This window comes from Sphingobacterium spiritivorum (assembly GCF_016725325.1).
GTDB lineage: Bacteria > Bacteroidota > Bacteroidia > Sphingobacteriales > Sphingobacteriaceae > Sphingobacterium.
The window spans coordinates 1-57,671 of sequence record NZ_CP068083.1 but is presented as its reverse complement, the minus strand read 5'-3'; the positions used below and the strand labels follow the sequence as shown (position 1 = coordinate 57,671).

Sequence of the window (57,671 nt, the reverse complement as noted above, 5' to 3'; positions counted from 1 at the left end):
CTCTATATTCGCAATCTCCTGATTGACCTCATCTACCAGCGATTTTTCAGATTGCCATGCGGCTTTCAGTGAATCACGTTCGGAAGCCAGATTAGCAATGACCTCAGACAGTTCGTTCACTTTCTTCTCATCGTTTTCTCTTTTGATCGCTTCACGTTCGATTTCCAGTTGCATGATCCGGCGTTCCAGTTCATCTACTGCTTCTGGAACGGAGTCCATTTCCAAACGAAGTTTCGAAGCTGCTTCATCCACAAGATCGATAGCTTTATCCGGTAAAAAACGATCGGTGATATAGCGCTGAGATAGCTCTACAGCCGAAATAATGGCTTCATCCAGAATCCTTACTTTATGATGTGTCTCATATCGCTCTTTTAATCCTCTTAATATAGATATGGCATCCTGTGTGTCGGGCTCCCCAACCATTACTTTTTGGAAACGACGCTCTAAGGCTTTATCCTTTTCAAAATATTTCTGATACTCATTGAGTGTAGTTGCACCTATGGCACGTAGTTCACCTCTTGCTAAGGCTGGTTTCAGAATATTAGCGGCGTCCATAGCACCTTCACCACCTCCGGCACCTACCAGCGTGTGGATCTCGTCTATAAAAAGTATAATTTCTCCGTCACTGTCGGAAACTTCTTTTACAACAGCTTTTAGGCGTTCCTCAAATTCACCTTTATATTTGGCTCCGGCAATGAGTGCACCCATATCCAGAGAAAATACCGTTTTGGATTTCAGGTTTTCCGGTGCATCACCTTTGATTATCCGGTGAGCGATGCCTTCTGCAATAGCCGTTTTTCCCACTCCCGGTTCACCTACGAGTATAGGATTGTTCTTCGTTCTTCGGGAAAGGATCTGCATCACCCGGCGAATCTCTTCGTCACGGCCGATTACAGGGTCAAGTTTTCCGGATTCCGCAAATTCATTCAGATTACGGGCATATTTGTTTAAGGCATTGAAAGTGGCTTCCGCATTCTGATCAGTAACACGGTTATTTCCGCGTAGTTCCTTGATCGCCAGTTTCAGATCCTTCTCATTTACACCCTGATCTTTAAGCAGGGAAGCCGTTTTGCCGCCCGCATTCAGTATCCCTAAAAGTAAATGCTCAATGGAGACAAACTCATCATTGAACTCTTTGAGATAAGATTGTGCTTTCTGGAGTGCAGAGTTAGCCTCATTACTCAGATAGATGTTACTTCCGCTAACCTTTGGATAACTTTGGATCTGTTTATCCACTTCTCCTTCAAGGTAAGCGATATTTACATTTAGTTTTTTTAATAAGTGACCAATGATGTTTTCATCAACGGTCAGTAATGCTTTTAGAATATGTGCGGGTTCGATCGCCTGCTGCTGATTGCCGGAGGCGATTTCAGAAGCCTTTTGAATGGCTTCTTGAGCTTTGATCGTATAGTTGTTGAAATTCATATCGTATTAGATTTTCTATGAGGGTAACAATCATTATGCCTATACGGTTTTCATAAAATAATCGGAAAAAATGTCCGTTTAAATTGATTTGAAGCGACATTTTTTCAGGTTTGAGGAAATAAAACTGAAATTATGTCTAAATAATTGGCTTGGTTTTCAGCGGTTTGCTTTGAGGTAATAAGAAAATGAATGAAAAGACTTGCAAAAAAAGGATCTGATTTCGATATTTGCAGCGTTAACGGGAAACGTTGACGATCAGCGACGCCTCCTTAGCTCAGCTGGTAGAGCAACTGACTTGTAATCAGTAGGTCATTGGTTCGATTCCGATAGGAGGCTCAGAAAGGTCTGGTATTTACTTACCAGACCTTTTTATTTTGCCTAAATCCACAAACTTATCTATTCTTGGTACAATATTTATATGTATATCGGACGTTAATACATGGTCAACACATATTATATGAATAGATTTACCGCAGTTGTACTGCTTTTCTCTGTATTGGTTTTAATCTTAAGTAGTTGTAGTTCTATCTATATGCCTAATGTCCCGGCAACTCCGATGTTTAGTAAACAGGGAGAAGGATATTTATCAGGACATGTTAATCTTAAAGGAAATGTTAGTGGTAATGCAGGTGTGGCGATATCGGATCATATCGGTATTATAGCCAACGGTTCTTATGTCAATCACAAAAAACAGATTAAAGAATTCAAGCAATATCTTTATGAAGGAGGATTAGGGTATTTTACAACTATTGGGAAATCCAAGAGACAGATTTTTGAAGTATATGCCGGATATGGGATGGGTAATTCGGTAGAAACAGATCTGCGATCTACGACTACAGGTATGCAGCCGGTAGAGATAAGGGATATGGACTTTGAGAAAATATTTGTGCAGGTAAACTACTCTTCGACCAATAAGGATAAGATAAAATTGTTTGGCGCAAAGCGTGAGTTAAATTACGGAACAGCTATCCGCATGAGTCGTGTGGCTATGAAAGATTTCACCATTGATGAAGTTAATGCTGAAAAGGAAGATAATATTTTTATAGAACCTGTTTTTTTTACGAGATTAGCACTTAATCGTAATTGGCAGTTGCAATACACAACCGGCTTTAATATCGGAGTTAACAGCAATGAATATCTTAAAGCGGGCAATGCTGTTTTTACATTGGGTGTAAGTTATAATTTTGGTAAAAAGAACAAATAAAACATGAATAGATTAAAAGGACTGGGTATCTGCCTGATTGTATTGCTAATGGCGGGTTGTGGAGTGAACAAACAGAAAGCACAGATAGAAAACCTGAGTAAATGCAAGTATGAACTGGAAGCTGTAGATAGTTTAATGCTGGCAGGTACGAGTTTTAAGAATGTTATGCAGGACGGTGAACTGAATCTTTCTGCCTTACCGGGCCTGGCAATCGCAATGTTGCGAAGAGACGTTCCTATGGAAGCAAATCTCAAACTGAAGGTGACAAATCCTACAGCTAAAAAAGCTGCTATTAATAAATTTCAATATAAGATAGCTTTCCAGCAAACGGATCTTGCGGAAGGAGAGGTGGAGCAAAAGCTGTCTATCGATCCTAATCAATCAGCTGTTGTACCCATCAAAATAAAAATGAATCTGTATGAATCGCTTAAAAGTGACGGGATTCAGGATTTCTTAAAAGCTTTAGGAAGTAACTCCGGTAATAAAGGTGTTCTTACCTTAAAGATTAAGCCAGCTATAACTATTGCCGGGCAGTCGTTTTATTATCCTGGATATATTACTATTGATAAGGAAGTCAGTCAGAAGCTGTTGTTTTAAACTGTTTTATTCTGACTGAAGGCACAAGCGGACGCTTGCGCAAGATAAAGGCATGCGTAAAAGCGTTTGCCGGAGTCCTCACCGGCAATATAGGGTCAGAAGCGGACGCCAGCATACGCAGTTTGAAGTAAACTTATCAGCTTCGTAGGTGTTTTGCCACAGTATCTTAAACAAGAGGGCACAAGCGGACGCTTGCGCCAGATAAAGGCATGTGTAAAAGCGTTTGCCGGTGTCCTCACCGGCAACCCGCAGAGAAATTGGTCTTTAGTGTTTTTTACCAAATGTATACCCTGCAGTCCACTCAATATAATCTGCTTTACCCATATGTGCCTTAATAGACACACCGGCATTTATGTTTTTGTACACGTAATAGCGGGCTCCTGCTCTCAGATAAAAGTTTTCGATTTCTCCGTTGAAATCATTTTTATGCAGATAATATCCGATATTTCCATTCAATACCAAACGTTCATTCAGTACATGCGCCATATAAAATGCCGGACCTCCGGAGAACAGGGCGCTAAACTTACCTTTTTCACTGCCCGCAATTTCTTCAGCATTTCCGGATGCAGAGTAAAAGAAATCAAAGCCGCCTCCGAATCTCCATTTATAAGATACGTGGCGACTCATATAAGCACTTAATGTGGCTTTGTGATACCGCTTATCAATCTGTCTGTCAATTTGTTTGAATCCTCCGGCTATGTTGATGTGATATAGCCAAGTCTGTTCAAACGGAGGGACTTCTGCACGGCTGTAATCTGCAGACTCGGAATTAGGCGTATAAGTGAGTGAAGCGGTCAGCGGTAATAGGTTCACACCTTTATTTGGCAGACGCATAGCGCCGTTTGAAAAGTGGTGAAATGCCGCTCCGACACCAACATCGAAATTTTTATGAAATTTATATTTGGCACGAAAACCAAAATCTATAAAAACATTATTTTTTGTTCCGATAACTAAATTTAGTGGATTGGTCTCCTCATTATAGGGCTTAAAGTTGCCGGACAAACCCAACGCAATCCGGTATTCATAGGTCCATCTCTTGTCGTTTTTAGGATGTATAGGGACAATGACAAATCCGTAGAGTGCATAGGGGCTGCCAATAATATTGGTATTGAAAGTGCTGGAGTACAATCCCACTCCATATATCGGATAGTTATAGAGTTGATGGTAAATATCTTTGGATCGTTGCGTTTGCCATCCTACGCGCAGATTGACACCATTATAATAAGCATCTTCAAAAGTGACTTGTTTAATATCCTTTGAGGCAATGATACCCCCGTTTTCGGCTTCAATTTCTATAATTAACGGGTTTTTGCGACGAGCAGGTGCGATGCTGTCCTGTGTAGTCCACAGCAGGCTGGATTGTGCTTCGCAAATGCCATGCATAAAAACTAATAAAAGAACTAAAGTAAATAAGTTAAAATTTTTCAATATAGAATGATTAAACCTGTCCGTATAGTTAAGGAAAATGCAAAAATATGTATTTTCCCTGAAAGAAACTTTTGATAGAAAGTGTTTTTTGGTCAGGGTTTTGCCATAAACTTAGATAAATTGCTTCCGGATGCAATTCCAATAGACAGCTGTCAAAAAAATGAAACGATCTTTTTTGTATTCATTATAGCATTATTCAAAAGACTATAATAATGTTTGCCTGAAAAATTTACCTTTGTTAGCGTATTAAATTCTACACGGGTGGCCAACTTTATTTTAATCATTATATGTATTGCTGCGGGATATATACTGAAACAAACAAAACGTATACATCCTGAGGCACATAAAGGGATTAATACCTGGATTCTGTATTTTGCACTTCCTGCTGTCTCTTTCAAATACCTGCCTCATATCGATTGGAACACGGATCTTATTGTACCTGTGCTGAGTCCAATTGTCGTGTTGCTGGGCAGCATGCTCTTTTTTCGGATTTATTGCTGGCGAAAGCATTACAGCAGCCGTACAGAGAGTACACTTACGATGGTTTCAGGATTTAGCAATACCTCTTTTGTCGGATTTCCCTTAGTTGCTGCCTTTTACGGAGAGCAATATATGAGTATTGCTATTATCTGTGATCAGGCTACTTTCTTTTTACTTTCCACGCTTGGAGTTTACCTGGCGACAAAAGGAAGTGCTGATCCTGCAGCTAAGCTTAATCTCGGGTATATCGCAAAACGTTTATTTACATTTCCGCCATTTTTGGGCTGTATCGCAGCCTTGATATTACCTCGCTTTGTTGATCTGACGGTTATAGAGCCTGTTTTTGATAAATTGGGAGCTACTGTATCTCCATTGGCCTTATTCTCTGTAGGTTTACAACTGCAGTTTAAAGGATGGAAAAAGCAGATTTCCCAGATTTCTTTTTCCCTGTTTTACAAATTACTTATTGCACCGGCTTTAGTGCTGATCTTTGTGCTGCTCATCGGAGCGAAAAAAGAGATAGGAGCTGTTACCATATTTGAAATGGCTATGCCTACCTTGGTTTCGACCAGCATTGTGATCGAGCAGTTTCGGTTGAATAGTAAAATTGCAAATATTATCATAGGTTTTAGTATTCTCATTGCTTTGCTCACGGCCGGAATCTGGTCTGCCGTCATCCATTATTTTCTTCATTTCTAAACGATTTGCTTATCTGTAACAGATTTGTTATTTCGTTGATATGTGTATTTTGTACAATTAGTGTAACTTTAGTCTTCCTGAAAAAGATATAGTTATTTTCAGGAAAATTTAAACCGAGGAGTCTAACTGATTATATGCGATTAATACTATCATTCTGCCTATTCGCCTGCGTTCATTACGGACAGGCACAATCAAATTTTCAAAAATACACACAGGATATCAAAGGTACCAAGCTGAGTTTCACAATGGAAGCGATTCCGGGCGGGACATTTAAGCAAGGAAGTAATACCGGTAAAGAGGACGAGAAGCCTGTACATGAGGTCAAGATCAATCCTTTCTGGATGAGTACCTATGAAGTGACCTGGGATCTTTACGAACCCTTTGTATATAAAGATTATGAAGTGACACAGTCTGTGGACGGGCAGGTTAGTGCTTCTGTAGATGCAGTGACCAGACCGACCAAGCCTTATCTCGATATGACATTTGGAATGGGAAAAGAGGGACATCCGGCATTGGCAATGACACATTATAACGCAATTCAATTTTGTAAATGGTTGTATGTCAGAACCGGTGTGTTTTTTAGATTACCAACAGAAGCAGAATGGGAATATGCCAGCAGAGCCGGAAGTCAGGACGAATATTTCTTTGGAAATGATGCCTCTAAACTGGATGAATATGCCTGGTATAAAACAAACAGTGATGCGCAGACACAAAAAGTCGGCTTGAAAAAACCAAATAAATGGGGACTTTATGATATTTTGGGAAATGTAGCTGAATGGACGTACGATCAGTATGATGAGTCTTTTTACAAGCAATTTGCCGGCAAAACAGCAGATAACCCTGTAAATATTCCTACTAAACTTTATCCGCACAGTGTACGTGGGGGTGCATTTGACAGCGAAGCAAAAGATCTGAGATCAGCAAACAGAATGGCATCGGATCCAATCTGGAAACAACTGGATCCGCAAATTCCAAAATCAAACTGGTGGTTTCCGGAAGCACCTTTTATAGGTTTGCGTCTGGTACGTCCTCAGACAGCTCCGACACATGAAGAGATCATGGCTTATTATGATAAAGCTCCGATCAAAGATTTTTAAATTTTATATAACTTTTTAAACCTAATAAACTTAATAAAAATGGAAAGTAATTTTCTGCGTAGAGATTTTTTAAAAGCAGGAGCAGCTGTAGCGGGTACGGCAGCCTTAAGTTCAATGCCTGTTTCAGCTGTTTTTGCTGCGGGTAGTGATGTGATTAAGGTCGCTTTAATCGGTTGCGGGGGGAGAGGAACCGGAGCGGCATTTGATGCATTTGCCTCAGGACAGAATATCAGATTGGTAGCTATGGCAGATGCTTTTAAGGATAATCTGGATAGCACATACAGTACATTAAAAGAAAAATTTCAAGATAAAATAGATATTCCCGATAGCCGTAAGTACGTAGGTTTTGACGGTTATAAGTCTGCAATTAAAGATGCGGATGTTGTTATTCTGACAACTCCTCCGGGATTTCGCCCTATTCATTTTGAAGAAGCTGTAAAACAGGGGAAACACGTGTTTATGGAGAAGCCTGTTGCAACAGATCTTCCGGGAATCCGTCGTGTACTGGCAGCTGCTGCAGAAGCAAAACGTAAAAAGCTAAATGTTGTAGTTGGTTTACAACGCCGTTATCAGACAAATTACAGAGAAGTTATCAAGCGTGTTCAGGATGGCGCAATCGGAGATGTAGTGTCGGGTCAGGTCTATTGGAATAGTGGAGGTGTATGGGTAAGACCCCGCAAACCGGGTATGACAGAAATGGAATATCAGATGAGAAACTGGTATTACTTCAACTGGTTGTGTGGTGATCATATCGTAGAACAGCACGTACATAATATTGATATTGCAAACTGGATTAAAGGAAAATATCCGGTCTCCATACAAGGTACAGGAAGTCAGGCTTTCCGTAAAGGAAAAGATTACGGTGAAATCTATGATAACTTTGCTGTGGAATTGACTTATGATGATAATTCTGTGGTTTACAGTCAGTGTCGTCACTTTGAGGGGATTTCTAACCGGGTAGATGAAACATTTCAGGCAACTAAAGGGCGTACCTATCTTTCAGCAGGAGGACAAGGTGTACTTTGGGATGCAAATGGAAAAGAGATTTACAGACACGATCCTAAAGGAAATCCGAATCCATATCAACAAGAGCATAAAGAACTCTTTGAAGCGATTGCAAAAGGAGAATATAAATTTGATAATGCTGAATATGGTGCTTACAGCACACTGACAGGTATTATCGGTCGTATTGCGTGTTATACCGGAAAAACAATCAAATGGGATAAAGCGCTGGAATCAAATGTTGATCTTCAACCTGCAACGTATGCCTGGGATGCAAATCCTAAGATATTGCCTAATGCAGATGGTTTGTACCCTGTGGCTGTTCCGGGACAGAATACAAACCTTTATATCTAACGTTTTTCATGAAAAGATCATGGACGGCTTTAGTATTCTTTTTTATTGGTTGCCTGTGCGTTTACGCCGGGCAGCCAAATAAAATATCAGACCGTCATGTGATTGATGGAAGAGCACAGGGCACGACGTATCATATTGTTTATTATGCTGAAAGAACGGTGCCTAAAGCAGCAATAGACAGCATGCTGAATGATATTGATAATTCAATGTCTGTCTATAATAAAAATTCTCTTATTTCTAAATTCAATCTTCCGGAGACAACTGCAATCGAAATGGATTACCATATGCAAAAGGTGGTGAACAAGTCATTTGCTTATTATAAACTTTCAAAAGGACAGTTTGATATCACTGTCGCACCTCTGGTGCAATTGTGGGGATTTGGTCCGGCTCGTATATCTGCACTGCCTGATGAAGAGCAGATCAAAGCCGCTTTGAAGAATGTGGGGATGAACCAACTCAAAGTAAAGGGAAAACGACTCTTAAAGAAAAATCCGAAAGTCTCTATTGATCTGAATGGCATTGCGCAGGGGTATTCCGTGGATGTACTCGCAGATTATCTGTTGCAGCAAGGTATTCAGAATTTTATTGTAGAGCTGGGAGGAGAATTACGTATCAGTGGCAGAAAACCTGATGGTGAGCGTTTAAAAGTTGGAATAGAACGTCCTGTAAAAGCAAATGGGAACACGAGTTTAAAACAGGATGTAATCGTGCCATCTGGCGGAGCTATTACTACAGCCGGAAATTTCGAAAAGTTTCTAATGGATAAAAACCGTAAAATTACCCATCATATTAACCCTAAAACCGGCTATTCTTTTGAAACAAGTATTGTCAGCGTTACTGTACATGCGCCGACGGCTATGGAAGGAGATGCGTTGGATAATATTTTTATGGCAATGTCTCCTGATGAGGCAATTGTTTTTGCAAATAAGATAAAAAATATAGATATTTATATTATATACAATAACCAGCAAGGAGATATTCTGGAAAAGCACACGAAAGGCTTTGAGAATCTTTTTGACATAAACCCAATTCCGAATTTATCGCTATGAAAAGAAGTGATTTTCTTAGAAATGCTGCTTTAGTTTCAGGTGCAGCGCTTACAGGCAATGCACTACAAGCCTCCGAACAAAAAAAGCAAAATCTTTTTACTGAACAAAAAGGTAAAACGTTTAAGCTGAACTATGCGCCACATCAGGGCATGTTTCAGGATTCCGCAGGTAAAAACTTTTTGGATGAAATCCAGTATTTTTATGATCTTGGATTTAGAGCCATTGAGGACAACGGTTATCTGGGACGATCGGTAGAAGAACAGGAGAAAATAGGTAATCTTCTGGCTAAATTGGGTATGACTATGGGCGTTTTTGTTGTGGATGGCGGTCAGAATTGGATGACTTCACTTGCTACCGGTAAACCTGAATTCCTGGATCACTTTGCGAAAACATGTCAACGCTCCGTAGAGGCTGCAAAGCGCTGTAATGCCAAATGGCTTACTGTTGTTCCCGGATTCTATGAGCGTAAACTTCCGTGGGGAAATCAGTTTGCCAATATTGTGCAAGCCATGCGAAAAGGAGCGGAAATCTTCGAACCGCATAACCTGATAATGGTACTGGAAACCTTGAGCGATACCCCGGATCTTTTTCTTCAGCAAACACATGAGACCTATGCCGTTTGTAAAGCCGTTAACAGTCCTTCCTGCAAAATACTTTACGATATCTACCATATGCAGCGCACTGAAGGTGATCTGATCGTCAATATCGATCGCTGCTGGGATGAAATCGCCTATATACAGATCGGAGATAATCCGGGAAGAAAAGAGCCTACCACAGGTGAGATTAACTATAAAAACGTGTTTGCTCATTTATATAAAAAAGGTTACAGAGGGGTGATGGGGATGGAGCACGGCAAGTCCAAAGGCGGAAAAGCTGGAGAAGAGGCACTTGTGGCAGCCTATAGAGAAGTAGATAGTTTCAGTGTGTAACTTTTTTAATAGTGTATTTTTTACAATTTGATTTTTTTTATAACTTGCTAAATATTTAAACCACAATAATTGTAATATCATAAACCATCTACCTCTATGTCTACAGGAATAAAAATAAAATTATCTTTCATGATGTTTCTCGAATTTTTTATTTGGGGAGCATGGTTTGTTACGTTGGGGACTTTCCTGAGTAAAAGCCTGAATGCAACAGGTCTGGAAAGTGCAAATGTATTTTCTACCCAGTCCTGGGGTGCTATAGTTGCACCATTTATTATAGGCATGATTGCGGATCGCTTTTTCAATGCAGAGCGTATCCTGGGAGTACTTCATATTGTGGGTGCTTTTCTGATGTATCAGATGTATCAGTCTACTTCAGTAAGTGAATTTTATCCGTATGTACTGGGATATATGTTGCTTTATATGCCAACTTTATCTTTAGTCAATTCGGTTTCTTTCCGTCAGATGAAAAATCCGGAAAAGGAATTTTCAATTATCCGAATATTCGGAACTTTGGGTTGGATATTTGCTGGATTAGCGATCAGTTATCTGTTTAAATGGGATTCGGGCGATGGTTTGTTGAAAAATACATTCTTAATGGCAGGTATTGCATCATTGGTATTAGGTTTATTTAGCTTTACACTTCCTAAGACTCCACCTATCAAAATTGAACAGACGGAAAAGGCTACTATCGGACAGATTCTTGGGCTGGATGCCATCAAGCTGCTGAAAGACAAAAACTTTTTACTGTTCTTTATATCTTCTATACTGATTTGTATTCCTTTGGCATTTTATTACCAGAATGCAAACGTATTCCTAAGTGAGATTAATCTGGAAAATCCTACAGGAAAAATGACCATAGGTCAGATTTCTGAAGTCCTGTTTCTGCTTTTGCTTCCGGTCTTCTTTACCCGTTTTGGTTTTAAGAAAACTATTCTGGTGGGCATGCTTGCCTGGGCTGCACGCTATCTGATGTTTGCTTACGGAAATGCGGGAGACCTTACCTTTATGTTAATTACAGGAATTGCTTTACACGGAATTTGTTACGACTTTTTCTTTGTTTCAGGACAGATCTATACCGATAATAAAGCCGGTGCCAAATATAAAAGTTCTGCTCAGGGTTTGATTACATTAGCTACCTACGGTGTAGGTCAGCTTATTGGATTCTGGGTGGCAGGATATGTAAGTGATATGTATATGGATATCAAAGCAACGGATGTTGCTTTATTCTGGAATAAAGTATGGGTGATTCCTGCCGGAATTGCAGTTGTTGTTTTCTTATTCTTCCTGATTTTCTTTAAAGATGAGAAGATAGAGAGCACCAAAGAGACAGAAACTATTTAAACAAATTATAAACTATTAAAGAGAAGAGATATGGCAGATAATGTATATGACGCAATTGTCATCGGATCAGGAATAAGCGGAGGTTGGGCTGCAAAGGAACTGACGGAAAAAGGACTTAAAACAATTGTCTTGGAACGTGGTCGTAATATCGAACATGTGAAAGATTATCCATCGCCCAATAAAAATCCATGGGATTTTGAGCATCGCGGAGGTCGTACAACACAAATGGTCAAAGATTATCCTGTTCTTAGTCGTGACTATCCTCTTAATGAAAAAAACCTGGATTACTGGGTTAATGAGAAGGAAAGTCCATATACAGAGGTGAAAAGATTTGACTGGTACCGCGGGTACCATGTCGGAGGTCGTTCGCTGATGTGGGGAAGACAAAGTTACCGTTTCTCTGATCTGGATTTTGAAGCCAACCTTAAAGATGGTCATGGTACTGATTGGCCAATTCGTTATAATGAGATCGCTCCATGGTATAGTTATGCAGAGAAATTTGCAGGAATCTCCGGTAACAGAGACGGTCTTGCCGTATTACCGGACGGAGATTTTATGCCGGCAATGGAGATGAATATCGTCGAAAAAGATCTTGCCGCACGATTGAAAACTCAGTATGGAGGTAAAAGACACTTTATCATGGGAAGAACAGCAAACATCACTGTTCCGCATCATGGACGTGTCAACTGTCAATACCAGAATCAATGCTGGCTGGGATGTAATTTCGGTGCATATTTCAGTACACAATCTGCAACATTACCGGCAGCTGTGAAAACTGGAAACCTGACATTGAGACCTTTTTCTATCGTGAAGAATATCATCTACGATAAAAATACTAAAAAAGCAAAAGGGGTAGAGATAATTGATGCAGAGACAAATAAGACCTATGAGTTTTTTGCAAAAGTAATTTTTGTATGTGCTTCAGCGCTTAACTCCACATGGGTATTGATGAACTCCGCTACGGATGTTTGGGAAGGTGGATTAGGAAGTAGCAGCGGGCAGTTGGGACACAATCTGATGGATCACCATTTCCGTTGCGGAGCCGGAGGTTCAGTTGAAGGTTATGAAGAAAGCTATACTTTTGGCAGAAGACCTAATGGTATATACGTTCCGCGATTTGTAAACGTAGACGGAGATACTAAAAAACGTGATTATATCCGTGGATTCGGGTATCAGGGTGGCGCGAGCCGTGGACGTTGGTCCGGAGCTGTTGCTGAAATGAGTGTAGGTGAAGCCTGGAAGGATGCGATTCTGGAACCGGGTGGCTGGAGTGTAGGCTTTACAGCTTTCGGTGAAATGCTTCCTTATCATGAAAATAAAGTTACCCTTGATAAAAATGTTAAAGATAAATGGGGCTTACCGGTACTGGCGATCGATGCGGAAATAAAAGATAATGAGATCAAAATGCGTAAGGATATGCAGGAGGAGATGAAAGAGATGTTGGAATCTATCGGTGTGAAAGATGTATATACTTATGACAACGTTTACGGTTTAGGACAGGGAATTCATGAGATGGGTACAGCCCGTATGGGTACAGATCCTAAGAATTCTGTATTGAACGGTCACAACCAGGTATGGGATGCTAAGAACGTATTCGTTACAGACGGAGCTGCAATGGCTTCAGCTGCATGTATTAACCCTTCACTGACTTATATGGCATTGACAGCCCGTGCTGTTGATTTTGCGGTCAGTGAACTGAAAAAAGGAAACCTATAATCAAACGTCTTCATAAATTATGGATAAAAACAGTAGTACTTCAAGGAGAGATTTTATAAGGTCGGCTGCGACAGCAGCTGCCGCTTTTATGATTGTACCACGCCATGTACTTGGCGGTACCGGATTTATTGCGCCAAGTGATAAATTACAGGTAGCCGGAATCGGAGTTGGCGGAAAGGGAGCAAGTGATATTAATTCATTCTTCGCAAGTGGTAAAGCCGATATTGCTTTTTTGTGTGATGTAGATGATACAAGAGCTGCTGGTACGGTTAAGAAATTTCCGAAAGCAAAATATTATAAAGATTACCGCGAAATGTTAGATAAGGAACATAAGCATATAGATGCTGTTTCTATCTCTACTCCGGATCATAATCATGCGATCCAGTCTCTTGCAGCTATGCAATTAGGTAAGCACGTATACGTACAGAAACCTCTTACGCATGACGTATGGGAAGCTAGAGTGCTGACCGATGCAGCTAAGAAATATAAAGTAGTCACGCAGATGGGTAATCAGGGAGCATCTAACGATGGCCCGCGTCAGGTACGGGAATGGTATGAAGCCGGTATTATCGGTGATGTACATACCGTATATTGCTGGACGGACAGACCGGTTTGGCCTTCAGGTATTCCATGGCCTACACAAAAAGGTCAGATTCCTAAAGAGCTGGATTGGGATCTGTGGTTAGGTACTGCCCCTCAACGTGATTATATTGATAAATTAGTTCCTTTCAACTGGAGAGGCTGGTGGGACTACGGGACTGGTGCATTAGGTGATATGGGTTGTCACTTACTGGAAGTACCTTTCAGTACATTGGGGTTAACGTATGTGCAGGATGTACAAGCCAGCGTAGGGACAGTCTATGTAGATGAATTCAAACGCGGATATTTCCCGGAAAGTTGTCCTCCTTCCAGTCATGCAACACTGACCTTCCCTAAAGGTAATCGTACTGCTGGTCCCGTGACCTTACATTGGATGGATGGTGGTATACAGCCTCCAAGACCAGATGAATTAGGTCCTAATGAAATCTTTGGTGACGGTGGTAATGGTATTTTATTAGTAGGTACGAAAGGAAAAATTCTGGCAGATACTTACGGGCAGAATGCACGTTTACTTCCAACTTCCCGTAAAGAAAATGTAGCACAAAAATATGCGCGTGTTGCAGGTGGTGCGGAAGGTCACTATGGTCAGTGGGTAGAGGCATGTATTGCCGGCTATGGTAAAAAAGAGGTGAGCTCACCGTTTGAGATCGCTGGCCCGCTTACTGAAGCATTATTAATGGCTAATCTCGCTATTCGTGGCGCAGATATGCGTATTAATAATAAATATCCGGGTAGAAACCTGAAATTACTGTGGGATAATCAACAAATGAAAGTGACTAACTTTGATGAAGTCAACCAGTTTGTAAAAAGAAATTACCGTACAGGTTGGGATATCAAATATACAATTTAAGAATTAACGTTTTAAAACGATAAAGATATGAATAGAAGAGAAGCATTACAGCGTGTTGCCCTGTTGATGGGAGGAACTGTTATTGGCGCTAATCTTTTCTTGGAAGGCTGTTCCCGTTCAGCTTCAAAAGATACAGCAAAGCTTTTTGAAAAGGATTCTGTCAATTTTCTTGGTGATCTGGCAGAAGCAATCTTGCCAAAAACCAGTACACCGGGAGCGAAGGAAGCAGGTGTAGGAGAGTTTATACCTGTCATGATCAGAGACTGTTATGCAGATACTGAGCAGAAGGTATTCTTAGACGGTATCAATACTGTTGATGATCGTGCCAAGAAAGAATTCGGTAAGAAATTTCAGGAACTAAGTAAGGAAGATCAGACTAAATTTGTCAATATCCTGGATAAAGAAGCCAGTGAATATAACGCTAAGCAGGCAGAGGCTACAAAAGCTCAGCGTGAGAAGGATGCACTGAAACAAAATGAAATGTATCGTGTGCCAAAAAGTGATCCTCCACACTGGTTTACGATGTTTAAGCAATTGACCCTTACCGGTTTCTTTACTTCAGAACTGGGTGCTACTAAAGCATTACGTTATGTGAAAATTCCGGGAAAATTTGACGGTAATTATCCTTATAAAAAAGGAGAACACGCCTGGGCATTGTAACAGAAGATAAAAAAAGCGGACAACTGTCCGCTTTTTTTATCTTAACCCTATAGCCATCAGAAAATTGATCTTTGGATTTTTTTCTACCTTAAAGAAGATCTCTTTATCGGTGTGTGCACTGGAAATCGTGACGACATCGTGGTAGGTGAGTTCCCGTAAATAATTCATTTCCAAAGAATGAATATTGTTTTCCAGCACCAGCTCCGGTTTCAATGTATCCAGACACCAGTCCATATATTTTACATTATTGACATGCTTGACGATGTCCAGATCAGAGAGCACAACCTGATAATTTTTAATAAATTCTGTTTCCGTCGCAAGGTTTAATCGGGAAAAAGGTTTTGAAGTAGCTGTTCTCTCCGGATAGGTGGTAAAACCTTCCGTAGAAATTGCCAGATCTTCCGAGCCTCGTTTCAGGGTGTTGATCACTGCCCAATAGGTGGTCGCAGCCAGATAGAGTTCTCCTTTAACATAAATTTCAAAATTACGTATGGATCTCGCTCCCTCAAATTCCTGAACCCAGGTTTTAATATGAATTTTATCCAGCCACTTGGGTAGTCTGGAAATCTCCATCCGTATTCTGCTCAATACCCAGGCCTGATTATTCCTGGCCATTTCAAAAAAACCGAATCCGGCTGCAATAGCGTGTTCACCGGCCGTTATCTGAAGCATATTGCTCATCTCTGCATATTTAATCAAGCCTGAGGCATAGCAATGGGTGAAATTCACTTCCCACTCTTTCTCGTATATAGACGGTCTTTCCATAATCCTGTTTGAGCATAAAAATAATGTAAATGTCAAAGAAACCCAATCTGTTTCAAAATAGTGTCATGTAAAAGAAAAAATACGAACGGATGTTGTTTATAAGTGAAAGTATATCTAAATTTAGCTAACAAGATACAAAAAAGCCTAAAATGACGTTTGTATCATAAGGTTCCTGTGTACATTTTAAAATTGTTGATTATGATGATCGGAGAATTAATAGCAAAAGAAGAATTGCCAAATTATAAAATAATACCTGCCCCTGTAGATCATTCTGAATTGTTGAAGGATAAATTAGAAGGAGCACTGCGGTTGGGTAATGCATTTAAATCAAAAACTACAATTGTCTTTCAAACAGAAGACGGGCCAAAGCGCATTGAGACTACAATTTGGTCTGTTACTGATAAATATTTACAGATCAAAAGCGGTGTACTGATTCCGTTGAAATCTGTTTTGGGAATAGAATATTAAAAGAAAAGTGCTGTATGATCAGCACTTTTCTTTTTTCTCCTGAGCCATTTCTATATCTTCCTGATCCACTTCCATTGCTTCCTGCTGATATTTTGCCGAATTTTCAAACTGAAGATGTGTAAATATTGGAAAATGATCTGAATCATAGTTGTGTAATCTCTTCATGCATACTAATTTGAAATCTGTACTACAGAAGATATGATCCAGAGGGAAACGTAGAATCGGATAATGGGCATGAAAGGTATTCATAAAGAAACGGCCTCTTCTGGGATCTAATAACTGACTCATCTTTAAAAATAGTTCTGTTGTATAACTCCAGGCCACATCATTCAGGTCTCCGCATACAATCACCGGCAATTTGGATTTACGCGCCATATCTGCAACTAACAGTAATTCTTTATCCCGTTCTGTCGATCTCGGGTTTTCATTTGGCACCGGAGGGGTAGGGTGTAAAGCATAGATTTGTACTTCCTGTCCGTTTTGCAAAACGATCTTCGTATGTATAGACGGAATATCATCCTCTACCAGATATTTTACTTCAGCATCCCGCAATTCAAATTTTGAGAATAAGAGCATTCCATAAGTGTTATCTATAGGCTCTTTGACATAGTAAGGATACTTCTCTTCTATACTGCGTAATGCTTTCTCCCAGGCATGACTGGTTTCCAGCAACAGTACCATATCCGCATCTGTATCCTTGATGACGCGTATGCAACCCTCATAATTGTTGTTGTCTTCATATACATTTGAAATCATAATTTTTAGATCCTGTTCCGGTCTTTTGTCCTTTATTTTCAATACCTGCTTAGCGGAGAGAGGAGTGAAGGGCAGAATCTGTTTTATAAGATAAAGTATAGTGAGTCCCAGTACTGCAAGTAGAATATTTCTAAAGGTAGTAGCTGGACATAATACGATCACGGATACAAATGTAGCGGAGGATAGTACTAATTTCTGCAGACGAGGATATTCAAATACACGGAATGTCCAGTAGTCATGGCGGATCAGGGGAATAAAGGCCGTAAGAATCCACAATACGGATAAGATATATAGAAAAATGATCATGAAATAAAATGTAAATGTTGTGCTGAACTATTAATCAAACATTATGCTAAAGCTGATCATTCGTGCTAATATTTTATGAAATATACATGAAATTTAAAATAATGAACAGTGTTAACTATGGTTGTGCTTGAATTTTAATCTCTTTTAATTGCCTTTTTTGGATGTTTTATGCTTTTATTTCATAACGTGTCATATTTATTTTAAAAATAATATTTCAATATTTTTTCTTTTTATTAACAGTGTTAATTATATTTGACATGTTAATATATTAATATGGGAATAAGGGAAAGAAAAGAGAAACATAAAGAAGATCTGCGTCAACGCATCCTCGATGCTGCCAAGGAACTGTTTTTAAAACATGGTTATGAAGCTACTTCTATACGTAAGATAGCAGAGAAGATAGAATTTAGTCCGACTACGATCTATTTATATTACAAGGATAAGACGGACATTATGTACGCCTTACATCAGGAAGGTTTTAAATTATTAGGGACACAGTTTATGGTTTTACAGTATGTACATGAGCCTTTTGAGCGATTGAAGGCTATGGGGAGAGTTTATATGAGTTTTGCACTTAACAATCCGGATTTTTATGAACTGATGTTTATTCAGAAAGAGCCTCTGGAATTTGTCAGAAATAATTGTGTAGATGAAGGCTGGGAAGAGGGAGAGCAATCATTTGCGGCCCTCATACGTACCGTAGAAGACTGTCAGTCTGCGGGATACTTTACACAGTTTGATGCCAATACATTTGCGTTGAATGTGTGGTCGCTCATGCATGGCTTGTGCAGTCTTAAGTTGCAGGGGCATCTGGATCATGTTGCATCAGTCAAGCTTGCGGTAGCAGAAGGAGAAAATGTAATGAACCAGACGTATGAAGGGTTTATCCGGGTTCTGGAAAGTTTGAAACGTTAACTATTAACACTGTTAATTATGAAATTTTTTAAAACCGGCAGATTAGTCCTTTCCATGCTTCTGTCAGGCTTCATAACGATTCCGTTGCAGGCACAGGAAATACTGGATGCCTATGTTTCGGAAGCATTCAGGAACAATATCGTCTTGCAGCAAAAAGATGTCTCGCTGGAAAAAGCGCAATATGCTTTGAAAACAGCAAGGAGTCTTTTTCTTCCCACAGTAGCTTTTCAGGGAGCCTATCAGACCGCAGATGGCGGACGTAATATTCCTTTACCGTTGGGTGACCTGTTGAATCCTATATATTCGACACTTAATCAGCTTACGCAATCCAGTCAGTTTCCGGTAATGGAGAATCAGAATATTAATTTCCTGCCAAAGAATTTCTACGATGCTAAAATCCGGACTACTATGCCGATTATCAATACGGATCTGACGTATAATAAGCGCATCTCGGAGCAGCAGGTGGTGCTTCAGCAATTTGAAGTGGTGATTTATAAACGGGATCTGGTCAAAAACATTAAAACGGCTTATTATAACTATCAAAGTGCATTGCAGGCTGTGGATATTTACAAATCTGGTTTGCAGCTTGCCAATGAAGGACTACGGGTCAACGAAAAATTATTGGAAGGAGGAAAGGGATTGCCTGCTTATGTGCTGCGCTCCAGAAGTGAGGTCGAACAGGCTAATGCTCAACTGGTCGCTGCTGAACAACGGGTGCTGAATGCACGGATGTATTTTAATTTTCTCTTAAACCGCAATGCGGAAACGAATATTGATGTCAATACGGATAATAAAGCAGGACTGGATAAGGTAAGTACATTACTTGCGGATCTGTCATTGTCTGAGAAAAGAGAAGAATTAAAGGCTCTGGATCAGGTTGTAGAGATTAACAGAACGGCTCTGAAAATGAATAAGCAGTATGCGGTGCCCAAGCTGGCTGCTTTTGTGGATTTGGGTTCCCAGTCTGAAGGATTTAAATTTAATAACAATACCCGTTACTATATGCTAGGGCTGCAACTGGATATTCCGATATTCACTGCAGGCAGAAATGATATAAAGGTCCGACAAAGTAATCTGGATCTTCGTAATGCGGAACTACAGGTCGACCTGGTAACTCAGCAGTTGAATTTAGCCACCCGGACTGCCCAGAATAATCTGAAAGCAGTTTATCAGAAATATCAGTCATCCTTGAAGCAATTTGAAGCGGCATCCAGCTATCAGCGCTTAATTGAGAAAGGGTACAAAGCAGGTACAAATACATTCATCGAAACTATTGATGCACGTAATCAGTATACCTCTGCACAATTATTAGTCAATATAAACAGGTACAACGTGTTATCTGCAATGGCAGATCTGGAACGCGAAACGGCCGCTTATTTAATACCTTAATTTCATCACCATTCATAAATTTCAGACAGATGAAAATGAACATATCATATCCGGTTCTATTGCTTGTGGCACTGAGTTTCAGCGCCTGTGGAAATCACAAGAAAGAAACCTCTACTATGGCTGATCAGGATACTATTCCTGTACAAATAATGATGTTGCAGATGGAAGATGCAAATCATGCTATTCAGTCTTCAGGACAGTTTACAACAAATGATGAAACTTTCCTTTCGTTCAAAAATGGAGGGATCATCAATAAAATATATGTAAAAGAAGGAGATCCTGTACATAAAGGGCAGTTACTGGCTTCTGTCAATCAGACGGAAATCTCGGCGCAGGTGCAACAGGTAACTTTATCTTATCAGAAAGCTCAGCGTGATTATGACCGGGCGAGTCAGCTGTATCGGGACAGTGTCGCGACACTGGAACAGATGCAAAACGCAAAAACGGCTCTTCAGGTTGCCAGGCAGCAATTGGACGCAATCAAATTCAACCAGAATTATTCGGAAATCAGAGCAACCAGCAACGGATATGTATTGAAAAAACTGGCTAACGATGGTCAGGTGGTAGGGCCGGGAACTCCAGTCCTGCAGATCAATGGCGCAAATCAAAGTAAATGGGTACTGAAGATCGGTCTGAGTGATGAGCAATGGGCGTCACTAAAGATCGGAGACAGAGCGGACATTACTACAGACGCACTTCCGCAAGCTGTTTTGCAGGCAAAAGTAAGTCGTAAAGCAGAAGGAATAGATCCGCAAAGCGGAACCTTCGGCGTAGAACTCACGCTGGATGATGCCAATACAAAAGGATTGGCTGCCGGATTGTTTGGAAAGGCTACTATTATTCCTGCCAGGACTACCAGCAGCTATGCTATTCCATACGATGCCCTTCTGGATGCCGGTGAAAATGAAGGGTATGTGTTTGTGACAGATGATGAGAAAACCGCAAAAAAAGTAAAAGTGAAGCTGGGAGCGGTGTTGAAAGATAAAATCAATATCAGCGGAGGATTGGAAGATGCCCGTGCATTGATTATTTCCGGCAGTGCTTATCTCACTGATGGTTCAAAAATAAGAATTGTGAAGTAAGAAGGATAAACAAATAGAATCCAATGAAAATATCAGAATACGCTGTCAAAAACTATCAGTTTACCCTGATCATGGTATTAATGGTCATGGCACTGGGAATCTCTACCATATTTACTATGCCCAGATCTGAGGATCCGGATATGAATGCTCCCAATTATCCGGTAGTCGTCGTGTACCCGGGAGCTAGCCCTAAGGATATGGAGGAACTGGTCGTAAAACCTCTCGAAAAGCGCATATACGGTCTGGAAAATATCAAGACGATAAAGACAACTATTCGGGATGGTCTCGCCGTATTGTTTGTCGAATACAAGTACAATGTCAATGTAGATGATAAATATCAGGAACTGGTTCGTGAGGTAAATAGTGAACGAGGAAATCTTCCGGCCGAAATATACAGCATGGAGGTGCAACAGGTGTCTCCTTCGGATGTCAATGTACTCCAGATCGCACTGGTGTCCGAAAATGCCTCCAGAGATAAGATGAAGGCTGCGGCAGAAGATCTGCAGACAGCACTGGAAAAAATACCTTCGCTTAAGAATGTGGAAATTATGGGGCTGCCTGATCAGTTGGTCAGAGTAGATCTTAATCTGGAAAAACTGGCTCAGATGCATATTCCTGTGACACTGATTGCTAATGCGATACAAAGTGAAGCTGCCAATATACCGGGGGGAAGTGTCAATGCCGGTAATAAATCATTCAATATAAAAACGAGTGGGAATTATCAGAATATAGATGAAATCAAAAATACGGTAGTCTTTAGTGGTAACGGCAAAAATGTCGCTTTAAGAGATGTGGCAAATGTTTATTTCGATTATTCACAAGATAAGGATATTACCCGTTTGAACGGATACCGTTGCCTGTTTGTCGTAGCAGCACAAAAATCAGGTGGCAATATTACGGCAGCTCAAAAAGCTTACCTGCCTGTCATCGATACGTTCAAAAAGACTTTGCCCGGAAATATTGATCAACAGGTTATATTTGATCAGGCAGATAATGTAAACAGTCGTCTGGGTGGATTGGGGATAGATTTTGTAATAGCGATCCTGTTGGTTATTGTCACACTTCTGCCTTTGGGGACACGAGCATCTGTGGTGGTCATGGTGTCTATTCCGCTATCTCTGGCTATCGGGATTGTAATGATCAGTGCTTTGGGTTTCAGTCTTAACCAGTTAAGTATTGTAGGGTTGGTGGTCGCTTTGGGACTACTGGTGGATGATAGTATCGTAGTCGTAGAAAATATAGAACGCTGGATGCGTGACGGACATAGCCGTCTGGATGCTACGTTGAAAGCGACTAAACAAATCGGTATGGCTGTTATCGGTTGTACAGCGACATTGGTGATTGCTTTTATGCCGCTCATGTTTCTTCCTGAAGCTTCGGGAGAATTTATACGAAGCCTTCCTGTAGCTGTTATCTGTTCCGTGATTGCATCTATGCTGGTTGCATTGACGGTAGTTCCGTTTCTGTCAAGTAAACTGTTAAAACCACATGCAGATGCGAACGGCAATATTTTTCTACGTACACTACAGAAAATTATTCATGGCTCTTATGCCCGATTACTGGATAAAGCACTCGCCAGACCTGTACTGACGATTGTGATTGCATTGGTGATTTTCGGAGGGTCAATTGCATTGATTCCGGTAGTAGGATTCAGTTTATTTCCTGCTTCTGAAAAGCCACAGTTTTTAATCAATATTTCTACGCCTTTGCAATCGAATCTGCATTATACAGATTCCATTACGAGGCAGATCGAAAAGGAACTCCGGGATATACCCGAAGTACGTTATTTCGCTTCCAATGTGGGAAAGGGTAATCCAAGAATCTATTATAATGTGTTGCCTCAGAATGAACGCACAGATTTTTCTGAACTATTTGTGCTCCTGCAACCTGATGTCAAATCAGACCGTAAGCTGGAGATTATCGAAATGCTTCGGAAGAAATGGACACCTTATCCGGGGGCAAAGGTAGAGGTGAAGAATTTTGAACAGGGACAGCCTATTATCTCACCCGTGGAGGTTCGTCTGTTGGGCGATAATCTGGATACCCTTCGGAATCTGGGCGGACAGATTGAAAATATGCTGCTGCAAACGGAAGGGACAATCTATGTCAATAATCCGTTGAAAAATCTGAAATCAGACATTAAAGTCAATATTAATAAAGAGAAGGCTCAGGCATTAGGTATTGCGACTATTAACATTGACCGGACTGTACGTATGGCTGTTGCGGGTATCGATGTGGGTAAATATGTGAACCCTAACTCGAAAGGAGATGACTACAGTATCTTACTGACGACCAGTCATCCGTCTTATCCAGACCTGAGTGTGTTTGACAATCTGTATGTCAATAACAATCAGGGCTTATCTGTTCCGTTGATGCAGGTCGCTTCGCTGCAACTGGAAACTTCACCTTTGAGTATTAATCATTATAATAAGACAAGGACGATATCTGTAAATGCTTTTGTACAAAAGGGATTTTTGAATGATAAGGTTATTCAGGATGTCAAACAGCAGATGGATGCCTTCAGGTTACCTGCAGGATACAGTTATGAAATGGGAGGGGAGATCGAAAGCCGAAACCAGTCTTTTGGTGGTTTTGGCAGTATTATTCTGGTTACCCTGTTTATGTTTATTGCTGTACTGGTACTTGAATTCAAAACATTCAAGAGTACTTTGATTGTGCTTTCTGTGATTCCTTTGGGGATAGTTGGAGCTGTGCTGGCGCTGTTGTTTACAGGCAATTCACTTTCATTTGTAGCGACAATCGGAATAGTGGCATTAGCAGGAATAGAGGTTAAAAATACCATCTTGCTGGTTGATTTCATCAATCAGCTACGGTCAGAAGGAAAATCGCTGAATGATGCCATTGAAGAAGCCGGTGAGATCAGATTTTTACCTATTATTCTGACAACACTGACTGCTATCGGCGGATTGCTGCCTATTGCTCTGTCCAGTAATCCTTTAATTTCTCCCTTAGCTATTGTTATTATCGGGGGATTGATCAGCTCAACTTTGCTATCCCGCATTGTCACACCTGTGGTATACAAACTGATGCCTCCTAAAGTAGATGTGGTACCAAAAGAAGAAGCCGTGTAAAGCTGTATTAATTTCCACTATCAATGCTCCTGTTTAATGAGCATTGATAGTAGATTGAATCTGTGTTTTAAGTTGTTCAAATGATTTGTATATGTCTTCAGAAACCTTTGTCTTATCTACATCTATCAGGAGATGGTGTGATCTGAGGATGACCGTGTAGCCATCTGACGAAGTCCATGTTGCAGATGTTTTGCTATTTTCTGCCGGCTTGCCCAGTGTGTTGGTTATCAGTGTTTTTAGTTGCTTTTCTTTATCCGTGTCAAAGCTGGCTGTAAGCGAAAACTGTTTGTCCGTAACGGATGTCGAAATACTTGTTCTACTTGAAGTCGTCGCTTCTGCAGTAGCTGATGTTTGCGCAAATACATGTACTGTAAACAAGAGTGTAATTGCTGTAAGAGTGAGATTTTTCATTGTTTCTATTTTTACTTATTGTATCGCAAATATGAATATCTTATCCAGGACAGTTGGTTAATAAAGGGTTAATGAAGGGTTAACGGGATACCGGAAGTAAAAGCCAAAGATGTATATTTAAAATATATTTTGATAAATCGATATGAGAATGAAAAAAATCTTGCTTCTATTCGTTGTAATCACAGGTTGTGTAGCTCAAAAAAAAGGTGATTTTGAACTTAAGGACTTAGTATCTGCCGGCTATGAATTTGAAAAAGAAGGGAATATAAACCGTATCGATTATTTATATGCCGAGGGAGACTTTTCGTATCGTCCGGAGGAGTACAAACTATTGAAACATAAAGCGGAAGAAAAAAAAGCGGCCCTCACCAATAAAAAATATACATTACACTCTCTCTATATTTACAAGAAAACAGATATTATCAACCAACATTATGGGGAGGGTAAAGAAGGTCTGGATGGCCATAACCGGGATCTTATTGCTTATGTAAGATATAGCGGAGATAAGATGGATATCTGTTATATTATTGAAGAAGGAAATGTAATCTATGATGTGCTTACAGATCAAAGAGAAGATTTCGAATTTGAGAAATAGATATTATAAAGCGAAGTCCCGACTTCGCTTTTTTTCGTCCTGTCATACCTTTCTTTTGTCGGGGCACAGTAGCTTACAGGGATTGAATTTCCCAAATCATAAGTCCTTGTCAACCTTTTCGATATCTTGAAAATAATTGATATATTCGTTTCTGAACCAACTAAAACAATTTAATAGCTTATTATTTTGTTGTCAAACTTGTTTGCTTTCGCTGATCCGGAAGGAGCTAAGGCTATGAAAAATATGATAAGAAATGCGTAAATTTTTATTGATTGCTATTTTGTGTATGAACAGCATTGTTTATAGCGGCGAACAGACAGATGGTATGCCCATTGAACTGAAATGTGAACATCTGATAAATCCCTTAGGAATAGATACGCCAAAGCCACGGTTTAGCTGGAAGCTAAGCGATAAGCGGAAAGGGGCGCAGCAATCCGCTTATCAAATCTTTGTAAGCAGCGATTCTGTGGCATTAGCAGCTGGTAAAGGAGGTCGTTGGAACAGTGAAAGGCAATCTGTCTCTGATATGCTAGTTTCATACACAGGACCGGCTCTGAAAGCACAGACAAAATACTTTTGGAGGGTAAGAGTCTGGGATAAGGACGGAATACCCGCTACCTCATCTATTGCATCTTTTGAGACCGGTATGATGGGAGGGGAGCGTTGGAAAGGGAAATGGATTAGCGACAATCACGATATCCATTATAAGGCTGCGCCGTATTTCAGGAGAACATTCACTATTCAAAAATCAATTAAATCTGCCCGTGCTTATGTGGCTGTGGCCGGACTCTATGAGCTTTCTGTAAATGGGAAGAGGATCGGTGATCAGCGCCTGAATCCCATGTATACCCGTTTTGACAAACGTACCCTGTATGTGGTGGAGGATGTGACGGCTCAGCTTCGCTCCGGAAAAAATGCAGTGGGTATACTATTGGGTAATGGCTGGTATAATCATCAGCCTTTAGCCGTCTGGGATTTTCATAAGGCTCCATGGCGGGACAGACCGGCATTTTGTATGGACTTACATATCGTCTATATGGACGGAAGTGAAGAAACTATTGTTTCTGATAATAACTGGAAAACGTCTTCCGGGCCGATTACCTATAATAATATCTATACCGGGGAGCATTATGATGCTCGTCTGGAAATGCCGGAATGGGATAAGTCCGGATTTGATGATTCCGCATGGCAGCCTGTCCGCTTCAGGAATCCACCTTCATCAACTATCGTCTCCCAACAGATTGCACCTATCCGCTTAGTCAAATCTTACAAACCCCAATCTGTTCGTAAAATAGATGAAAAAACCTATGTATTCGATATGGGGCAGAATATGGCTGGAGTCACAGAATTAAAAATCAGCGGCCGGGAAGGTACTGTTCTTCATATCCGGCATGGAGAGCGCTTACATCCTGACGGAAGACTTGATCAGTCTAATATTGACGTGTATTATCTGGGGGATAAGAAGACCGAACCTTTTCAAACGGACATCGTTACCCTCAGTGGTAAAAAGGAAGATGAATTTATGTCCAGATTTACCTATAAAGGTTTTCGTTATGTGGAAGTAAATAGCAGTGAACCCATCGTAATGGATGAATCCACGCTAAAGGCTTATTTTATGCATAGCGATGTACGTCCTGTTGGTGAGTTGGCTACCTCTTCATCTTTAGTAAACAATCTATGGAAAGCGACTAATAATGCTTACCTGTCCAATCTGATGGGATATCCTACGGATTGCCCGCAAAGAGAGAAGAACGGCTGGACCGGAGACGGGCATCTGGCTATTGAAACTGCATTTTATAATTTCGATGCCATCACTGTGTATGAGAAGTGGATGGCGGATCACAGAGATGAGCAGCGGCCTGATGGTGTGCTGCCGGATATTATTCCTACCGGAGGGTGGGGATATGGTACTGCTAACGGATTGGACTGGACGAGTACGATTGCTATTATTCCGTGGGAGGCATACATGTTTTACGGAGATGTACGATTGCTGGAGGATTGTTATCCGCATATAAAACGTTATGTGGATTATGTGGACAGTATCAGTCCCGGTGGCCTGACGACTTTTGGAAGAGGGGACTGGGTGCCGGTCAAATCACAATCTAACCTGGAACTTACGTCCTCGGTTTACTTTTTTGTGGATGCGACTATTCTGGCTTCTGCAGCTAAGTTGCTTGGGAAAACAGAAGATCAAAAGAAATATGAAGCCCTGCATCAAAAGATCAAAACGGCCATCAATAGTAAGTTTTTAAATGCCTCCAAAGGTATCTACGCCAGTGGAACACAGACCGAATTAAGTGTTCCGCTTTACTGGGGTGTGGTTCCGGAAAATATAAAAGAAAAGGTAGCATCCAACTTAAACCGGAAAGTGGAAGAAACAGATTTTCATCTGGATGTAGGCGTATTAGGTGCAAAGGCTTTGCTGAATGCCTTGAAGGAAAACGGCTATGGCGAGACGGCCTATAAAGTAGCTGTACAGGATACATATCCTTCCTGGGGATGGTGGATCGTAAATGGAGCAACTACTTTACTCGAAAACTGGGATTTAAATGCCAAAAGAGATATTTCAGATAATCATATGATGTTTGGAGAGATCGGTGGCTGGTTCTTTAAATCCATAGGAGGTATATTACCGGATCCGGAGCAACCCGGATTTAAGCATATTCTGTTAAAACCTATATTTCCAAAAGGTCTGAATCAATCTTCTGTAACGCATACCTCTCCTTACGGAGATATTCTATCCTCATGGGCTGTCCATGGTGAAACTATACTATATGATGTCGAAATTCCGGCGAATTCATCAGCGACCTTTTATCCTCCTGAAAATATCAGGAATGCGAATGTCATAACGCTGGAAGCCGGAAAACATACGCTGCGCTTAGATCTGAAATAAAGAAATATGATCTTTTACGCCTGAACATCTGTGACGGGCATACGCTAAGGAATTTTAAAAAAGAGAAACACAATTGAGTCAGATAGCTGTTATAAGTGTAGAATAAAGCGATAAACTATGACACAAGAACTAAGTAAAGATCCTGTTTTTGACGGGACAGGTTATGAGCCATCTGCATTTTCCAGAGCTATGTTTGTTACATCTAAGACCGACTATGATCATGCGGTTTACAAAAATGCAAACAGCAATAAAAATAAAAAAATATTGGTTGTATGTACTGAAGAGCGGTATATGGAAATGAAAAACGGCAAAAAGTTTTCTACCGGAAACCATCCTGTAGAGACATTGGTTCCTTTGCTTCATCTGGAGGCTGCGGGCTTTGAAGCCGACATTTATACCGCAACCGGCAAGCCTGTAGCACTGGAAATGTGGGCTATGCCTGCCGAAGATGAAGCAGTCAAAGAAATTCTGGCTAAATATGAATATCAATTTGACAAACCAAAGAGTCTTCATCAGTTTGTAGCGGATGGCATGCAGACCTCAACGGAATATGTAGCTGTATTTATTCCCGGTGGTCATGGTGCTATGCTGGGTTTGCCTGAAAATGAAGATTTAAAAAAGATAATCAACTGGTCTCTGGATAAGGATATATTTATGCTGGCGATCTGCCATGGCCCGGCGGCCTTGCTTGCGGCTTCCCACGGTGAGTCTCCGGATAAATTTCCATACAAAGGTTACCAGATCAAATCATTTCCGGATGAGATCGATACTAAAACGCCCGAAATTGGATATGTTCCCGGTGATATGCCCTGGTTTTACGGAGAAAAACTCGAAGCATTAGGAATTGAAATTCTGAATACGGATATTAGCGGTGCCTGTCATGTAGACCGAAAATTGATAACTGGCGATAGCCCTTTGGCTGCAAATGCTTTTGGTAAAGTAAGTGCGGAAGCTCTTCTTGGAAAGTAATGTAGTCTTCAGGAAGTCTATTGATGCGAATTCTTTAAACAAAGCAACAATCTCATTTGCATAGATGAATTGTTGCTTTGTTGTATTTTATGCATAATATTGGAAACAATTTTATGCATAATATTGGAAACAAGTCTGGCAAAGCAATCCCAATTAACCTGATGAAAAATAAAGAAATACTGAATTTTAAATTGTTACTCCTGTGTTTTTTATTTTCTGTTTTGTATTTCAATTCAGATGCACAACACGTTAAGAAGCCTGTTCAAATTGGTCTGATTGCAGACCCGCAATATGCCGAAAAAGAGGTTAGCGGATCCCGCTATTACAGGAAGTCACTTCTAAAGCTGGATACGGCAGTTTCTGTTTTTAATAAAGCTTCATTGGATTTTTCTGTGGTTATGGGTGACTTTGTTGATCAGGGAATTAAAGACCTCCCTGCTGTTATGTCCCGGTTAGAAAAATTGAAAAGTCCTGTGTATGGTTTGCTTGGAAATCATGACTATGTAGACGCACCGGATAAAGACAGCTTGTTTTTGCAGTTCAGGATGCCCTCGTCTTATTATAAATGGGATGTTGGAAACTGGACTTTTATCATTCTCAATACAAATGAACTTTCTAAATATGCCAGTACGGAAGGAACTGCCGCTTTTGAAGACTGGAACAGGCTGAATACAAATCTGAAAAATCAGGAAAGAAAAAATGCGGCACCCTGGAATGGTGGTATCAGTACCGCACAGTTGTCATGGCTGCAGAAACAGCTTGCCGAAGCTGAGGCTGCTTCCAGAGATATTATTATTTTTACCCACCATCCGCTTTTTCCGGAGAATGGATTTGAAGCTCTGAATAACAGAGAAATATTAGCAGTTATGGAAAAGCATCCACATATACGTGCTGTTATATCCGGACATCATCATGAAGGAAATTTTGCACAGTATAAGGGTATTCCTATGATCACGCTGGAAGGAATGATCGAAACAGAATCTCAGAATGCTTACGGAATCATGAGGCTGTTCTCTGATCGTATTGAAATAGAAGGAAACGGCAGACTTACTTCCCGAATATTAAAGTTTGAATAATAGAACAAAGATTTCCGGTATATAGTGACCAGTATATAATTACTTTTTACTTTGAATAGTAAGAGACATCCTCCCGGCAAAAGTGTGTGTTATTTACTTAATGCGTATTTGAATGTAATATCTTTTAGGTAAGATTGAAATGTATCTGAAATTGTGTTCCTATACCCAATTGACTCTCTACTTTAATCTCAGCACCCAATCTGTCAATAATTCTTTTTACAATTGACAACCCGATTCCCGAACCATCATAACCGGAAGAGTTAGGTAGTCTCTGAAAGATCTCAAATATATTATTCCCCTCTTTTAAATCCATTCCTATTCCGTTGTCTGATATAAAATATATCACTTTGCTGCCGGATTTTATGCTGTATACTTCGACTTTTGGATTATCCTCTTTACTGCTATATTTGATTGCATTCCCTAAGATATTCAGAAACAATTGGTATAAAAGCGTTCTTTCTCCTCTGACAGGTAAGATTTCGCCCATTACAAATTCTAAATTACCTACATTATATTGATCCTTACTACTTTCTGCAATAGTAATGATTTTGTTTTTTGGATCTATTATTTCAAGGTCTAATGCAACTGAATTTGATTTTGACAGCTCATGAACCTTATTGATCATTTCTGTAATTAAATTCGAAGCTTCTAATATATTTGTACCCAATCTGTGCAAAAGTTCTTCAGACAGATTCTTTTTCATTAATATCATCTGAGCTCCGAGCTGAATAGAAGACAGGGGATTCTTAAGATCGTGTGTTAGCGTATAACTAAAGGTGTCTAAAGCATTGTTTGAACGGATAAGATCTTTATTCAGCTGATCAATTTCAGCATTTCTTTTAGCTATAGCTTGCTGAATAATGTATACAATCCGCTCAAGAAATAACAATTAAACCTTTAGCCATGGTGTTGCCTTTCCACGTGTTATCTGTCTCCATGCCTCAAAAGATGTACGGGGAGAAGGATAGTTAATTTTTCTGTCCGCATCATAATTTAATTGCTTTTCCGGTTTTCCGGCCCATAATTCCTCTATCAAAACTTCTTTTCGAAAAAGATATATTTTCCATTGGGATTCCGTTAGTATTTCAGCTCTTATAATTCCTGGGAATAAATTATCATCTGCTGTTTTAGAAATAAACTCATGGGTAGAATACAAACTGGTATTCTCATTTTTTAAGTAATGTTCAATCTCTTTTAACTGAATATTGCCGGGAACCTCGCCATAAAATTTTTCACCTTTGCTGTGCTTGATAATTATACCATCGGCCTCTACCATTTTCATGATGCGCTCTCCGAATGTTTCAAGGACATAATGGATATCTCTGTCAATCAGTAAATCACTTTTAAGCTCTTTTTCCAGGATATACATCACATTTTGAGTTTCCAAGTCTTCTTTCAGCAATTCAGAGATGTGATGATTAGTGGCGAACTGTGTAAGAAAAGTACACAGATGCCTTTGTGCCAAATCCACATGTAATGGCTTGCTATTCTGACAAGTGACCAAGCCCCACAACTTACCATCCTGAATAATAGAAAAACTCGCACTGGCCTGCGCTTTGGAATTTTTCAAATATTGCAAATGTATGGGAGACATAGCACGTAAACTGCATTTCGTTAAATCAATTTCCTGTTTTGAATTGCTTATAATTTGATGGGTAAGCCCGTCTGTATCGGCTGTATGTCGTGCAAGAAAAATAGTATAGAGTTCACGCGCTTGCTGAGGAATGTCGAATTCAGGATAACGGTATCCAAGCAAAGAATGCATGTTATCAGATTTTGATTCAGCGATTACCTTTCCGCTGTTGTCTTCCAGAAACTGATACACCATTACTCTGTCGTAATTTATAATCTGACGTATTAGATTTGTAAGACATTCCCATACCTTTGATTTGTTATCTTCGAGGTATTTGGCATAATAATATAGTTTTGTAGGCTTTATTTGCTGTGTATTGCAAAGCTCAATTTCTATATAAATATTATCTCCATATTTATAAATACTCAAATCATAATCTATATTATTAATCTGAATTCTTTCTGCAAAGCGATAAAAAATTGATGTATTGAGATGTTGATTTATAGATTCGAAGATAAAGCTGTCACTTTTTGTCAGTAGGGATAATACCTGATCAACGGTCATTCCCAGATATTTTTCTACAGGAATATTATCGATCTGAATAACGTTGTCACTAGCTGCAGTACAAATCCGGGATTCATCAAAAACAAACAGATATCCTAAATCCTGAATTAAACCACACAAATGTATTTTTTCCTCGTGACAATCCCTAAATTCCATATAACATTATTTAAATGTGTGATATAATACTACTTGATATAATATTAGAATGGAAATAGAATAGTTAAAGACTTTTTCTGTTTTTATATTATTTCATTGGTCAAGGTAATCATAATAATACAAAAAATAGCATATTTTAAAATTTAGACTATTGGTTTTCACCATTAATTAAATCTAATAATACATTTTCAGACAATTCAGGCACAACATTATTTTTTCTAGAAACCGCTGCAATTATTAGTTTTTTGTTCTGTTTTTTCATTATTAATCCAATGTTTGTCTTTCCATTAAAATTTGCAATTTGATTAGGTTCTGTTTTAAAAACGACATCACAATAAGAATCATCCTCATATTTTAGTTTTATTCCTCCAGAATTTGGTAGATAATAACAAATTACAGAGTCGTTTTCTATTAAACGATCAATAATTTTGTTTTCTTCAATAATTAGATCCATACCTTTTATAGCCTTTGCAGGTTCAGATATTACAAACGTGAAAGCAACAAGATTATCAAATTTTGAGTATCCAACACCTGAGCTGATATCAATATCACTAACTGGATTACCTATTCTAATTATTTTGTTTAGGGGTTTATTCTCTAACAGATCAAGAGAAAATACAGAAATATTATATTTATTATCATATTTAAAAGAAGAAAGAGGTGGTCTGGTCGAATAAATAACTGTAGATGCACCATCATAATGACTTTTATCTGAAGCGAGAATCGAGAGATAAGCTTCGGGTACATTTTTTACGCCACCATACTTATCATTTTGTGAAAATTTCCAGATCTGCCATACTTCAAATATTGTATAGCAAAAAATTCCGAAGCTAATAATCAGTATTATAATTTGAGAAGATTTTTTCATAATTATGGCAGCATAGGATTGGTGTTAAGACGAACTATCCTGGTTGTTTAGGTTTAACCAAAATACAAATATTAGCAGTCACTTATTTAAGTCCTAAAGATGCTAAGAAGTCTATTTTTGTATATGTAATTTTTAAACTATCCAAAATATTATCTTCAAAATCTTTGATTGCATTTTCTCTCTTTAACTTCTCTTCTTTGTTTTTGGGTTTGCCATTAACCAAAGTAACTTCATTAAGACCTGTCTTCATCGAAAGAAGATTAATTTTACTGTCTTTTTGTTCTATGTCAGGATTGGGAATACCAATGTAAAATACTTTATCGTGTTTACGGTCAAGTACCGGCCCATAATAATAATAATAATATGGATTTTTTTTTGTTGAGAAATAAGAGGAATCATTAAATTCATTGTTTGCGTTAAATTTATTCAAAAGATTTAATAAAGTGTCCCTTTCCATATCAATACGATATTTTTCCGAATATACATTGCTTCCGGGGGACAATAGATCTTTCATAAAAGGGAATACCAGATACACGAATATTCCAATTCCCAGTATCCAGATATATTTTCTATTTATTTTCATCCTTCTTCCACTAATAAATCACCAAAATAAAGTTGAAACAGTAATAAGAAAAAACAATATGGTTATAATAATTGATAATGGTTTACTGTTAAAAAATAACGGTTTTCTATTCATGACTTCAATCCAATTTCCTTTGATCTCATAATGCCAATAGATAGAAAAACTTATAACAATACAAAAAACAAATTTTGGCCAAACTCCAATATCAAAACTTAAAAAATTAAATAATATTATATTTACGATTTTGGTTATAAAAAGCCCAATACACGCTCCTAATGCCAGACTAGCACTAGTTTCCGGATCAACATCCTTAGGTAACCCATTGTAAATCCGGTAAAAGAAATAAAAAATAACATCAAAAATAATTATCTCTAGTTATTTATCACCGTTAACTAAATCTAATAATACATTTTCAGATAATTCAGGTACAACATTATTTTTTTTTGAAACTGATGCAATTACTAATTTTTTATTTTGTTTTTTTATTATCAATCCAATATTTGCCTTTCCGTTAAAATTTATATTTTGATTAGGTTCCATTTTAAATACTACATCAGAGTAGGAATCACCTACGTATTTTAGTTTAAATCCACTTGAATTAGGGAAGTGATAACAAATTATTGAGTCGTTTTCTATTAAACGATCAATAATTTTGTCTTTTTCAATAATTACATCCAAACCATTTATTGCCTTGCTCGGTTCAGATAATGCATAATTAAATACTACGAAACTGCCTATTCCTGAGTTACTTACTCCGGAATAAAAAATATTAGGACTATTTCCAACCTCATTTACAGGTTTTCCAATCTTAACTATTTTGTTTAAGGGCTTATCTTCCAAAAGATCAAGAGAGTATACAAAAATACCGTATTTATTATCATATACGAAGGAAGAAATCGTAGTTCTTGATTTTCGGATAACCGTAGATCCATTACTAAAATTACTTATATCCGGTCTAAAAGCTGACAGATAAGATGGAGGAATATTTTTTACCCCTCCCAACATCTCGTATTGTTGAAATCTATAGATTTGCCATACTTCAAATATTGTATAGCAAAAAATTCCGAAGCTAATAATAAGTATAATAATTTGAGAAGATTTTTTCATATTACGGCAGCTCTGTTTAATGTATTTACCATTTACAGCTTCCTAAAATAAATATAGGTAATAATAAGGTTAATAAAACTGATTTGGATTTCATGAAATATATTCTTTTACATTAGTTTTCGCTAATGTATATACCTCAAAAGATCAAAAAATAAATCTAATAAAAAGAGATCATATCTTCATGCAGATATAAAAAAATAGAAGGATAATATTTCATAATTTTAGTTTCAGTATCATTGCCAATTAGGATGCAAACATACTTGAAGATCTTAAACCTCTGCAATTACTCGTTATATGTGACTCATTTGTATAATATATAACTTGAAATTTGCGTAAATTCAAAATCAATCAAATACATAGTATTAATGCTTATTTGCCCATTAACAATTATAAAACCTCTTTGGTTTATCTGGATAAAAATAGGTCAAAACATATTTTTAATATGCTCAATTATATTGATAGGCCTGACTTCTTTATTATATTTTAAAGTTTTCAGGAAAAAGCTGTATCGGTTGAATACTAGGCTTTTATATAGATTATCAAAAAAGTCAGGTAACGATTTGGTAACGGTGCTTATTGCTTTGCTTTTCAACGTGTTTCCGTTAGCTCATAGCAAATATATGGAAATTGAAATCACAATAAAAGTTTTAAAATCAGATTTGTATTCTAAACTTAATAGATAATAAAACTGCATTAAAGCTATAAACGATAAAACAATAGTGCTATCCATTATTTTTATCGTTTATAGTTACATCAACTAACTCTATTTTTTCCAATCGTATTTAGTATGGTCACAGCCACATCTAATTTTTTTAGCGACTGTATCATAATTCTTCAACGAAACTCTTGGTCTTTTACATTCCAATTCTTGACAAATAAAAATATTTTCCAATTCCAATATGTCTGACCAAAATGCTTTTAAATCTCCTATTTTAGGATTAAATGGATTATCGTGAGAACAAATATTACCTAAAATAGAGGAACTTTCAATTCTATCAATAACTGGAAATTTAGATTTTAGATCAGTACTACATTTCTTAATCTCTGATTTAATTCCCATTATTAATTCATAAGGCATCCTATGTTCATTAGAATCATTATACTGGAAACTTAATTTGGCTTCAATGCTTACGGCTACTTCTTTTAAAGCATGTTCAAGATATCTTCTAATAGGATTCCCTAAGTTTTCAATATTACTTTCAGATAAGCATTTTTCAATTTTTTCCCTTAAATCATTAGGCTGTTCATCAAAAAAAGTTCCATTATTTTCAGTCCATTTAATCTCGTTGATTAACCAGCCTTTCTTTTTTGCCAATGGGGTAACGAAATTTGTAAACCAATCTAATTCGTGAGTAAGAAGGATAATCTGATAACCTGAAAATTTTTCGAAGATTAATTCAGCAAATCGTTTTCTATGATTTGAGTCGAAACTCGAAATAACGTCATCAAGTACAAGAAACTCATTTATATTATTAAATGCTTTTACAGAAGCTAAAAAAAAGGAAATGCCAAAACAATTTAGATGAGATTCACTAAAATATTTTTGAGGTGGAGAAACCCACTTCGCGTTATATTTGTACTCAATTGTAATTCCGTTCAATTCATCTTCTTCACCTATTGTAACAATTTTAATTTCCTGAAAAGGTTCTCCAGGATTCATATATTGATAATATTCATTAATAGTCTCCGAAAATGTATTTATAAAGTTTTCTAAACCCTCCTTTTGAACTTTTACAAACTCATTATAGATTATTTCCAGTGTTTTACGCTGGCTTTCCAATTTTATTTTTTGCTTTTCAAATTGTTTAATTTTTAGAAAGGCATCTTTTGAGGCTGATATATTCGCAAATAATTCAGTTGAGTTATCTTTTTTAAGTGTTTCCTGAATAACTTTTATTCTGCCTGAAATCACAGTTTGAAAATCAAAATCGGATAGTAATAAATCAATTGTCTCTTTACTAGGTATTTTATTTCCAGATGTTACCTTTTCAACACTTGCTTTTTGATATTCCTCTAATTTCTTCTTTATTGAACTAATACCAGTTTTTATCTTAGCATTACTATCGTCAATCATTAAACTTTCCAAAAGAAGATTATCTATCCGTTTTATCCTCTCGGTAGAAATAGAATCTGCTAATTGCTTAGCCCTATCAAAAGAAGCCTTTTTCTTGGATGACTCTTCAATCGCTTTTAATCTTTTAGTTATATCACTTTGTAAATCCTCCCTGTTTTTCGGTTGTAAACATAATGGGCAACTGTCATCTTTGTGATATTTCTTTAAAACAGTTTCGCCTGTTTTTAATAATTCATTCAAGAAGGTCTGCATAATACTTTGAACATCGTTCGCTATTTTTTCAAATTCATCATAATAGTTTGAGTAAGTATTATTTATTAATTGTATTTCTGATTTAAGTGTATTTAATATATTATTGTTTTTATCTAAAAATGAAAGTTCCTTATTAAGCTTGTCATTTGTCGACTTTTTCAAATACTCCAAAACAGTATCAATATCAGCCAAGCTTTTCACTTCTATTCCTATTTTCAGGGGTTCTATTTTTTCATTTATTTTTTCAAATAAGTTTCTTTCCTGACTGATAGAAGCTCCTAATTTTGCAATCAAAACTCCTTTTTGAGTGTTTATTTGCGCTTCAAAATTTTGATTTTTAATTTCAGTATTTATGGCTCTGTAGCTCTTCCCTAAAACTTCTTTTTTCTTTGTAACTTCTGAAAAACCAATAATATCCGATAGATACTTTAGCTTATCACTTTTAGTATCATCAATAAAATCAGTCAAATATTGATATCTTAAAAGTAGGTTTTCCTCTTTTGAGTTATTAATGTAGTTTTTAAAATCATCAGAGTTATTTGACAACCCAATTTCCAATTTATCTCTTTTTGCAAATAGCGTTTTAGCTCCATCAAGAGTTGATTCTTTAACATACGAAATATTCACTTCTGAAATATCATCCTGATTTAAAGAAGCATTTCTAAGAGCATCCTTTAAATCAATTTCACTGTTGCTGGAAAGGTGTTCAACCCGATTTGTATAAAACCATTCGATTGCATCAGAAATACTGCTTTTTCCTGTGCCATTATCACCGTACAATACAATTGACTTACCTTCTAAAGGTAAAACCAACTTATCCTTAACTCCTCTTACTCCCGAGATGTTTATGTTTTTAATTTTTACTTTCATCTTGTTCTCTCAACTTTTGGAGTTCGTTTTTAACATTGGTGTCAGTCAGTTTATCATCATTGTAGAGTTGAACTAACATTGATGCAATATTTTTATCAACATCTTTGATTTCTTCTATTCCTTTAAAAAAATCATCTAATATTTCCTTTCCTGATTTTACTTTTTCTCCCATATTCCTAATTTAGTTAAAATATTCCCAATCAACTTTAAAACTTGTTGTAAGTGTGTTATTTAAAATTTCAAACCCTGTTTTGTTATTACATATCGGGTAAACTCCAAAATTTTTCACAAAATCCAAGATGAAATAACTCTCTAAATCCTCTATTCTAAATTGCCAGATATTCCTTAACATTTCAAAATTAATATAGGTAAATAACAATGGCTCAACTTTTCGATAGTTCGTTAAGCCAACGTTTTTAGACTTACCGTCAAAATGTCCAGATAGTCTACTACCTATACTATTTGTTTTTCGCTCGCTCATTCCAATATAGAGAAGTTTTGACTTCTTAAAAGGATACTGAATATCTAAAGACTGACTAAATATAAAATACAAGCCAGCAATGCCATTTAGTGGTCTTATATTGTTTGGTTCAAATGGCATAGGGTTGTCAAAATATATAGATATCTCATTCTCCATTCTATTAAAACGCCTTAAATTTTTCTCCCATATAGTGCTTCAGATTCCATTTCTTGGTAGTGTCTAACGCACGTTCCAAGACAATAACCTTTTGGTCTGTATGAGTTTTGAAATACTCTACGGTTTCCGCTGATAACGAGCCGTCTAGACAAATTAATGTTTCTTTTTCGCCATCTGATGCTAGAAAAACTTCATTCTTCTTGAATTGCTCTTGTAGAATAGTTGTGTAATTCAGCTTAAAGCCGTTTTTAATCAATATTTCGGTAATGAGTTCATCTCGGTTGAAAGCGGTTATCAATTGTGCTTCTTTGTCGGTAATGTACTTTTTCAATGCTTCTACATTTTCCTCGTCTGATTTTTCAGGGTCAGGAGCATATTCTGCTCTTGGAAAATTAGATTTTGCTAACTTAAAGACTTTGAAACCAAGTCCATTTAGCTGATTATTTTTATCCTCCTTTTTATCAAATAAATCAGGCTGTTCACTTTCCTTTTCTTTAATGATTTTCTCGACAACTCGTTTATTACGTTCTATTGTAATATCACTGATTTTTTTAAACCCTGAGTTGTAAGCTTCGCTTTTTGAGTCTGTAGCTTCAGGAAGTTGTACTAAGATATATCTCCGATTTCCATTGTCTGCTTTATTCAGTTCTGTTACTGAATGTCCTGTAGTTCCAGAACCAGCAAAGAAGTCAAGAATAATATCATTTTTATTAGATGAAATCAAAATACATTTTTTTATTATTTCTACTGGCTTTGGGTAATCAAATATCTTTCCCCCTAAGAGATTTTTTAAATCAATAGAAGCTTTTTTATTCCCATCTATATTTTTCCACAAGTCAGATGGCTGTTTCAGCCTTCCTTCGAGATAAAACTTTAGGTATGGCTTCCAAACTGTCAATTCATTTTCTTTAGACTCTTTCCATTCAATCATCCCGTCATTCTCAAATTCTTTATATTTACTTAAGGAACATCTCCACCTGCTTTCATATCCCCCTGGTCCGATTGGAAAAACTTCCGTGTTATTTGGAGCCATTAAGGGAAAATACATACTGGGTCTATCTTCTCTTTTATCTTCCCCGCCCGTTTTCCGTAGAGGTCTAGTTAGATATTGTCCTCTTTGGTCAGATTGGTTATAAATCTGCTTATCATTATCATCAAAATCTACTCCATTAAAATCACCTTGGTCTGTTTTGGAATAAATAATTATGTAATCCAATTCAGAAACTAGCCCTCTAGTACCTTGACCTGTAGGAGTACCTGTTAATCGACTTACTTGCCCTAAAAAGTTCTCTTCTCCAAATACCTCATCACACAACTTTCTTAAATGATGTACCTCATTGTCATCAATAGAAATAAATATCATCCCATCTTCATGCAACAATTGTCTTGCAATAAGCAAACGACTGTACATCATATTCAACCAATTACTGTGAAAACGTCCGTCCGTTTCTATATTAGAATCAATTTTATAGCCATGCTCGGTTATTTCTGCATCTTCCCAATATTCTTTTCTGTCTTGATTAAACTTATCAGAATATACAAAATCGTTCCCAGTGTTATATGGTGGGTCTATGTATATACATTTTATTTGTTCCCGATAGCTTTGGCTTAATAGTTTAAGTACGGCTAAGTTTTCGCCTTCAATAATCAGGTTTTCGCTTTCGGTTGGGTTTACACTTCTGGCTTCGTCATAAATCAATGTAGCATCGGTAGGTGTGAATGCTTCACGTTTAGCGTTGCTCTTGCCAAACCAACGAAATTCATAGCGTTCTGTCTCGTTTATACTATTATAGTCAATTACTTTTTTTAGTTCATTGATATTGAGTGCGCCATCATTGGTAAACAGGTCAGGCATCAACCTTTTAAGTTGTTCTAACCGTTCTTTATTCCAATCGTGAGATTGTACATTTTCCAGTGGATTAATTATATATTCTTGATTGCTCATTATTTTTCTGTTATTGCGTTAATATCATTTACAGATTCGTCTTTAAAAAACATATAGTCTTTTACTGGTGCTTTGTATTTTACGTCTACTCCCAATGCATTGAAATGTTTAACCGCACAAAGAATTTTATACACTTCGCTTTCTTTCAATGCTTTTTTATCATTGATATCGTTAGTTCCTTTAGTTTCAATGACAAAATAAAACTCACTTTCCTTTCCATCTTTCAATTGTTTTCGTTTCATCACAATACCAAAATCTGGTTCATATTCTCCAATTGGTGTCGGAATTTTATAATAGCTAGGGAGTTTTAAGAAACAAATCAGTTCGTCATCACGGTCTGCACCTAAAGCAAACTTTCTTTCTACATCACTATCAATTAACATTTTGTCGAAAACTCCTTTTTGAGGTGTGTCCACGTAACCAGAATCATTAATATTCTTGACAAAATCATCAAATTCAAAAGGAAATGCTTCATTAGTAAGATGATAATCCAAACCACGTAGCATCTCTTCCAATTCGATATTCTTTATTAAGTTTGCTGATTGATGAATGTATTGTGGTGGATTCTTAGCAAAGTCTTCGTGATTGGTTAATTGTTTGACAATTTCAAAAAGAGAATTATAAGATAGACCAGTGTTTTCACTTAGCTCTTCCACTAAATCCAAAGGCGTATAGAAAGCTTTTAGTTTATAGGTTTCTTTTCCTGCAAATTCATCCTGAATACCAGTTTCGCTAATATTCCCGATAGTTCTGCTTGATACTTCTGCCTGATAATCGGCGATTGAAATAGCGTTTAATGCTTCTATACTCCGTGCAATCAAAGCCTGTTCGTTAAAAGCAACCGAAAAGTTTGTTTTCCTAGCCAAAGCTTTCCAAAAACGCTTGAAAGCCTGATTAATAGTTTCATTTTGATTACGTTTAAAACGAACCTCATTTTGTGGTTTGCCTTTATGCGTATGACTCATTCCTGCTCCAGCTTGTGCTGTACCATAAACTTCTTTAATTTCTTCTTGATATTGGGTTACAAAGGTTTCGTATGTTTCGTTTGGAATGACAGTTAATTGATTAACACGTTTTTCTTCTGCTACATCCAAGGCATCATAAACACGCTGTCCGTTTTGATTAACAGCAATACGCAAACCACGACCAATTTCCTGACGCTTTTTGATTTCGGAATATGAATTATTTAGCGTTGCGATGTTGAATATATTAGGATTATCCCAACCCACACCCAAGGCGGAATGGGAAAAAATAAACTCAATTTTATTCGCTACGGAATCTCCATAAGACAATAGCTCTTCTTTGTCTTTTAAAATAGCGTCAAAAACATCTGAGTTTTTACGCATTGAAGTTTCATTGTCGGTAAATTCTCCTTTCCCTGTTTTAGCAAAATAAAATCCCTGAATTCCTTCAATATGTTCATTTGATGGAATTTTTCCATCGTGAAATTCGGGATATAATGTTTTATACTTTTCTATAAACAAATTTTTAATAATAGGTTCATCACTTACGTAGTTAGCTACTTTATCTATAAAAATTAATGAAAGGCATTTAATATCCTGCATCTGTAATTTTTGCTTTTTGGTAAAATGACGGATAATCAGCCATTCCAATTGCAAAGCCCAAATACTCTCTATATTTCCTGAAGTTTGCTTCTCAAAAATTTGTGTTCCATTGGTAAAAGTTACTGACCATTTTTGTGTTCTTAAACTCTTATTGATTCGTTCAATGCTATATTTGAGATAACTTGGATTGTTGGTTATAGCCCCTAGATTATCACCATCTTTCAACCATTTGGTTTCCTTGAATTCTATCTTACCATTAGCAGATTGATGCCACGCTTTAATTTTTGCCCTGATTGGATTTTTACCGTTTTGAATTTCAGTCAATTCTAATTTCAATGTAGCTTCATCGTTCTTTTCAGTGACAGTCAATACCTCAATCTTTTTTACCAAACCTTGTCTGTAACTATCGTAAGGAGTAAGACGGTAAATAAGGTTTTTAACAATTTTATGCGTAGCAGAATATCTTAATTTGAAAAGCGGATTGAGTTTAGCAATTTGTTTAACAGAATTAACCGTATCCATTCCTTCCTGTGGTTCGTCCATCACAATTATCGGGTTTGTTCTTCCGATCGCTTCGATAAACGGGACATTAGCAAATAAATCTTCACGTTTTGATTGATTTAAGATTTTATCTTCGGAGTTAAACGAAGCCAATGTCATAATCATTATTTGAGGATGTTGCTCCTCAATAAAATTTGTTACGTTACTCAGTTTTTTACTGTTGTACTCAAATGATTTTGGAATAAAGCCGTAAATATCTTCCAATTGCTTCTCAAATGTTTTTAATGTCTTTAAAACACCCTGACGGATGGCGACTGATGGTACTAGAATGATAAATTTTGTAAAAGCATAATGTTTATATAGCTCGCAAATGGTTTTAACATAAACTAGTGTTTTACCTGTCCCTGTTTCCATTTCAATTGTTAGCTCTCTGTCCTTCGAAATCTTTGCTGTATTTTCTTCGATTCCATTTTCTATTAAAACTTCCTTCTTATTCTCTAAAACCTGTTCATCAAGTAGGGTACAATTATTAGAGCGAATACCATCAAAACAAGCATTATCAAATGTGTTTTTGATATTGCCATCAAATACTTTAACAATCGATTGAATGGCAACTTCCTGATACTTGAGTTCTTCTAATTTTATTTGCATTAATCGTTGTTATTGGTTTTATTGTTGTATTTAATTTTTTGTTCCGCTACTTTTAAAGCTTTTGTTCCCAAATCCTCATTCTTAATTTCATTTAGAATTTTGTCACTTAAATACTGAATTAAGAGGTCGTCTCTATCTAAATCGAGAATTTCGGCAAGTTTTATGATTTGTTCTTTTGTCGCTTTTCGTTCGTTTCGTTCAATTTTGCTAAGTATGGCGGTATCCACGTCCAATTCTGCACATACGTGTCGTAAAAGTAATCCTTTACGCTCCCTTGCTTCTCGGAGTATTTCACCTGTCGTTGTATTTTTTTTCATTTGTCAAAAGACAATTTTAATTTATAACTTGACTTATTTTGTCAAATATAAGAGATTGTTACGTATATTTTATGATTAATAAATTAAAAATATCTTGTACTTAACCTTAATGGCTCTAATACATATTAAGCATTTCAGATTTATACTGATATTTTAAAGATCATACGCTATAGTGATTGAATAGTTAATAAAATTCTAGGTAATTCTAATGTCTTCTTTTCCGAGGATATTGCTTTTTTTTCATTTGGTTAGCAAACTGTTCTTCTTCGTAATCCTCGCCCTGTGCATCGGGTAACAGGCTAAACAATCCCAAATCGGTATTAGGCGAATGTTCCGGTGAGAGAAACTCAAAAAGGTCTTTTTGCGGTAGGTTCTCTATTCCATTTCCTTTAGAAATGGTGTTATCTTGTATCTTTAATTCGGGTTTATTTCCGTTATTCCACCAATCATTAAATACGTTTGCCGACAAATTTCTGTCTAATTGTGAGCCGTTCCAAACGCTACGGCTTTCGTAGTCTATAAAGGTCATACCGTAAATTCGTCCTTCACTGTTTCTGCGGGTAATCGTATTAATTCCTTGTTCTGTAAGTTGTTTTCTAAACTCCATTTCGTTGCTAGTAGTGTGTATGGCAAGCTCCACCGTATTTTTCAGAACTGCCCTTACAGGCGTGGTTTTCATTTTCTCTTTGGATTTCTCGAAGTGTTTTTGCAGTTGTGCAACGCCTGCATCTTTTCCGAAAAGTGATGCTTTAAAAGGATTGCTTGCCTTATTGCCGTTCTCATCCAAAGCTAAATAGACCAATCCGTTTACAGGTTGTCCGTTCCGTTCGCCTTTGACTTCTTCTGCTGTGATGTTGAACAGAGAAAGCAAAGCATTGTAATTACCCATAGTCGAAAAGCTGTAATTCTTTGGCAAATGGCGAACTACCGAAGCAATCTGACTTTTGATGTCGCCATTTTTATGATTTATAGGCTTGAAAATTTTGTTGACTTGTTTCTGCTCCTGCTCGATGGCTTTGTTTAGGTTATATTTAGTTTCCAAATCCCGACAGATAGCCATTGAGCGTGGGTGGTCGTAATCATCGGGGATTTTCTTGCCGTCAATTCCCACGCAGGTAGAAACGATATGGATATGCGTGCGGTCTATGTCTGTATGTTTGAACACGATATACGGCTGATTGCCGTAGCCCATACGTTCCATATATTCCTGAGCCATATCCGTAAACTGCTCATCGCTGATTTTATCCGAAGGATCTGGGTTCAGCGATATATGCCGTACCGTCTTTTCCGTTTTGATATTAGCAGACAGATATGGTTCAAAGCATTTATTAAAATAGGCAACGGAATACTTACCGTCCACCGTGTCGGGTATCTTGTTCAGCAATAAAACCGCTCCGTTTTCCTTATCCACTTTTTGTTGATTGTACAAAATCGCTCCGTACATATTACTTCCCTTTCCGATTTTTGCAATCATAATTTCACTCTTTATTCAGATATTTCTTTTCAAATTCCTGTGTCAAACGGATAACTTCTTTAGTAACTTGTACCAATTCGATGGTTTCCTTTTCCAATCTAAAAAGGTAAGTTCCTGCTTTTTTCTCGGAAAAATTACGGTACAATATCTTCACAATCTGATTGTAATTTGTTCCGATTGATCGGAACTGACTAAAAAATCGCGTCAACTTTTCGTGATATTCTATTGCATCCATATCCATTTTCACGGTCTTTACCGTCTTTTGAAAGATACAGGCTGTAATAAAATGAGCAAGTGCTTTCATTCTTGACTGGTCAAAGAGGGCAAGAAATTTGGCATTATCCTCCGCATTCAAATTGATGGAATATCGATGAACCGCAGGGTCAATCTTTGGTTTTCGTCCTGTTTTCCTAATCTGTTTTCTGTTTTTCTCTTCCATAATAATCCATTTTAATTTTTAAACAAACGAGCGACTTTGGAGCCGTTTCCAGCCCCCTGCAAGGGCAAGTGCTCTTGAGGTACGGGAATTTATTTCGAGGACCTCAAGAGATAACTTGCTCTGAACAAGGGTTCAGAAAAATCCGTTTTGCCAACGGATTGTAGTTAGCAGGAAAAACCCATAGCTTCCATTACAAATTTCGGTAAGACTATTTGAATAATAGTTATTTACAACAATGACAATGAACGCCAAATTGTGCCACTGACTGCCACCCTGATTAAGATTGGGACTGCTTTTGCGTCCTTTGTATATGTTTAGCCAGCTGGTTACTTGTATCGTTAACGATGTAACCAATCAGCATAAATCCTGATTGCAAATGAGGGTGACTGATAACAAATCAACATACGTGGTTGCTGGCTAATTGCATATTTTTCAGTTAGCGAAACAGCTAATTAAGGGTATGCAAGTGCATAGGTAGATAGGTTGTTACATTGGTACAGAACATACAGCTGACTACTTAACCAACCAAACAGCTAATTGGATATAATATTAAAATTAAGAGATATGATACACGAAGAAAACAAAAATCAGCAACCCGAAAAAGAGAGTTTTTCTATTGAAAATTTCCTAACTGATGAAAAGAAAGAACCTGAACAAGAGCAGAACACTTTACCGCATAGTGATGAGCTTACTGCAATTGAAACAGGCGAAAAATCTGTAGAACCAGAAGATACAAAACCGATTGCAGGCGATACCAAAAGAACCGTTTCAAAACCAAAGAAGCTGACGAAAGAGGATTATTGCGTAACGTTCTTTAGAATCCCTAAAAGAAATGCAAGCAAAGGCAAATCGGTCTATGTACGGCAGGAACATCACGAAACATTTAACAGGCTTACCAACATTATGGGAATTGACAAGCTGACAATTTATGCTTATCTGGATAATATTATCGAATTCCACTTTCAGGAGTTCGGAGAGCTGATTAAGGAAATCTATAACGATAAGCACAAGCCGTTGTTCTGATAACGGTTTGTGTAGGCAAAGAGCCATATAATCTTTTGGATATTCATCCCTCATTGTGCCCATGAACGCCAAACAATGCCACTGACTACCACTTTGGGCAAAGGCTTCGTTTTCGGGATTAAATTCCCGAAAAACGAAAAATCATGCTACACAAAGAAACAGTCAGCAGTGAGATGTGGAAACTTCTCCATGCACTAATGAAAGATGAAATGCTGAAAGATTTTAACCTTGTAGGGGGAACTGCATTAAGTCTACAGATTGGTCACCGATTGAGTATTGATATTGACCTTTTTACAACCAAAGGCTTTGATGAACAGAAGCTATTAAAACATTTAGTCACTCAATATCCTCGGGTATTGATAAACGATATGTTTAATAATACAATCTTACTTGATATAGATAAGATTAAAGTTGATATTCTTTCGCATCAATATCCATGGCAAAAGCCAATTGAAACAAAAGATGGGATACGATTAGCATCCTTAGAGGACATAGGGGCAATGAAACTCCACGCCATATTCCAAAATGGTACACGGATTAAGGATTTTATAGATATGCATTTTCTATTAGAACACCATCCGCTTAGAACCTATTTAGAAGCATATCAAAATAAATATGGTGGTAATCCTGCAATGGCTACATACGCCTTATTGTATCACAAGAATATCGACCACGAAGCAAAAGTTAAGTTGTTAAAAGGTAAAGAGACCGATATGGAAAAAATTAATGAACGCTTAAACAAGGCGGTTCTTAATCCGTCTTTAAAATTTGGACAAATACCCGATCTGCCGAAAAAAGGTAGAGGCTTTAGGCGTTGAAAAATCAGTGAACAACTAAAAAAATCGTATCTTTACTATATGGAATTAAGAGAAAAAAATAACGACATTCCAAATCTTGACCGAGTGTTTTTTTGGGATTTCGACATCGAAGCAATGGACTTTAAGAAAGCCTACAAGACTATTATAGCCCGTATCATAGAACGTGGCGGTCAAAATGAAATTGATGAGCTTGTCCGTTTCTATGGTCATAGCAGGGTTATCAAAGCAATCCGTGACGAAATTTACTTCTTACCCAACTATGCAATTGATAGGGCATTGAGGTTCTTCCCAGAACTTAAAAAGGAAGAAATGTACTGCTATCTGAACCGTAAGGACAAGCCTTACCATTGGATATAAGTTACAACAACAATTTTTATTATCTTATAGATGGATAGGCTGAGAAATCAGCCTATCTTTTTTTGTCATCCAACGGCTTTAGCTTAACAGTTCCAACCCCAATAGCGGAGTTCTTTTTGCTTCTTTTTCTTGCTCTGCAACTTGTCAAGAAAAAGAAATCGGGCTATCCCTAACCTATAGATACAAGGGGTATCCTGCATCTGCTAATTATAGTACTGAAACTCCCTATCAAAAAATATTTTCCAAAACAAAAAAAAAGAAAAAAAAGAAAGCCATTTTAACAAGGCGGACAGGCGAAAAAACCAAAAGGAAACGGAATAAGTCCCGAAGGGTGGCAGGGCAACACAACAAACTCGGCGAAGCCACCATATTTGCCCTGCCATTATGCCGTAAGCTTTTGGTTGGGTGGTGCGGTGGCTGTCTGCCTTATCTTTACTGCCTTTTTATTCTTTTTTTGGAAGTTGATTTATACTTTGCTTAACTTATATTAATTGTGGTTAAAGCAGTTGTTATTTTGTAATTCTGTCAACAGTGATAACCCTGTGTGTGTATGTGTTGATTGTAATCCTAATATTTTTGTAAGTGTTTGTTATATAATAATTTTTACCGATTTTCTGAATGAATTTTTCTGCCGTTTCGCTTATGGCATTAAAAATCAATTTTTCAATTTCAGATTTTGAATAGTCTACTCGTAGCTTTTTATTTATTCTGCCATATACAAGTTCGGTGTAACAGATATTATTTAATATTTCGGTTTTATTGACTTTCATTGCCTATTCTTTAATACAAAACTACAAAATATCTTAACCGTAGATGAATTTATATCAAAGCATTTGGCAATTGAACGCCAAAGACTGCCACTAAAAGCCAAAGGCAAATGAAGCATTCTTTTATGGTTTACATTGGGGGAAATTTTGAACCTATGGCACAAAAAATAACAACCGACAAAGAGCGTAAAGAAAAAGAAGAATCTGAGAAAAAAAAGAATATACCTTTTATTCAGGTCGATAAGGGCAGCGACCCCATTTCCAATTTCATAGCCAACTTTAAACGCCAATTCACAGACACAAAGGGTTTAGGTCTGGGCAGGCTGTTCGGGGGCAAGCGTGCTGAACAAAAAAAACAGACTGCCGAACCTGAAAGCATCATAGGCGCTACCAAAACGGTTATGCGTTCGGGTTATAAAAATGCTGAAAACAATCAGAACGTACAGACCAATAAAAAGCCTGCTTTAAAAATGGACAATTCAAACAAAATACAACAGGCTCGCCCAAAAAACCAAAAACCAAAGTTGGGATTATAACCGAGTATTTGGCAACTAAACGCCAAATGCTACTTCTGACTACAACATTGGAGCAACCTTTATAAGTTGCTTTTACTTTTGAGGATTAAATGATGCGGATATGGAAATAACAGTTTTGGACATTCAGATTTTAAAAGCATTGCACAGAGAAGTAAAGGAAGTTTCTTTATTGATTAAGAAAATCACTACGCCTTACAAGGCATTGCAACAGGCAACGAAATGGCTCGACCAACAGGAAGCCTGCCAACTGCTCAATATCAGCAAAAGAACGTTGCAGACGTATAGGGCAAAAGGCATTCTTGGAGCAACGCAGATCAATCGGAAAACGTATTTCAGATTATCAGAAGTGGAGTTACTTATGCAGGGAGAGCGACCATTAAAAAAGCAAAAGAAATGAAACAGATTGGAGATTCAAACGAAGATATGCTTGCCCTGCTCGAAGCTGTGGTAGGCATCAAAAATGAACTGTTGTATATCAGAGAATATTTCCACCCATTACTAAAAGGGGAAATCTATCTGTCAGGCGAACAGGTTTGCGAGATGTTACACATCAGCAAACGGACATTGCAACAATACAGGGATGACGGACTGATACCTTTTATCAAGCTCGAACGGAAAATCTTGTTTCGTGAAAGCGATATTGTCAAGGTATTGGAAGATAACTATCAGCGTTAGCTGATTAAATGAATGCTTTGAAACTTAACCATATCGGTCAATTAAAAAAACAGCCCACTGCTTAAATGCGGTGGGCTGTGTTGTTTATATTCTACTTAATCTCAAACTCTCCGTAAACATTATTATTTTCCCTTGTCTTTTGATAGTCGGAGTTCAGATAATATTTGACAATTCTGTATTTGCCTACTTTATAACTGATTTGGTCTTTATATAATTTCTTTTCAAAACTCTCTGTATCGGTTGGTTTTAGTCGCCAACCAAGGTCGTTAAACGCAATACCCTTTGGCGAAATGTCTTTCCATTCGTTTTTCTCGTAATTTTCAATCTGATAATGCAACCCTGTAGTGATAGTATCATTTGTATTGTTTATTATTGTAACCTTTATAGTATCTGGGATTTCTGAAAGTTTAAAAACATTTGGCTCTATAGATAATGATACAGACTTATCCTCAACATCATTTACTTTTTCTTTTTTGGATGATTGTTCTTCTTCCTTTTTATTTTGGTTACAACTCAATAAAAGTGTTGCTGAAATTATAAGTAGGATAAGTTTTTTCATTATTCTATTTTTTGTCATTGTTTCTACCAATTGCTAAAATACAAAAAAAGCCAACGTATAATAACATTGACTTTCTTTGATTACTTTTATAGACTTCATAGTTGAGAAACAAAAGACTGTTCCATTCCTTTAAATTTATGCGATACCTTTTGCATATCCTTTCCGACTTTCTCGTTGAGTATTTTGGCGTAAATCTGCGTAGTGGCAATGTTTTTATGCCCCAACATTTTACTCAAACTCTCCAATGGAACACCCTCACTTAAAAATAGTGTGGCAAAGGTATGGCGTGCCAAATGAAAGGTTACTTTCTTCTCTTTAAGACACTCAATTTGTTTGGATATTCTTTTCAAGCTGTCATTGCAGACCGTATTTGAGGGGACAGGAAAAACCTTTCCGTCCTTTGACAGTCCTGCATATTTTTCGATAATCATTTTTGGAATATCCAACAGCATTACATTGGATGATGTTGCCGTTTTCTTTCTGCGTACGATTATCCACTGATTGCCATCAAAAAAGTCTTGAATATTACTGTTTCTAAGCCCTTTCATATCTGAATAGGAAAGACCTGTAAAGCAACTGAAAACAAATAAATCCTTAACCAATTCGTCTTTCTTTTTATCACAGTTGAACGTTACGAGCTGTTCCAATTCATTACGCAATAGATAACCACGGTCTTTATCCTTTTTGGTATTCTTGTACTCGCTGAACGGATTAAAAGCAAGATGCTTTCTGCTCATTGCCAATCGGCAAAGTGTAGTAAACCCAATCATATACAGCCAAATGGTGTTGTGTGTTAGGCTTTGGTCGTCACGAAGGTAGTAATCAAAGTCCTGCACAAAATCAGGAGTAAGGTCGTTAAAAGACACATCGGAATAACCGTATTTTGCAAAGGCAAAATTTCGAAGATGTTTCAAAAGTATTTTGTATTTACTGCGTGTGCCATTTACCCGAAGTCCACTATTAACCTTTTTCTCATAGTCGGATAGGAACTGGTCATAAAATTTGAAAAAGGTCAGTTCTCCGCTTTCCATACCAAGAACGGCATTTTTAAGTTTAGCACTGTTTACAGCCCCCTCGTTCTTCAGGATTTTGGAATAGCATTCCTCAATACCCGAACGAATTTTGTCAAGTTTGCTGTTCGTGGCTTGGGCTTCTCGGCTTTTACCTAAAACCCTGCCGTACTTCAAATCCCAATTTGTTGCGGAAATATCCAGCTTTGTACTGAATGCAGACTGTTTGCCGTTTACGGTAATCCTGCACATAACAGTAACTTTTCCGTTTTTCTTTGGGGCGTTCTTTTTAAGGTAAAACAATACCTTAAACGTTGATTTTTTTGTCGTTTCCATACTCACAATTCTTAATGATAAAATTAAACCTATGTGAGCTACGGAACAATATGAAAAACTATGCAGAAAGCTGAAATACAGTATTTTAAAACGATTGTTTTTAATGTTTAAAAGTAACGTTTTAGTAACCTTACTTTTGCCAAACCTCGCTTTTTACTGCTTTTTACCTCATTACCAAAAAATCATAAAACGGCTGTAAAGTCTTTATTTACAACCGTTTTACCTGTTATTAATCTTTGATGTATTTTTACTGAAACTTTATTTTATAAAAACAGTATCAAAGCTGAGTTTTAGTATTGATGTGTTGCTTTATCTATTTATATCTTTTTTATTGTGTTTTGTTATCTTATTACTTATCGAATTTTTAATAAAAAAGGAGAATGTAATTGTTTTAACCTTAGAAAATGAGGACTCCGAAAAAATCGGTTATGATATGGGAGAAATAGAGCCTATTCATTTCACAATAAATCTTTATAAAGGGAAACCTACCTATTGGGGACACTTTGTAGAGTTAAATGACGTTAGTGGTTATAATGGTAAGTTCATTTTTGAGTATGATAAGGAAATCCTGAGGCGTTTTCCTGAAGAACAAGTCTCGTATACACATAAATATTATTTTCTTCCAGGGAAGAGCTCAACGCTATTTAAAGACCTGTTAGATTTTATTTGGCTCACAGGCTGATCCTGTGAGAAATCAGCAATCCTAAATTGCTGATTAGTTGTATCTACTTTTGCTATCTCTGACTGATTGTGAATTCTATTATTAAAGCTGCAAAGCATGAATGGCTCTGCAGCTTTAATAAGATTTAACCTTTTACATCTTCAAGAGATGCACCGAAATTGATATGCAAAACATTTCCGTTAGGTGTCACCAACGCGGGTACGGACTGAATGCCTGCTTTTTCGGCTTCCGGGATTCGGGTTCTGTCTTCTCCGATATTTACAACTTCAACATTAGTTTCACCGATAAGATTAATGATGTCTTGTTCTGCACTCACACAAACCGGACAGCCGGCATGATAAAAAATTGATTTGTTCATAGTAAAATGAATTAGAAAATGATGACGTTATTGTCGAATCAAAATTAGTCAGGTTAACGAACTGTAACCTGATCCAGAATTTAGAAAAAGAATAAAAACTGGAGGGTTACATAGATTAATTTACGACGTTTAGATTGATATGAGATGTTAGATGGAACTTCCACGGGAATGTGTTTTATTGGCAAAAAAATAGGATAGGTCTAAAAATCGATGTCTAATTTATATATTAGTACAATAACAAGATTCTATCACAATGCGTATTTCAAAATTCAGTATTCACTTTCTTTTTCTTTTTGCTTCGCTGTTTCACTTACCTGTCCAGGCACAACAATCAGAAATCCAGTCATTGGTTGTGTCGTTTTTAGATACTGTTGAAAACAAGTCCTATATGAACAATACAGTGAATTGGGATTCTCTACGGCCGGTAATATTAGAGGAAACAAAAAATATAACTGAATTAAGTAAATTAAAACCCATATTCGAAAAGATTCTAAAAAGTTTGAATGATGCACATTCATCACTGTTTTTTGATGAAAATGTTAGTGGTAACGAATCAGAATCAAACCTGTTTGAGAAGCTCGCTAAAACTACGGATCAAGAAGCCGGACTACCCGAAAAAGTCTTTTCAAGTAGTCTGTTGGAAGGAAATTATGGCTATATTAAACTTCCAGATGTTTTTTATGAGCAAAGGAAATACATTGATACTATAAAACAGCAAATTCAGACATTGGATCGATTGAACCCTAAGGCCTGGATAATTGATTTAACAGAAAATAATAGCGGTGGAAGTGTATTTCCGATGATCTGGCATCTTGCCAATTTAATCGATACCGATTATACCTATTCTAACATAGATAATAAAGGTAAAGAAGAGAGGGTTCCTACAAAACTAAATAATCTTTCAAAAAAAGAACAAGAAACACTTAAATTATTTGATCTCCAATATGAGCAAAATCCAGCCATTGCTATCAAGAATAATCGTGTTCCGATTATTGTTCTTACAAGTGGATTAACAATCAGTGCCTCGGAATTCCTGGTTGCTCATTTTAAGGGACAAAAGAACGTAAGAATTGTTGGTCAGACGACCTCAGGAAATACCTCATCAAACTACCCCTATATCCTTGGTGAAAATTTCCAGATAAATTTGACTGTTGCAGTCCTTCAGGACAGGACGGGCAAAATATATAAAATCAAAGAAGGAATAAAACCTGATATTCCTTTAGAAATTGACCTGGCCCAACAATTAAACCTAAAAGAAATCAAAACATATAACGAGTGGCTGCTGGCTGTAAAAAAAGCGAAATCCCTGTATCTGAATAAAGCAATTGAAGTGATAAAATCTGAAAAATTTTGATTTTTTAGATAGAAGGAAGGCTACAAGTTATATATAGACATAGTAAAAGAACTTTTCTATGTATTTTGAATAAACCTTGCGAATTTTCGCTACAACTGTAATACCTGATCATAAACAAGAAAAGCCCATCGTTAGATGAGCTTTCTTGTACCTAGGGCGGGAATCGAACCCGCACTCCCTTAACGGGAACAGGATTTTAAGTCCTGCGTGTCTACCAGTTCCACCACCTAGGCAGGTGATATTGTGGAGCGAAAGACGAGATTCGAACTCGCGACCCCAACCTTGGCAAGGTTGTGCTCTACCAACTGAGCTACTTTCGCTTGTAACGTTCCGAGCAGTAGCTCTTTCCGTTTTGGTGATGCAAATATAGAGAGAAAAACGGAATTGCAAAATTTATTTATCAAAAATATATTGCTTTTAATACTAATGTGCTCAATCTGTGCGAGATAATTTTTATGTATAAAAGTGCTCTGGGACTTCGCAGACTTTGTTTTCCGGAATATCGCACAGAATATGCAGGACCGGATAGTCTGTAAGAAGTAAAGATTGATGATCTGATAGTTATTAAAAGCAACTAAATTGCTTTTAATGTTGGTGATTGTTACTTTTGTATGCTATTTAACGGATGCAGATATGGAGGTAATACAAAAAAATAAAAATGCTGATGGGAAGAACTTTGCTGCAGCACATCAATTGCATAATAACAGTATAGATATATGCGAAGTTTGCGGATCAGTAAAACATACCGTTTTCCAGAATTTTCTTTCCATTGTACCGCTGGAAATGATTAAATCCTGTCAGCGTAATGTTCCATTTCACAGCACAAGAAAAGGTTTTTACAGCATGATTCTGATTACTAAAGGCAGCGCTACCGAAACAATTGGATATAAAACCTATACTTTTGAAGCAGGAACGTTGTTTTTTATTCCCGAAAACACGCTGCATAAAATACAGCATTGGTCTCCGGATATTGAAGGATATCATTGCAGCTTTGATTCGGAATATTTTTTACTCTGCCTGAAAAATCAGATTAAACTCATGGAATATCCTTTTTTTTTTCCGGATAACGATCCTTTTGTGGCTCTTCATGAAACAGAAATGGCGCAACTTGTACCCTTGTTTGATAAGCTGAAACAGGAATACACAAACCGTCAAAACTTTAACGATGATCTGCTTACACGGCTTTATCTTAATGCACTTCTGCTGGAAGTAGGACGCATGTATATACAACAAGCTGCAGAAACAGTGACGCATTCGAGGCAGGAGCAGCTGGTCAGTAAATTCAAGCGGCTTGTACATGCTCATTTTTTAACCTACAGACAGGTATCCGATTATGCAGATCTGCTTTTTGTTCATCCACATTATCTTAATGATATGGTCAGAGCAATCACCGGACAGTCTGCAAGTAATTTTATCTATCAGCATTTACTGGCCGAAGCCAAATCGCATCTCGTACAATCCGATGATACCATTGCACAGATCGCTGCCCGTCTCCGTTTTTCAGATCAGTCTTATTTTGGTCGTTTTTTCAGAAAGCACGCTGGTGTCACTCCGGCACAGTTTCGGCAGCAGCATATACAAGCAACCTAAAATCTGTACTTTGTACCATTTCTTCAGTACTGTGTCTCTTTTAACAACCGGCTGTGATCCTGAACTTTGTATTGTTAAATAAAGAACAAATTTTAAAATAAGGAAATCTGTTATGGAGATACAAGTAAATGAACTTTTCTTTTTGGTATTTGCAGCATTAGCATATGTTATTCTGCAATCATTATTTATCCTTGGCGTACGTATAGCTGCAAAAGGAGGGACGGAAGTTCTTCCTGACGGAAGAGATAAAGACAGTGAAATGATCTTATATCCGTTGTTTAAATACCTGACCCGTGTACGAAAAGTAAAGGTATATTACGGTGGTGAACAATGGAATATACTGTTCGGTAAACTGCAACAAAAACTGAAAGACGATACATTGATAAATTCCGGTAATGGTCTGATCTGTGAAAACAGTTTAGCGGAGCCAGAGGAGAGGATCAACCAGGCGTTGAAAGCGATCGACGATAAGATCAGCATAGAAACGGATGATAAGGGACTGATCCGCTGCTACAAAACAGATGAAGAATATGTCGTGAATAAATATCTTCGTAAACCCGTAATCCAATGTCCGATCTGCATGGCATCCTATTGGAGTGTATTCGGATACTGGATCCCTATGTTTTACTTTTTCGGATTTCAGATCTGGATTGTATATTTTGGGGTTTTGAATATCTGTGCTGTATCCTGTGTCAATTGGTTATTGTGGATGCGCGGCAGTGCGCACGAAGCACTGATTATGAAAGGAAAATAGAATATTAGCATACGGGTAGTGCTCTTCAGGTCTGCTACCCGTGATTATATTTCAGATAGATTTGCTTTACTTTGTCCTGCTCCTCACTCCCTTTGCGGATCATCCGGTCTCTGTAGCCCGGTAAGCCTATCTTCTTTTCCTGTCTCTTGTTTTTCAGGATATTGAGATAAGCTATCTTGCCGAATACTGTATTCCGTAGTCCAAGGAGTTTGCAGGAGTACTTTCCAAGTAAGAAGTTATTGTAGTAAAGATGTATTTCTTTCATCAGCATTCGCCCTAAAGGGGAGGGAGGAAAGAAAGCTTTTACAGGTTCTTCTTTCAGTGCCAGAGCAAGGGATTTTGAATCTTCATCCCCGTCAGCCTGTGTCATCGTCCAATAATAAAGAGCTTCTATAGCTTGCTCTTCCGTATCCGGCAAAAGATGAAGCGGAATGCCGATAAGGTAGCCAATGTACTTCCAGAAGTGAAATAATCCTTTCACTTCCTGGGCTGTGGGCGCATACCCCATCCGGCGTAAGCCAACGATAAAGACCAGCGAAAACCCTAAATTGGTCGCTAATAAATCCCATGTGTTGACAGGCATTCCCCATTTGTCCGCATCCCAGTCAGTAGAATGCAGAATGTTGACCCGGGAGAAAGAATGAATAATACGGGTAAGAATAACATTTTGAAAACCTTCTCCGTCAGCATCAAAAGCGCCTGGTCGGGTAATATTGACCCAGAATGTCACGGTATCTGTCAGTCGCTTTACAGCTCCTTTTTTGAGTGCACCGGTATAGATAAGAGGTTTGTTAATAGCCGAAGATTCATAGCCACCCATAAGGCAGTAATCCCGAAGAACAATCAGCGCACTGATGCCCGGGCGTCTGCTGAGTTCAGCACCAACGCAGAGCAATTCTTCATTCACCCAATCCGGTCGCTGCTCAAAGGAGTCAAAAAATGACTGCAAAACGGCAGCATCTGTGCCGGAATAATGCTGTCTCTCTTTCAGAAAACGCATCACCTCTTCATTCCCTTTTTTAAATCCTATATGCTGATGAAGCTGTTGGACAAGATCATCACAGCTATCATCTGTTTCGAAGAGGAGGGGTATATATTGATCAGCATGCTTTAAGGGAGGGGTATATC

At 37.6% G+C, this 57,671-nt stretch carries 53 protein-coding genes and 3 tRNA genes (1 of these 56 running past the window's edge); 31 read left to right on the top strand and 25 right to left on the bottom strand.

Features of this window, described 5'->3' with window-relative positions:
• A protein-coding gene (clpB, locus tag I6J02_RS00270; protein WP_201679864.1) for an ATP-dependent chaperone ClpB crosses the window boundary here: on the bottom strand, positions 1-1,425 show its 5' portion. Its footprint begins 1,182 nt before the window's first position; only the first 1,425 of its 2,607 coding nucleotides appear in the window; its start codon is at positions 1,423-1,425; its stop codon lies off the left edge, out of view.
• A gap of 263 nt (positions 1,426-1,688) precedes the next feature.
• On the opposite strand from clpB, the gene I6J02_RS00265 reads away from it, so the two are divergent.
• The 3 genes from I6J02_RS00265 (at position 1,689) to I6J02_RS00255 (ending at position 3,226) form a co-directional block, all read left to right on the top strand.
• Positions 1,689-1,761, top strand: a tRNA-Thr gene (locus I6J02_RS00265).
• 121 nt (positions 1,762-1,882) lie between these two features.
• Positions 1,883-2,629 carry a hypothetical protein gene (locus I6J02_RS00260; RefSeq protein ID WP_201679863.1) on the top strand — a complete coding sequence of 249 codons (747 nt, stop codon included), beginning with the start codon at positions 1,883-1,885 and terminating at the stop codon, positions 2,627-2,629.
• A 3-nt stretch (positions 2,630-2,632) separates the two neighbouring features.
• Complete coding sequence (locus I6J02_RS00255) at positions 2,633-3,226, top strand: hypothetical protein (RefSeq protein WP_201679862.1); 594 nt, start codon at positions 2,633-2,635, stop codon at positions 3,224-3,226.
• A gap of 264 nt (positions 3,227-3,490) precedes the next feature.
• Here I6J02_RS00255 and I6J02_RS00250 read toward each other — a convergent pair whose 3' ends face one another.
• On the bottom strand, positions 3,491-4,609 hold the full coding sequence (locus I6J02_RS00250; protein ID WP_201679861.1) for an acyloxyacyl hydrolase: 1,119 nt from the start codon (positions 4,607-4,609) through the stop codon (positions 3,491-3,493).
• A gap of 306 nt (positions 4,610-4,915) precedes the next feature.
• On the opposite strand from I6J02_RS00250, the gene I6J02_RS00245 reads away from it, so the two are divergent.
• The 9 genes from I6J02_RS00245 (at position 4,916) to I6J02_RS00205 (ending at position 15,431) form a co-directional block, all read left to right on the top strand.
• Entirely contained in the window at positions 4,916-5,833 is a 918-nt protein-coding gene (locus tag I6J02_RS00245) for an AEC family transporter (RefSeq protein ID WP_201679860.1), read from the top strand.
• Positions 5,834-5,967: 134 nt separating this feature from the next.
• The gene (locus tag I6J02_RS00240; protein ID WP_201679859.1) at positions 5,968-6,930 is read left to right on the top strand and encodes a formylglycine-generating enzyme family protein; all 963 of its coding nucleotides are present in this window, start codon (positions 5,968-5,970) and stop codon (positions 6,928-6,930) included.
• Between the two features lie 39 nt (positions 6,931-6,969).
• The gene (locus I6J02_RS00235; RefSeq protein ID WP_201679858.1) at positions 6,970-8,286 is read left to right on the top strand and encodes a Gfo/Idh/MocA family protein; all 1,317 of its coding nucleotides are present in this window, start codon (positions 6,970-6,972) and stop codon (positions 8,284-8,286) included.
• An 8-nt stretch (positions 8,287-8,294) separates the two neighbouring features.
• Positions 8,295-9,335, top strand: a complete 1,041-nt coding sequence (locus I6J02_RS00230; RefSeq protein WP_201679857.1) for an FAD:protein FMN transferase — start codon at positions 8,295-8,297, stop codon at positions 9,333-9,335.
• On the top strand, positions 9,332-10,264 hold the full coding sequence (locus I6J02_RS00225) for a hydroxypyruvate isomerase family protein (protein WP_201679856.1): 933 nt from the start codon (positions 9,332-9,334) through the stop codon (positions 10,262-10,264). The genes I6J02_RS00230 and I6J02_RS00225 overlap by 4 nt, the downstream gene beginning before the upstream one ends.
• Before the next feature lie 96 nt (positions 10,265-10,360).
• Complete coding sequence (locus I6J02_RS00220; protein WP_201679855.1) at positions 10,361-11,605, top strand: MFS transporter; 1,245 nt, start codon at positions 10,361-10,363, stop codon at positions 11,603-11,605.
• Between the two features lie 30 nt (positions 11,606-11,635).
• Entirely contained in the window at positions 11,636-13,321 is a 1,686-nt protein-coding gene (locus I6J02_RS00215) for a GMC oxidoreductase (RefSeq protein ID WP_201679854.1), read from the top strand.
• A gap of 19 nt (positions 13,322-13,340) precedes the next feature.
• Positions 13,341-14,771: a Gfo/Idh/MocA family protein gene (locus I6J02_RS00210; RefSeq protein ID WP_201679853.1), complete on the top strand. Its 1,431-nt coding sequence runs from the start codon at positions 13,341-13,343 to the stop codon at positions 14,769-14,771.
• A 27-nt stretch (positions 14,772-14,798) separates the two neighbouring features.
• Positions 14,799-15,431, top strand: a complete 633-nt coding sequence (locus tag I6J02_RS00205; RefSeq protein ID WP_002993990.1) for a gluconate 2-dehydrogenase subunit 3 family protein — start codon at positions 14,799-14,801, stop codon at positions 15,429-15,431.
• Positions 15,432-15,467: 36 nt separating this feature from the next.
• Here I6J02_RS00205 and I6J02_RS00200 read toward each other — a convergent pair whose 3' ends face one another.
• Positions 15,468-16,196, bottom strand: a complete 729-nt coding sequence (locus I6J02_RS00200; protein WP_201679852.1) for an acyl-[acyl-carrier-protein] thioesterase — start codon at positions 16,194-16,196, stop codon at positions 15,468-15,470.
• A gap of 198 nt (positions 16,197-16,394) precedes the next feature.
• On the opposite strand from I6J02_RS00200, the gene I6J02_RS00195 reads away from it, so the two are divergent.
• Positions 16,395-16,664, top strand: a complete 270-nt coding sequence (locus I6J02_RS00195) for a hypothetical protein (protein WP_002993992.1) — start codon at positions 16,395-16,397, stop codon at positions 16,662-16,664.
• Between the two features lie 18 nt (positions 16,665-16,682).
• Here the strand turns inward: I6J02_RS00195 and I6J02_RS00190 are convergent, their stop codons facing one another.
• A complete protein-coding gene (locus I6J02_RS00190; RefSeq protein ID WP_201679851.1) occupies positions 16,683-17,726 on the bottom strand; it encodes an endonuclease/exonuclease/phosphatase family protein in 1,044 nt (347 codons plus the stop codon).
• A 273-nt stretch (positions 17,727-17,999) separates the two neighbouring features.
• Between I6J02_RS00190 and I6J02_RS00185 the strand changes: the two genes are divergently transcribed.
• The 4 genes from I6J02_RS00185 to I6J02_RS00170 are packed head-to-tail and all read left to right on the top strand — an operon-like array spanning position 18,000 to position 24,204.
• Positions 18,000-18,641 (top strand): TetR/AcrR family transcriptional regulator, encoded by a 642-nt coding sequence (locus tag I6J02_RS00185; RefSeq protein WP_201679850.1) that lies wholly within the window; start codon positions 18,000-18,002, stop codon positions 18,639-18,641.
• Between the two features lie 18 nt (positions 18,642-18,659).
• Positions 18,660-20,030, top strand: a complete 1,371-nt coding sequence (locus I6J02_RS00180) for a TolC family protein (RefSeq protein WP_201679849.1) — start codon at positions 18,660-18,662, stop codon at positions 20,028-20,030.
• Between the two features lie 35 nt (positions 20,031-20,065).
• On the top strand, positions 20,066-21,112 hold the full coding sequence (locus I6J02_RS00175; RefSeq protein ID WP_236582234.1) for an efflux RND transporter periplasmic adaptor subunit: 1,047 nt from the start codon (positions 20,066-20,068) through the stop codon (positions 21,110-21,112).
• A gap of 23 nt (positions 21,113-21,135) precedes the next feature.
• Positions 21,136-24,204, top strand: a complete 3,069-nt coding sequence (locus I6J02_RS00170) for an efflux RND transporter permease subunit (protein WP_201679847.1) — start codon at positions 21,136-21,138, stop codon at positions 24,202-24,204.
• 33 nt (positions 24,205-24,237) lie between these two features.
• Here the strand turns inward: I6J02_RS00170 and I6J02_RS00165 are convergent, their stop codons facing one another.
• Complete coding sequence (locus tag I6J02_RS00165; RefSeq protein ID WP_201679846.1) at positions 24,238-24,615, bottom strand: hypothetical protein; 378 nt, start codon at positions 24,613-24,615, stop codon at positions 24,238-24,240.
• A 148-nt stretch (positions 24,616-24,763) separates the two neighbouring features.
• Here I6J02_RS00165 and I6J02_RS00160 point away from each other — a divergent pair, with 148 nt between their 5' ends.
• The 4 genes from I6J02_RS00160 to I6J02_RS00145 all read left to right on the top strand — a co-directional run bounded on the left by I6J02_RS00160 (position 24,764) and on the right by I6J02_RS00145 (position 30,148).
• Positions 24,764-25,210, top strand: a complete 447-nt coding sequence (locus I6J02_RS00160) for a hypothetical protein (RefSeq protein WP_236582233.1) — start codon at positions 24,764-24,766, stop codon at positions 25,208-25,210.
• Between the two features lie 286 nt (positions 25,211-25,496).
• Positions 25,497-28,103, top strand: coding sequence for an alpha-L-rhamnosidase (locus tag I6J02_RS00155; protein WP_236582232.1), 2,607 nt, complete (start codon positions 25,497-25,499; stop codon positions 28,101-28,103).
• Positions 28,104-28,220: 117 nt separating this feature from the next.
• Complete coding sequence (hchA, locus tag I6J02_RS00150; protein ID WP_201679843.1) at positions 28,221-29,072, top strand: glyoxalase III HchA; 852 nt, start codon at positions 28,221-28,223, stop codon at positions 29,070-29,072.
• Positions 29,073-29,233: 161 nt separating this feature from the next.
• On the top strand, positions 29,234-30,148 hold the full coding sequence (locus I6J02_RS00145) for a metallophosphoesterase (protein WP_236582231.1): 915 nt from the start codon (positions 29,234-29,236) through the stop codon (positions 30,146-30,148).
• 124 nt (positions 30,149-30,272) lie between these two features.
• Here the strand turns inward: I6J02_RS00145 and I6J02_RS21690 are convergent, their stop codons facing one another.
• From I6J02_RS21690 to mobA, 13 genes are all read right to left on the bottom strand, one after another.
• Positions 30,273-31,037 carry a sensor histidine kinase gene (locus I6J02_RS21690; protein ID WP_236582230.1) on the bottom strand — a complete coding sequence of 255 codons (765 nt, stop codon included), beginning with the start codon at positions 31,035-31,037 and terminating at the stop codon, positions 30,273-30,275.
• Positions 31,038-32,441 carry a GAF domain-containing protein gene (locus I6J02_RS21685; RefSeq protein ID WP_236582229.1) on the bottom strand — a complete coding sequence of 468 codons (1,404 nt, stop codon included), beginning with the start codon at positions 32,439-32,441 and terminating at the stop codon, positions 31,038-31,040.
• Positions 32,442-32,589: 148 nt separating this feature from the next.
• A complete protein-coding gene (locus tag I6J02_RS00135; protein ID WP_201679842.1) occupies positions 32,590-33,309 on the bottom strand; it encodes a hypothetical protein in 720 nt (239 codons plus the stop codon).
• A gap of 82 nt (positions 33,310-33,391) precedes the next feature.
• Entirely contained in the window at positions 33,392-33,892 is a 501-nt protein-coding gene (locus tag I6J02_RS00130; RefSeq protein ID WP_201679841.1) for a hypothetical protein, read from the bottom strand.
• A gap of 375 nt (positions 33,893-34,267) precedes the next feature.
• Entirely contained in the window at positions 34,268-34,999 is a 732-nt protein-coding gene (locus I6J02_RS00125) for a hypothetical protein (RefSeq protein WP_201679840.1), read from the bottom strand.
• 763 nt (positions 35,000-35,762) lie between these two features.
• Entirely contained in the window at positions 35,763-38,195 is a 2,433-nt protein-coding gene (locus tag I6J02_RS00120; protein WP_139420200.1) for a hypothetical protein, read from the bottom strand.
• Positions 38,179-38,367, bottom strand: a complete 189-nt coding sequence (locus tag I6J02_RS00115) for a hypothetical protein (protein ID WP_139420202.1) — start codon at positions 38,365-38,367, stop codon at positions 38,179-38,181. Before I6J02_RS00115 ends, I6J02_RS00120 begins: the two co-directional genes overlap by 17 nt.
• Positions 38,368-38,376: 9 nt before the next feature.
• Positions 38,377-38,832 carry a GIY-YIG nuclease family protein gene (locus I6J02_RS00110; protein ID WP_139420204.1) on the bottom strand — a complete coding sequence of 152 codons (456 nt, stop codon included), beginning with the start codon at positions 38,830-38,832 and terminating at the stop codon, positions 38,377-38,379.
• 4 nt (positions 38,833-38,836) lie between these two features.
• Complete coding sequence (locus I6J02_RS00105; RefSeq protein WP_139420206.1) at positions 38,837-40,777, bottom strand: site-specific DNA-methyltransferase; 1,941 nt, start codon at positions 40,775-40,777, stop codon at positions 38,837-38,839.
• Positions 40,777-43,494, bottom strand: coding sequence for a DEAD/DEAH box helicase family protein (locus I6J02_RS00100; protein WP_139420208.1), 2,718 nt, complete (start codon positions 43,492-43,494; stop codon positions 40,777-40,779). Before I6J02_RS00100 ends, I6J02_RS00105 begins: the two co-directional genes overlap by 1 nt.
• Positions 43,494-43,811, bottom strand: coding sequence for a helix-turn-helix domain-containing protein (locus tag I6J02_RS00095; protein WP_139420209.1), 318 nt, complete (start codon positions 43,809-43,811; stop codon positions 43,494-43,496). Before I6J02_RS00095 ends, I6J02_RS00100 begins: the two co-directional genes overlap by 1 nt.
• Positions 43,812-44,016: 205 nt before the next feature.
• On the bottom strand, positions 44,017-45,285 hold the full coding sequence (mobB, locus tag I6J02_RS00090) for a conjugal transfer protein MobB (RefSeq protein WP_139420211.1): 1,269 nt from the start codon (positions 45,283-45,285) through the stop codon (positions 44,017-44,019).
• Positions 45,286-45,289: 4 nt separating this feature from the next.
• Positions 45,290-45,724: a conjugal transfer protein MobA gene (mobA, locus tag I6J02_RS00085; RefSeq protein WP_139420213.1), complete on the bottom strand. Its 435-nt coding sequence runs from the start codon at positions 45,722-45,724 to the stop codon at positions 45,290-45,292.
• 564 nt (positions 45,725-46,288) lie between these two features.
• Between mobA and I6J02_RS00080 the strand changes: the two genes are divergently transcribed.
• The 3 genes from I6J02_RS00080 (at position 46,289) to I6J02_RS00070 (ending at position 47,922) form a co-directional block, all read left to right on the top strand.
• Positions 46,289-46,747: a DUF3408 domain-containing protein gene (locus I6J02_RS00080; RefSeq protein ID WP_139420215.1), complete on the top strand. Its 459-nt coding sequence runs from the start codon at positions 46,289-46,291 to the stop codon at positions 46,745-46,747.
• A gap of 143 nt (positions 46,748-46,890) precedes the next feature.
• Positions 46,891-47,565: a nucleotidyl transferase AbiEii/AbiGii toxin family protein gene (locus tag I6J02_RS00075; protein WP_139420218.1), complete on the top strand. Its 675-nt coding sequence runs from the start codon at positions 46,891-46,893 to the stop codon at positions 47,563-47,565.
• A 39-nt stretch (positions 47,566-47,604) separates the two neighbouring features.
• The gene (locus I6J02_RS00070) at positions 47,605-47,922 is read left to right on the top strand and encodes a DUF6922 domain-containing protein (protein WP_139420220.1); all 318 of its coding nucleotides are present in this window, start codon (positions 47,605-47,607) and stop codon (positions 47,920-47,922) included.
• A gap of 509 nt (positions 47,923-48,431) precedes the next feature.
• Here the strand turns inward: I6J02_RS00070 and I6J02_RS00065 are convergent.
• Positions 48,432-48,692, bottom strand: a complete 261-nt coding sequence (locus I6J02_RS00065) for a DUF3781 domain-containing protein (RefSeq protein ID WP_139420222.1) — start codon at positions 48,690-48,692, stop codon at positions 48,432-48,434.
• Between the two features lie 152 nt (positions 48,693-48,844).
• Between I6J02_RS00065 and I6J02_RS00060 the strand changes: the two genes are divergently transcribed.
• The 3 genes from I6J02_RS00060 (at position 48,845) to I6J02_RS00050 (ending at position 49,900) form a co-directional block, all read left to right on the top strand.
• Entirely contained in the window at positions 48,845-49,225 is a 381-nt protein-coding gene (locus I6J02_RS00060; RefSeq protein ID WP_184164941.1) for a hypothetical protein, read from the top strand.
• Positions 49,226-49,325: 100 nt separating this feature from the next.
• A complete protein-coding gene (locus I6J02_RS00055) occupies positions 49,326-49,622 on the top strand; it encodes a helix-turn-helix domain-containing protein (RefSeq protein ID WP_139420226.1) in 297 nt (98 codons plus the stop codon).
• Positions 49,619-49,900, top strand: a complete 282-nt coding sequence (locus tag I6J02_RS00050; RefSeq protein ID WP_139420228.1) for a helix-turn-helix domain-containing protein — start codon at positions 49,619-49,621, stop codon at positions 49,898-49,900. Before I6J02_RS00055 ends, I6J02_RS00050 begins: the two co-directional genes overlap by 4 nt.
• A gap of 91 nt (positions 49,901-49,991) precedes the next feature.
• On the opposite strand, the gene I6J02_RS00045 is transcribed toward I6J02_RS00050, so the two are convergent.
• Positions 49,992-50,459, bottom strand: a complete 468-nt coding sequence (locus tag I6J02_RS00045) for an immunoglobulin-like domain-containing protein (RefSeq protein WP_139420230.1) — start codon at positions 50,457-50,459, stop codon at positions 49,992-49,994.
• Between the two features lie 95 nt (positions 50,460-50,554).
• A complete protein-coding gene (locus I6J02_RS00040; RefSeq protein ID WP_139420232.1) occupies positions 50,555-51,805 on the bottom strand; it encodes a site-specific integrase in 1,251 nt (416 codons plus the stop codon).
• A 433-nt stretch (positions 51,806-52,238) separates the two neighbouring features.
• On the opposite strand from I6J02_RS00040, the gene I6J02_RS21680 reads away from it, so the two are divergent.
• The gene (locus I6J02_RS21680) at positions 52,239-52,487 is read left to right on the top strand and encodes a hypothetical protein (RefSeq protein ID WP_236582228.1); all 249 of its coding nucleotides are present in this window, start codon (positions 52,239-52,241) and stop codon (positions 52,485-52,487) included.
• 124 nt (positions 52,488-52,611) lie between these two features.
• On the opposite strand, the gene I6J02_RS00035 is transcribed toward I6J02_RS21680, so the two are convergent.
• Positions 52,612-52,845, bottom strand: a complete 234-nt coding sequence (locus I6J02_RS00035) for a thioredoxin family protein (protein ID WP_201679839.1) — start codon at positions 52,843-52,845, stop codon at positions 52,612-52,614.
• Positions 52,846-53,098: 253 nt separating this feature from the next.
• On the opposite strand from I6J02_RS00035, the gene I6J02_RS00030 reads away from it, so the two are divergent.
• Positions 53,099-54,199, top strand: a complete 1,101-nt coding sequence (locus tag I6J02_RS00030) for a S41 family peptidase (RefSeq protein ID WP_201679838.1) — start codon at positions 53,099-53,101, stop codon at positions 54,197-54,199.
• 148 nt (positions 54,200-54,347) lie between these two features.
• Here the strand turns inward: I6J02_RS00030 and I6J02_RS00025 are convergent.
• Positions 54,348-54,432, bottom strand: a tRNA-Leu gene (locus I6J02_RS00025).
• 11 nt (positions 54,433-54,443) lie between these two features.
• A tRNA-Gly gene (locus I6J02_RS00020) sits at positions 54,444-54,519 on the bottom strand.
• A 313-nt stretch (positions 54,520-54,832) separates the two neighbouring features.
• Between I6J02_RS00020 and I6J02_RS00015 the strand changes: the two genes are divergently transcribed.
• Complete coding sequence (locus tag I6J02_RS00015) at positions 54,833-55,789, top strand: AraC family transcriptional regulator (RefSeq protein WP_201679837.1); 957 nt, start codon at positions 54,833-54,835, stop codon at positions 55,787-55,789.
• A 112-nt stretch (positions 55,790-55,901) separates the two neighbouring features.
• The gene (locus I6J02_RS00010; RefSeq protein ID WP_201679836.1) at positions 55,902-56,543 is read left to right on the top strand and encodes a transposase; all 642 of its coding nucleotides are present in this window, start codon (positions 55,902-55,904) and stop codon (positions 56,541-56,543) included.
• Positions 56,544-56,577: 34 nt separating this feature from the next.
• Here the strand turns inward: I6J02_RS00010 and I6J02_RS00005 are convergent, their stop codons facing one another.
• Positions 56,578-57,363: an oxygenase MpaB family protein gene (locus I6J02_RS00005; protein WP_411028019.1), complete on the bottom strand. Its 786-nt coding sequence runs from the start codon at positions 57,361-57,363 to the stop codon at positions 56,578-56,580.
• Positions 57,364-57,671: the final 308 nt, after the last annotated feature.

Coding starts and splice junctions, on each gene's coding strand:
- I6J02_RS00105 (WP_139420206.1), bottom strand. CDS start 40,777: ATGAGCAATCAAGAATATATAATTAATCCACTGGAAAATGTACAATCT.
- I6J02_RS00170 (WP_201679847.1), top strand. CDS start 21,136: ATGAAAATATCAGAATACGCTGTCAAAAACTATCAGTTTACCCTGATC.
- I6J02_RS00030 (WP_201679838.1), top strand. CDS start 53,099: ATGCGTATTTCAAAATTCAGTATTCACTTTCTTTTTCTTTTTGCTTCG.
- I6J02_RS00225 (WP_201679856.1), top strand. CDS start 9,332: ATGAAAAGAAGTGATTTTCTTAGAAATGCTGCTTTAGTTTCAGGTGCA.
- hchA (WP_201679843.1), top strand. CDS start 28,221: ATGACACAAGAACTAAGTAAAGATCCTGTTTTTGACGGGACAGGTTAT.
- I6J02_RS00110 (WP_139420204.1), bottom strand. CDS start 38,832: ATGGAGAATGAGATATCTATATATTTTGACAACCCTATGCCATTTGAA.
- I6J02_RS00230 (WP_201679857.1), top strand. CDS start 8,295: ATGAAAAGATCATGGACGGCTTTAGTATTCTTTTTTATTGGTTGCCTG.
- I6J02_RS21685 (WP_236582229.1), bottom strand. CDS start 32,441: ATGGAATTTAGGGATTGTCACGAGGAAAAAATACATTTGTGTGGTTTA.
- I6J02_RS00240 (WP_201679859.1), top strand. CDS start 5,968: ATGCGATTAATACTATCATTCTGCCTATTCGCCTGCGTTCATTACGGA.
- I6J02_RS00190 (WP_201679851.1), bottom strand. CDS start 17,726: ATGATCATTTTTCTATATATCTTATCCGTATTGTGGATTCTTACGGCC.
- I6J02_RS00175 (WP_236582234.1), top strand. CDS start 20,066: ATGAACATATCATATCCGGTTCTATTGCTTGTGGCACTGAGTTTCAGC.
- mobA (WP_139420213.1), bottom strand. CDS start 45,724: ATGGAAGAGAAAAACAGAAAACAGATTAGGAAAACAGGACGAAAACCA.
- I6J02_RS00260 (WP_201679863.1), top strand. CDS start 1,883: ATGAATAGATTTACCGCAGTTGTACTGCTTTTCTCTGTATTGGTTTTA.
- I6J02_RS00155 (WP_236582232.1), top strand. CDS start 25,497: ATGAACAGCATTGTTTATAGCGGCGAACAGACAGATGGTATGCCCATT.
- I6J02_RS00080 (WP_139420215.1), top strand. CDS start 46,289: ATGATACACGAAGAAAACAAAAATCAGCAACCCGAAAAAGAGAGTTTT.
- I6J02_RS00130 (WP_201679841.1), bottom strand. CDS start 33,892: ATGAAAATAAATAGAAAATATATCTGGATACTGGGAATTGGAATATTC.
- mobB (WP_139420211.1), bottom strand. CDS start 45,285: ATGATTGCAAAAATCGGAAAGGGAAGTAATATGTACGGAGCGATTTTG.
- I6J02_RS00220 (WP_201679855.1), top strand. CDS start 10,361: ATGTCTACAGGAATAAAAATAAAATTATCTTTCATGATGTTTCTCGAA.
- I6J02_RS00135 (WP_201679842.1), bottom strand. CDS start 33,309: ATGAAAAAATCTTCTCAAATTATAATACTGATTATTAGCTTCGGAATT.
- I6J02_RS00070 (WP_139420220.1), top strand. CDS start 47,605: ATGGAATTAAGAGAAAAAAATAACGACATTCCAAATCTTGACCGAGTG.
- I6J02_RS00115 (WP_139420202.1), bottom strand. CDS start 38,367: ATGGGAGAAAAAGTAAAATCAGGAAAGGAAATATTAGATGATTTTTTT.
- I6J02_RS00015 (WP_201679837.1), top strand. CDS start 54,833: ATGGAGGTAATACAAAAAAATAAAAATGCTGATGGGAAGAACTTTGCT.
- I6J02_RS00215 (WP_201679854.1), top strand. CDS start 11,636: ATGGCAGATAATGTATATGACGCAATTGTCATCGGATCAGGAATAAGC.
- I6J02_RS00120 (WP_139420200.1), bottom strand. CDS start 38,195: ATGAAAGTAAAAATTAAAAACATAAACATCTCGGGAGTAAGAGGAGTT.
- I6J02_RS00065 (WP_139420222.1), bottom strand. CDS start 48,692: ATGAAAGTCAATAAAACCGAAATATTAAATAATATCTGTTACACCGAA.
- I6J02_RS00050 (WP_139420228.1), top strand. CDS start 49,619: ATGAAACAGATTGGAGATTCAAACGAAGATATGCTTGCCCTGCTCGAA.
- I6J02_RS00035 (WP_201679839.1), bottom strand. CDS start 52,845: ATGAACAAATCAATTTTTTATCATGCCGGCTGTCCGGTTTGTGTGAGT.
- I6J02_RS00250 (WP_201679861.1), bottom strand. CDS start 4,609: ATGCATGGCATTTGCGAAGCACAATCCAGCCTGCTGTGGACTACACAG.
- I6J02_RS00210 (WP_201679853.1), top strand. CDS start 13,341: ATGGATAAAAACAGTAGTACTTCAAGGAGAGATTTTATAAGGTCGGCT.
- I6J02_RS00095 (WP_139420209.1), bottom strand. CDS start 43,811: ATGAAAAAAAATACAACGACAGGTGAAATACTCCGAGAAGCAAGGGAG.
- I6J02_RS00045 (WP_139420230.1), bottom strand. CDS start 50,459: ATGAAAAAACTTATCCTACTTATAATTTCAGCAACACTTTTATTGAGT.
- I6J02_RS00205 (WP_002993990.1), top strand. CDS start 14,799: ATGAATAGAAGAGAAGCATTACAGCGTGTTGCCCTGTTGATGGGAGGA.
- I6J02_RS00255 (WP_201679862.1), top strand. CDS start 2,633: ATGAATAGATTAAAAGGACTGGGTATCTGCCTGATTGTATTGCTAATG.
- I6J02_RS00040 (WP_139420232.1), bottom strand. CDS start 51,805: ATGGAAACGACAAAAAAATCAACGTTTAAGGTATTGTTTTACCTTAAA.
- I6J02_RS00165 (WP_201679846.1), bottom strand. CDS start 24,615: ATGAAAAATCTCACTCTTACAGCAATTACACTCTTGTTTACAGTACAT.
- I6J02_RS00195 (WP_002993992.1), top strand. CDS start 16,395: ATGATGATCGGAGAATTAATAGCAAAAGAAGAATTGCCAAATTATAAA.
- I6J02_RS00125 (WP_201679840.1), bottom strand. CDS start 34,999: ATGAAAAAATCTTCTCAAATTATTATACTTATTATTAGCTTCGGAATT.
- I6J02_RS00005 (WP_411028019.1), bottom strand. CDS start 57,363: ATGGGTGGCTATGAATCTTCGGCTATTAACAAACCTCTTATCTATACC.
- I6J02_RS00145 (WP_236582231.1), top strand. CDS start 29,234: ATGAAAAATAAAGAAATACTGAATTTTAAATTGTTACTCCTGTGTTTT.
- I6J02_RS00060 (WP_184164941.1), top strand. CDS start 48,845: ATGGCACAAAAAATAACAACCGACAAAGAGCGTAAAGAAAAAGAAGAA.
- I6J02_RS00185 (WP_201679850.1), top strand. CDS start 18,000: ATGGGAATAAGGGAAAGAAAAGAGAAACATAAAGAAGATCTGCGTCAA.
- I6J02_RS00200 (WP_201679852.1), bottom strand. CDS start 16,196: ATGGAAAGACCGTCTATATACGAGAAAGAGTGGGAAGTGAATTTCACC.
- I6J02_RS00235 (WP_201679858.1), top strand. CDS start 6,970: ATGGAAAGTAATTTTCTGCGTAGAGATTTTTTAAAAGCAGGAGCAGCT.
- I6J02_RS21680 (WP_236582228.1), top strand. CDS start 52,239: ATGGGAGAAATAGAGCCTATTCATTTCACAATAAATCTTTATAAAGGG.
- I6J02_RS00100 (WP_139420208.1), bottom strand. CDS start 43,494: ATGCAAATAAAATTAGAAGAACTCAAGTATCAGGAAGTTGCCATTCAA.
- I6J02_RS00075 (WP_139420218.1), top strand. CDS start 46,891: ATGCTACACAAAGAAACAGTCAGCAGTGAGATGTGGAAACTTCTCCAT.
- I6J02_RS00055 (WP_139420226.1), top strand. CDS start 49,326: ATGGAAATAACAGTTTTGGACATTCAGATTTTAAAAGCATTGCACAGA.
- I6J02_RS00180 (WP_201679849.1), top strand. CDS start 18,660: ATGAAATTTTTTAAAACCGGCAGATTAGTCCTTTCCATGCTTCTGTCA.
- I6J02_RS00160 (WP_236582233.1), top strand. CDS start 24,764: ATGAAAAAAATCTTGCTTCTATTCGTTGTAATCACAGGTTGTGTAGCT.
- I6J02_RS00010 (WP_201679836.1), top strand. CDS start 55,902: ATGGAGATACAAGTAAATGAACTTTTCTTTTTGGTATTTGCAGCATTA.